At 64.5% G+C, this 57,671-nt stretch carries 52 protein-coding genes and 1 pseudogene (2 of these 53 cut by a window edge); 44 read left to right on the forward strand and 9 right to left on the reverse strand.

The genetic code is table 11. The features are described 5' to 3' along the window. From V5279_RS16360 to V5279_RS16425, 14 genes are all read left to right on the forward strand, one after another. Window positions 1-903: the 3' portion of a thiolase C-terminal domain-containing protein gene (locus V5279_RS16360; RefSeq protein WP_338699014.1), read on the forward strand. Its footprint begins 294 nt before the window's first position; the window shows 903 of its 1,197 coding nt (coding positions 295-1,197); its start codon lies off the left edge, out of view; it ends in the stop codon at window positions 901-903. Further along, window positions 900-1,364, forward strand: a complete 465-nt coding sequence (locus V5279_RS16365; RefSeq protein WP_166294095.1) for a Zn-ribbon domain-containing OB-fold protein — start codon at window positions 900-902, stop codon at window positions 1,362-1,364. The genes V5279_RS16360 and V5279_RS16365 overlap by 4 nt, the downstream gene beginning before the upstream one ends. Window positions 1,365-1,621: 257 nt before the next feature. Continuing rightward, the gene (locus tag V5279_RS16370) at window positions 1,622-2,776 is read left to right on the forward strand and encodes a transporter substrate-binding domain-containing protein (protein WP_210297516.1); all 1,155 of its coding nucleotides are present in this window, start codon (window positions 1,622-1,624) and stop codon (window positions 2,774-2,776) included. Then, window positions 2,773-3,414 (forward strand): ANTAR domain-containing response regulator, encoded by a 642-nt coding sequence (locus tag V5279_RS16375; protein WP_029080628.1) that lies wholly within the window; start codon window positions 2,773-2,775, stop codon window positions 3,412-3,414. The genes V5279_RS16370 and V5279_RS16375 overlap by 4 nt, the downstream gene beginning before the upstream one ends. A gap of 127 nt (window positions 3,415-3,541) precedes the next feature. Next, window positions 3,542-4,792, forward strand: coding sequence for a transporter substrate-binding domain-containing protein (locus V5279_RS16380; protein ID WP_175619249.1), 1,251 nt, complete (start codon window positions 3,542-3,544; stop codon window positions 4,790-4,792). Between the two features lie 123 nt (window positions 4,793-4,915). After that, on the forward strand, window positions 4,916-5,785 hold the full coding sequence (urtB, locus tag V5279_RS16385; protein ID WP_029080626.1) for an urea ABC transporter permease subunit UrtB: 870 nt from the start codon (window positions 4,916-4,918) through the stop codon (window positions 5,783-5,785). Window positions 5,786-5,801: 16 nt separating this feature from the next. After that, complete coding sequence (gene urtC, locus V5279_RS16390; protein WP_338699019.1) at window positions 5,802-6,941, forward strand: urea ABC transporter permease subunit UrtC; 1,140 nt, start codon at window positions 5,802-5,804, stop codon at window positions 6,939-6,941. After that, the gene (urtD, locus tag V5279_RS16395) at window positions 6,938-7,690 is read left to right on the forward strand and encodes an urea ABC transporter ATP-binding protein UrtD (protein ID WP_338699021.1); all 753 of its coding nucleotides are present in this window, start codon (window positions 6,938-6,940) and stop codon (window positions 7,688-7,690) included. Before urtC ends, urtD begins: the two co-directional genes overlap by 4 nt. Beyond that, window positions 7,683-8,375, forward strand: coding sequence for an urea ABC transporter ATP-binding subunit UrtE (gene urtE / locus V5279_RS16400; RefSeq protein WP_338699023.1), 693 nt, complete (start codon window positions 7,683-7,685; stop codon window positions 8,373-8,375). The genes urtD and urtE overlap by 8 nt, the downstream gene beginning before the upstream one ends. A gap of 33 nt (window positions 8,376-8,408) precedes the next feature. Then, on the forward strand, window positions 8,409-9,446 hold the full coding sequence (locus V5279_RS16405; protein WP_029080622.1) for an aliphatic amidase: 1,038 nt from the start codon (window positions 8,409-8,411) through the stop codon (window positions 9,444-9,446). Between the two features lie 96 nt (window positions 9,447-9,542). Then, window positions 9,543-10,877, forward strand: coding sequence for a purine-cytosine permease family protein (locus V5279_RS16410; RefSeq protein ID WP_338699026.1), 1,335 nt, complete (start codon window positions 9,543-9,545; stop codon window positions 10,875-10,877). 34 nt (window positions 10,878-10,911) lie between these two features. After that, window positions 10,912-11,931 carry an alpha/beta fold hydrolase gene (locus tag V5279_RS16415; protein WP_338699028.1) on the forward strand — a complete coding sequence of 340 codons (1,020 nt, stop codon included), beginning with the start codon at window positions 10,912-10,914 and terminating at the stop codon, window positions 11,929-11,931. Between the two features lie 39 nt (window positions 11,932-11,970). Next, window positions 11,971-12,783 carry a CbbQ/NirQ/NorQ/GpvN family protein gene (locus V5279_RS16420; protein WP_029080619.1) on the forward strand — a complete coding sequence of 271 codons (813 nt, stop codon included), beginning with the start codon at window positions 11,971-11,973 and terminating at the stop codon, window positions 12,781-12,783. A 14-nt stretch (window positions 12,784-12,797) separates the two neighbouring features. Continuing rightward, complete coding sequence (locus V5279_RS16425; RefSeq protein ID WP_338699030.1) at window positions 12,798-15,086, forward strand: nitric oxide reductase activation protein NorD; 2,289 nt, start codon at window positions 12,798-12,800, stop codon at window positions 15,084-15,086. A gap of 9 nt (window positions 15,087-15,095) precedes the next feature. Here the strand turns inward: V5279_RS16425 and V5279_RS16430 are convergent, their stop codons facing one another. Together V5279_RS16430 and V5279_RS16435 are read right to left on the reverse strand one after the other, a co-directional pair. Continuing rightward, window positions 15,096-15,683, reverse strand: a complete 588-nt coding sequence (locus V5279_RS16430) for an ANTAR domain-containing response regulator (RefSeq protein ID WP_338699032.1) — start codon at window positions 15,681-15,683, stop codon at window positions 15,096-15,098. Continuing rightward, entirely contained in the window at window positions 15,680-16,843 is a 1,164-nt protein-coding gene (locus V5279_RS16435; protein WP_029080616.1) for a transporter substrate-binding domain-containing protein, read from the reverse strand. Before V5279_RS16435 ends, V5279_RS16430 begins: the two co-directional genes overlap by 4 nt. 419 nt (window positions 16,844-17,262) lie before the next feature. Between V5279_RS16435 and V5279_RS16440 the strand changes: the two genes are divergently transcribed. The 9 genes from V5279_RS16440 to V5279_RS16480 all read left to right on the forward strand — a co-directional run bounded on the left by V5279_RS16440 (window position 17,263) and on the right by V5279_RS16480 (window position 26,639). Next, window positions 17,263-18,657, forward strand: a complete 1,395-nt coding sequence (locus V5279_RS16440; RefSeq protein WP_338699035.1) for an amidase — start codon at window positions 17,263-17,265, stop codon at window positions 18,655-18,657. A gap of 17 nt (window positions 18,658-18,674) precedes the next feature. After that, window positions 18,675-19,670 (forward strand): acetamidase/formamidase family protein, encoded by a 996-nt coding sequence (locus tag V5279_RS16445; protein ID WP_338699037.1) that lies wholly within the window; start codon window positions 18,675-18,677, stop codon window positions 19,668-19,670. A 77-nt stretch (window positions 19,671-19,747) separates the two neighbouring features. Continuing rightward, window positions 19,748-20,941 carry an urea ABC transporter substrate-binding protein gene (locus V5279_RS16450; protein WP_338699039.1) on the forward strand — a complete coding sequence of 398 codons (1,194 nt, stop codon included), beginning with the start codon at window positions 19,748-19,750 and terminating at the stop codon, window positions 20,939-20,941. Between the two features lie 94 nt (window positions 20,942-21,035). Next, a complete protein-coding gene (locus V5279_RS16455; protein ID WP_166203989.1) occupies window positions 21,036-21,902 on the forward strand; it encodes an ABC transporter permease subunit in 867 nt (288 codons plus the stop codon). 13 nt (window positions 21,903-21,915) lie between these two features. Next, complete coding sequence (locus V5279_RS16460; protein ID WP_338699044.1) at window positions 21,916-22,989, forward strand: branched-chain amino acid ABC transporter permease; 1,074 nt, start codon at window positions 21,916-21,918, stop codon at window positions 22,987-22,989. A gap of 3 nt (window positions 22,990-22,992) precedes the next feature. Continuing rightward, window positions 22,993-23,712: an ABC transporter ATP-binding protein gene (locus tag V5279_RS16465; RefSeq protein WP_338699046.1), complete on the forward strand. Its 720-nt coding sequence runs from the start codon at window positions 22,993-22,995 to the stop codon at window positions 23,710-23,712. Beyond that, complete coding sequence (locus V5279_RS16470) at window positions 23,702-24,412, forward strand: ABC transporter ATP-binding protein (RefSeq protein ID WP_338699048.1); 711 nt, start codon at window positions 23,702-23,704, stop codon at window positions 24,410-24,412. Before V5279_RS16465 ends, V5279_RS16470 begins: the two co-directional genes overlap by 11 nt. Before the next feature lie 42 nt (window positions 24,413-24,454). After that, complete coding sequence (locus V5279_RS16475; protein ID WP_338699050.1) at window positions 24,455-25,216, forward strand: SDR family NAD(P)-dependent oxidoreductase; 762 nt, start codon at window positions 24,455-24,457, stop codon at window positions 25,214-25,216. Between the two features lie 16 nt (window positions 25,217-25,232). Next, window positions 25,233-26,639 (forward strand): amidase, encoded by a 1,407-nt coding sequence (locus V5279_RS16480; RefSeq protein WP_338699052.1) that lies wholly within the window; start codon window positions 25,233-25,235, stop codon window positions 26,637-26,639. 7 nt (window positions 26,640-26,646) lie between these two features. Here V5279_RS16480 and V5279_RS16485 read toward each other — a convergent pair whose 3' ends face one another. Both V5279_RS16485 and V5279_RS16490 read right to left on the reverse strand, forming a co-directional pair. After that, a complete protein-coding gene (locus V5279_RS16485) occupies window positions 26,647-28,236 on the reverse strand; it encodes an ABC transporter substrate-binding protein (protein ID WP_338699054.1) in 1,590 nt (529 codons plus the stop codon). 23 nt (window positions 28,237-28,259) lie between these two features. Next, window positions 28,260-29,462, reverse strand: a complete 1,203-nt coding sequence (locus tag V5279_RS16490) for a serine hydrolase (protein ID WP_338699056.1) — start codon at window positions 29,460-29,462, stop codon at window positions 28,260-28,262. 233 nt (window positions 29,463-29,695) lie between these two features. On the opposite strand from V5279_RS16490, the gene V5279_RS16495 reads away from it, so the two are divergent. The 13 genes and pseudogenes from V5279_RS16495 (at window position 29,696) to V5279_RS16555 (ending at window position 45,150) form a co-directional block, all read left to right on the forward strand. Continuing rightward, window positions 29,696-30,370, forward strand: coding sequence for a helix-turn-helix transcriptional regulator (locus tag V5279_RS16495; protein ID WP_338699058.1), 675 nt, complete (start codon window positions 29,696-29,698; stop codon window positions 30,368-30,370). Between the two features lie 925 nt (window positions 30,371-31,295). Then, a pseudogene (locus tag V5279_RS16500) lies at window positions 31,296-32,772 on the forward strand (gamma-glutamyltransferase family protein). Between the two features lie 112 nt (window positions 32,773-32,884). Further along, entirely contained in the window at window positions 32,885-33,886 is a 1,002-nt protein-coding gene (locus V5279_RS16505) for a helix-turn-helix domain-containing protein (RefSeq protein ID WP_338699062.1), read from the forward strand. A 128-nt stretch (window positions 33,887-34,014) separates the two neighbouring features. Further along, a complete protein-coding gene (locus V5279_RS16510; protein WP_338699064.1) occupies window positions 34,015-35,016 on the forward strand; it encodes a SphA family protein in 1,002 nt (333 codons plus the stop codon). Window positions 35,017-35,265: 249 nt separating this feature from the next. Then, on the forward strand, window positions 35,266-36,933 hold the full coding sequence (locus V5279_RS16515; RefSeq protein WP_338699066.1) for an amidohydrolase: 1,668 nt from the start codon (window positions 35,266-35,268) through the stop codon (window positions 36,931-36,933). Further along, the gene (locus V5279_RS16520) at window positions 36,933-38,021 is read left to right on the forward strand and encodes a GTP-binding protein (RefSeq protein ID WP_338699068.1); all 1,089 of its coding nucleotides are present in this window, start codon (window positions 36,933-36,935) and stop codon (window positions 38,019-38,021) included. Before V5279_RS16515 ends, V5279_RS16520 begins: the two co-directional genes overlap by 1 nt. A gap of 92 nt (window positions 38,022-38,113) precedes the next feature. Then, the gene (locus tag V5279_RS16525) at window positions 38,114-39,427 is read left to right on the forward strand and encodes an ABC transporter substrate-binding protein (protein WP_338699070.1); all 1,314 of its coding nucleotides are present in this window, start codon (window positions 38,114-38,116) and stop codon (window positions 39,425-39,427) included. 1 nt (window position 39,428) lies between these two features. Further along, window positions 39,429-40,160, forward strand: a complete 732-nt coding sequence (locus V5279_RS16530; RefSeq protein ID WP_338699072.1) for an ABC transporter ATP-binding protein — start codon at window positions 39,429-39,431, stop codon at window positions 40,158-40,160. After that, a complete protein-coding gene (locus V5279_RS16535; protein WP_338699074.1) occupies window positions 40,147-40,845 on the forward strand; it encodes an ABC transporter ATP-binding protein in 699 nt (232 codons plus the stop codon). The genes V5279_RS16530 and V5279_RS16535 overlap by 14 nt, the downstream gene beginning before the upstream one ends. Before the next feature lie 14 nt (window positions 40,846-40,859). Next, window positions 40,860-41,726 (forward strand): branched-chain amino acid ABC transporter permease, encoded by an 867-nt coding sequence (locus V5279_RS16540; RefSeq protein ID WP_338699076.1) that lies wholly within the window; start codon window positions 40,860-40,862, stop codon window positions 41,724-41,726. Window positions 41,727-41,731: 5 nt separating this feature from the next. Beyond that, the gene (locus V5279_RS16545) at window positions 41,732-42,751 is read left to right on the forward strand and encodes a branched-chain amino acid ABC transporter permease (protein ID WP_338699078.1); all 1,020 of its coding nucleotides are present in this window, start codon (window positions 41,732-41,734) and stop codon (window positions 42,749-42,751) included. 60 nt (window positions 42,752-42,811) lie between these two features. Then, window positions 42,812-44,836: a tyramine oxidase gene (locus V5279_RS16550; protein WP_338699080.1), complete on the forward strand. Its 2,025-nt coding sequence runs from the start codon at window positions 42,812-42,814 to the stop codon at window positions 44,834-44,836. Window positions 44,837-44,844: 8 nt separating this feature from the next. Next, complete coding sequence (locus tag V5279_RS16555; protein WP_338699082.1) at window positions 44,845-45,150, forward strand: hypothetical protein; 306 nt, start codon at window positions 44,845-44,847, stop codon at window positions 45,148-45,150. Here the strand turns inward: V5279_RS16555 and V5279_RS16560 are convergent. From V5279_RS16560 to V5279_RS16570, 3 genes are all read right to left on the reverse strand, one after another. Then, complete coding sequence (locus V5279_RS16560) at window positions 45,136-46,488, reverse strand: aminotransferase class III-fold pyridoxal phosphate-dependent enzyme (RefSeq protein WP_338699084.1); 1,353 nt, start codon at window positions 46,486-46,488, stop codon at window positions 45,136-45,138. The two genes, V5279_RS16555 and V5279_RS16560, sit on opposite strands and share 15 nt — an antisense overlap. 119 nt (window positions 46,489-46,607) lie before the next feature. After that, entirely contained in the window at window positions 46,608-47,273 is a 666-nt protein-coding gene (locus tag V5279_RS16565) for an HAD-IA family hydrolase (RefSeq protein ID WP_338699086.1), read from the reverse strand. Beyond that, window positions 47,270-48,532 carry a Tm-1-like ATP-binding domain-containing protein gene (locus V5279_RS16570; protein ID WP_338699088.1) on the reverse strand — a complete coding sequence of 421 codons (1,263 nt, stop codon included), beginning with the start codon at window positions 48,530-48,532 and terminating at the stop codon, window positions 47,270-47,272. Before V5279_RS16570 ends, V5279_RS16565 begins: the two co-directional genes overlap by 4 nt. Window positions 48,533-48,745: 213 nt before the next feature. On the opposite strand from V5279_RS16570, the gene V5279_RS16575 reads away from it, so the two are divergent. The 5 genes from V5279_RS16575 (at window position 48,746) to V5279_RS16595 (ending at window position 53,591) form a co-directional block, all read left to right on the forward strand. Beyond that, window positions 48,746-50,230 carry an aldehyde dehydrogenase gene (locus V5279_RS16575; RefSeq protein WP_338699090.1) on the forward strand — a complete coding sequence of 495 codons (1,485 nt, stop codon included), beginning with the start codon at window positions 48,746-48,748 and terminating at the stop codon, window positions 50,228-50,230. Beyond that, window positions 50,227-51,615: a transaminase gene (locus V5279_RS16580; protein WP_338699092.1), complete on the forward strand. Its 1,389-nt coding sequence runs from the start codon at window positions 50,227-50,229 to the stop codon at window positions 51,613-51,615. The genes V5279_RS16575 and V5279_RS16580 overlap by 4 nt, the downstream gene beginning before the upstream one ends. Beyond that, window positions 51,615-52,412: an SDR family oxidoreductase gene (locus tag V5279_RS16585; RefSeq protein WP_338699094.1), complete on the forward strand. Its 798-nt coding sequence runs from the start codon at window positions 51,615-51,617 to the stop codon at window positions 52,410-52,412. Before V5279_RS16580 ends, V5279_RS16585 begins: the two co-directional genes overlap by 1 nt. Before the next feature lie 53 nt (window positions 52,413-52,465). Next, window positions 52,466-53,236, forward strand: a complete 771-nt coding sequence (locus tag V5279_RS16590; RefSeq protein WP_338699096.1) for an SDR family NAD(P)-dependent oxidoreductase — start codon at window positions 52,466-52,468, stop codon at window positions 53,234-53,236. Between the two features lie 94 nt (window positions 53,237-53,330). Next, entirely contained in the window at window positions 53,331-53,591 is a 261-nt protein-coding gene (locus V5279_RS16595) for a hypothetical protein (RefSeq protein ID WP_166204015.1), read from the forward strand. 65 nt (window positions 53,592-53,656) lie between these two features. Here V5279_RS16595 and V5279_RS16600 read toward each other — a convergent pair whose 3' ends face one another. Beyond that, entirely contained in the window at window positions 53,657-54,031 is a 375-nt protein-coding gene (locus V5279_RS16600; protein WP_029080586.1) for a hypothetical protein, read from the reverse strand. Window positions 54,032-54,411: 380 nt separating this feature from the next. Here V5279_RS16600 and V5279_RS16605 point away from each other — a divergent pair, with 380 nt between their 5' ends. Next, window positions 54,412-54,972 carry a DUF3617 family protein gene (locus tag V5279_RS16605; protein WP_338699100.1) on the forward strand — a complete coding sequence of 187 codons (561 nt, stop codon included), beginning with the start codon at window positions 54,412-54,414 and terminating at the stop codon, window positions 54,970-54,972. Window positions 54,973-55,242: 270 nt separating this feature from the next. Further along, window positions 55,243-55,794, forward strand: coding sequence for a DUF3617 domain-containing protein (locus V5279_RS16610; RefSeq protein WP_338699102.1), 552 nt, complete (start codon window positions 55,243-55,245; stop codon window positions 55,792-55,794). Window positions 55,795-55,838: 44 nt separating this feature from the next. Here V5279_RS16610 and V5279_RS16615 read toward each other — a convergent pair whose 3' ends face one another. After that, window positions 55,839-56,282, reverse strand: coding sequence for a hypothetical protein (locus V5279_RS16615; RefSeq protein WP_338699104.1), 444 nt, complete (start codon window positions 56,280-56,282; stop codon window positions 55,839-55,841). Window positions 56,283-56,518: 236 nt separating this feature from the next. On the opposite strand from V5279_RS16615, the gene V5279_RS16620 reads away from it, so the two are divergent. Further along, a protein-coding gene (locus V5279_RS16620) for a DUF5801 repeats-in-toxin domain-containing protein (protein WP_338699106.1) crosses the window boundary here: on the forward strand, window positions 56,519-57,671 show its 5' end (the start). 8,582 nt of this gene lie beyond the right edge of the window; only the first 1,153 of its 9,735 coding nucleotides appear in the window; its start codon is at window positions 56,519-56,521; its stop codon lies off the right edge, out of view.

Raw genomic sequence — 57,671 nt, forward strand, 5'->3', positions numbered from 1 at the left:
GCCGTTGCCAATGCGGCGGCCGCGATTGTCGCGGGTCTGGCCGATTGCGTCGTGGTCTTCCGATCTTTGGCGCAGGGCCAATATGGCCGCTTCGGGCAGGCGGCCGGGATCCACACCGTGTCGGGCGAACGGTCCTATTTGATGCCTTACGGCGTGCTGGCGCCGCCGCAGCGCTTTGCGATGCGCGTGCAGCGCTACATGCACGAGCAAGGCGTCCGGCAGGACGCCTTGCGCGCGATTGCGCTCGCTTCCTATCATCATGCCCAGGCCAACCCCCGTGCCGTGATGCACGGCAGGCCGCTCGATCCCGGGAAATACGATGCTTCGCGCTGGATCGTGGAGCCGTTCCATCTCTACGACTGTTGCATGGAGAATGACGGCGCGGCGGCCCTGGTGCTGGTGCCGGCCGATCGCGCCGGCGACTTCAGGCGCAAGCCGGCCTATCTGCTCGGTGCGGCCTTTGGCTCCGGACATCGTGCGGCCGCGACGGCGCACAACGCGCCGCTCTATGCCACTGCGAGTTTCGACACAGTGGCGCCTGATCTTTACCGGATGGCCGGGGTAGGGCCGTCCGACGTCGGTGTGGTCCAGGCGTATGAGAATTTCACCGGCGGCGTCGTGATGGCGCTGGCGGAGCATGGCTTCTTCAAGCCGGAGGACGCCAACGACTTTCTGACATTCGACAACCTGATCGCGCCGTCCGGGCGGCTGCCGCTCAACACCAGCGGCGGCAATCTCGCCGAATGCTACATGCACGGCTTTGAGCTCGTGCTGGAGGCCGTTCGTCAGGTGCGCGGCACATCGACAAGCCAGGCCCGCCGCAGCGATGTCGCAATGGTCATTGGAGGTCCGATGGTGTCACCCGCGAGCAACCTCATTTTGGGTTCGGAGGCCACCTTATGACCAATCCGAGCGCAGGCTATCTTCCGGCGGGCCTGCCAATCCCGGTCGCAGAGCCTGATGGTCTGTCAGCGCCTTATTGGGAAGGATTGCGACAGGGCAGGCTGCTGGTGCAGCGCTGCAGCCATTGCAACAGTTGGCAATTCGGACCCGAATGGCTCTGCCACCGCTGCCACACTTTCGATCCGGAATGGACGGAGGTCGCCCCGCGCGGCCGGATCTTCAGCTGGGAGCGCGTGTGGCATCCCTCGCACGCGGCGCTGAAAGGGCATGGACCTTATATTGCGGTGCTTGTCGATCTGCCTCACGCCGGGGGAATCCGCATGGTCGGCAATCTGCTCGGCGATCCCGCGCAGAAGGTCACGATCGGCGCTGACGTGGAGGGAGTCTTCGAACATCATCCGGAGTCGAATCCACCGTACGCCTTGCTGCAATGGCGCCAGCAGCAGGTTTCCTCGAAGTGACCGTTCGCGACTGCCCTCGATACGGGAAATCGATCGCAGGTCTACCGGAGATAGATGGTTCGCGAACCGTTGCACCTATGATCAGGCATTAAGACATCCACTTGCCCGGTTTCGCGTCAGCTCCGCTGACAGGATGAGCGGCCGGGGTCCTTGTCTCGCGGCAGATGTCATGCAATCTTGCGCCGCCGGCAAAGCTGTTCGAGAGCAACAAGAACAATAATCCCTCTCGTCCCTCCAACTCTGTTGAGGGCCTGATCATGTCGAACCTTACCCAAACGACGTCCGCCCCGTGGCGGATAGGAGTGCTGTTCTCGCGAACCGGTTTCATGTCGGTGATCGAGGAGACCCAGTATCAGGGCACGCAACTCGCGATCGAGGAAGTGAATGAGGCGGGCGGGGTCTGCGGCCGTGAGCTGGTTCCCGTTGCCTACGATCCGGGCTCGGATTCCGCCGCTTATGGCCATTACGCCAAGCGGCTGATGGTCGAGGACCAGGTCAGCACGATCTTCGGCTGCTACACCTCGTCGAGCCGCAAGGCTGTTCTGCCGGTGGTCGAACGGCTCAACGGCCTGCTCTGGTATCCGACGCTTTACGAAGGCTTCGAGGCATCGCCGAACGTCATCTACACCGGCGCCTCGCCGAACCAGAACAGCCTCGCGCTGTGCCGCTATCTGATGGATACGTTCGGAACGCGGTTCTACTTCGTGGGCTCGGATTACATCTATCCGCGCGAATCCAACCGCGTGATGCGCGAATTGCTCAAGGCCAATGGCGGATCGGTGGTCGGCGAGCGCTATGTCAATGTCTATGCGCGCTGGCAGGACTTTGTGCCGATCATCCAGGACATCAAGCGCGTCAGGCCCGACGTGATCTTCTCGACTGTCGTCGGCGAAGGCACCGTGTTTCTCTATCAAGCCTACGCCAATGTCGGGCTCGATCCGAAGCGGGTGCCGATCGCCAGCCTGACCACGACGGAAGCCGAAATTGCGGCCATGGGCTTCGACGTCGGCGCGGGGCACGTCACGGCGGCATCTTATTTCCAAGGCGTCGAGGGCAGTGCCAACAACGCATTTGTGCAGCGCTTCAAGAAGCGGTTCGGCGCCGACGTCTCGACCAACATGTGCGCCGAATCGTCCTATTTCCAGCTGCATCTGTTCGCGAAGGCGCTCGAACAGGTCAATTCGCTCGACACGGAAGTGCTGCGCTCCATGGTGTTCGGCACCAGCTTTGATGCGCCGCAAGGGGCGGTGACAGTCAACCCGATGTCGGGGCATACTGATCTGTGGACCCGGATCGGGCGTGCCAATCGCACTGGGCAGTTCGATATCGTCAGCCAGTCGAAGGAGCCGGTGCATGCCGATCCGTTCCTGATCGGATACGGTCGTGCAACGCAAACAGGAAGCGTCCAATGAACGAAATGTCGCGTAAGCCGACGCTGAGCCGAGACGTCGGCGGGCGCAAGACCATGGTTCAGGAACTTGCCGATCTGTCGGCGGTGGTGGTCGCGCCGGTCGACGATCAGGTCGGCATGTTGCTGCGCGAGTTGCAGCGGTTCCGGATGCGGGTGCGTCAGGTCTGGCCGATGCCGGAGAGCGTGCCCGCCGATGCCGACGTGGTTTACTGCGAATATTCACCTGATCTGGCGCGGCGTCTGCCATGGATTCCGGGCGATGCGCGATCGGCGCTGGTCGTGATCCTGCCGGCGACGGAGACCGTTCATGCCGACGCGCTGTGTCATGCGACGCCGAACGCCATTCTGCCGCGGCCGTTCACGCAGAATGCGGTGTTGTCGAGCCTTGTGCTGGCGCGCAGCCAATTTGGTTATGAGCGGCGGCTCCGCAGCAAGATCGAGAAGCTTGACGACAATCTGCGTTCGATGCGCACGGTGGAACGCGCCAAGGCCATTCTGATGGCGACGCGGCAGATGCCGGAAACCGAAGCCTATGGCTTCATAAGACGACAGGCGATGGATCGTCGCGTGTCGGCAAGCGCCGTAGCCGCGGCGATTGTTGACTCGTTCGAACTGCTTGGCTACGATCATCAACAGTAAGCCCCAATAGCGGGGCCGGCGGCGACAGCGCCGCCTTCGACACAACCGGCAACAAAGCCCTCCCAATGCTCGCGTAAGCGCGCATCGGGAGGGCTTTTTGTTTTTTCAGTCCTGAAGGGAGCTAGGGATGAGCATTTCACGGCGGACTTTGCTGAGGAATACCGCGGCGCTTGGCGCGTTTGCCGGCGCCGGACTGCCGCACATCTGGATCAAGAACGCCGACCTCGCTTACGCCGCGGGCGGCGAAATCAAGGTCGGCGTGCTGTTCTCGCTGACGGGAACGACCGCGATCATCGAGGAATCGCTCAACAAGGCGACGCTGCTCGCCATCGAGGAAATCAACGCCGCGGGCGGCATCAAGGGCAGCAAGATCGTGCCGATCGTCGAGGATCCTGCGTCCGATCCCGCGACCTTCTCGGAGAAGGCCCGCAAGCTTGTCGTCGGCGACAAATGCGTCAGCGTGTTCGGCTCCTACACCTCGGCGAGCCGCAAGGCGGTGCTCCCGGTGTTCGAGCGGCAGAACAATCTCTATTGGTATCCGACGCTCTATGAAGGCCGCGAGTGCTCGAAGAACGTGATCTACACCGGCGCCGTGCCGAACCAGCAGCAGGACGAGTTCGTGCCCTGGCTGGTCAAGAAGTTCGGCAAGAAGTTCTACCTGATCGGCTCCAACTACATCTATCCGAAGGAAGAGAACAACTACTGCAAGAAGCTGCTCGAGAAACTCGGTGGCGAGGTCGTCGCGGAAGAATATGTGCCGCTCGGCCATTCCGAATTCTCTTCCGTCATCAACAAGATCCGCTCGACCCAGCCGAATGTGATCTTCTCCACCGTGGTCGGCGATTCCGTGGTCGCGCTGCATCGCCAGTATCGAGCTGCCGGCCTCGATCCCGAGAAGATGCCGATGGCGAGCCTCACCACGTCCGAGAATGAGGTCGCGGCGATGGGCGGCGAGGCCGCCGCCGGCCACTTCACTTCGGCGCCGTACTTCATGGTGCACAAATCGCCGGAGAACGAGAAGTTCGTCGCGGCCTACAAGAAGCGCTGGGGCGCCGACAAGGTGACGCATTTCGTGTCGGAGGCCTGCTACTTCCAGACCTATTTGTTCAAGCAGGCGGTCGAGAAGCTTGCGACCAGCGACCTGACGCCGCCGAACATTCGCGACGCAGTCAAGGGCGAGGGAATGATTGCGCCGCAGGGCAAGGTCCAGATCGAGTCGGAGAACCTGCACACCTGGCTATGGCCGAAGATCGCCCAAGCGAAGTCGAACGGCCAGTTCGAGATTCTCGTCGAATCCAAGGAATGGCTGAAGCCCGTACCTTACGCGGCCTATCCCGGGCAGTCCTGCACCGAGAAGGGCCTGGTCGAGAAGAGCTGACGACCGGGGCTGACCAAGGCCGTTGGCGTGCGGCGCCGGCGGCCGGCGTCCCGCAGCAAATGTGCCTCTCGCATGCATGCGTGCGAGGGGCAGGCGCACCAACATTGAAGAGCGGATCCCGACGTGGACCAATTCATCGAACAAATCGTCACGGGCCTCAGCATCGGGTCGATCCTGCTGCTGGTCGCGCTGGGACTGTCGATCATCTACGGTTCGATGGGCATCATCAATCTCGCCCATGGCGAGTTCGTGATGCTCGGTGCTTACGCCGCCTGGGTGTTTCACACCTATTTCGGGTGGAGTCTGCTGACGAGCCTGGTTCCGATCTTCCTCGTGGTTGCCGCGTTCGGCTGGGTCATCGAGCGCTACGTCCTGAGCCTGCTCAACAACCGGCCGCTGGATACGATTCTTGCGACCTGGGGTGTCGGCATCATGCTGCAGCAGGCGGTGCGGCTGATGGTCGGCAGCGAATTGCGCTACGTGCAGCTGCCGCCGGCGCTGTCCGACAGCATGAACGTGTTCGGCATCCCGATATCGTCGTATCGTGTGTTCCTGTTCGTGGTGTCGATCGCGCTGTTCATGGCGACCTGGTTGCTCATGAATCGCACCACGGTCGGGATGAAGCTGCGTGCCATCATCCAGGACCGTTCGGTCGCCGCCTCGTTCGGCATCAACGCCAAGCGGGTCTATGCGCTGACGTTTGCTTATGGCGCCGGACTTGCGGGCCTTGCCGGCGCACTGGTGTCGCCGCTCAAGAGCGTGTCGCCCGATATGGGCACCGGCTATGTGGTCGACGCCTTCATGGTGGTCGTGCTCGGCGGCGTGCAGAGCCTCGCCGGCACCGTGGCGAGCGCCTTCATTCTCGGCGAGCTCTCCGGCGGCATTGCCTTCCTGCAGAACGACACGGTGGCGAAGGCAATCGTGCTGCTCGCCATCGTCGTGCTCATCCGTTTCCGCCCCGAAGGGCTTTTCACCGCTCGCGTGCGGGCCTGAGACAGATCGCTCATTCATGCCGTCGAATGTGACTACCTCCAGCGGATTGCAGCGCCTGATCGCGCAGCTTGCCCCGCTGCTCATCGTCTGCGCGCTCGTGTTCGCGCTGCCGGTGCTGCTCAACAATGACTTCCTGCTCAACAAGGTCGCGCGCTATCTGGTGCTTGGCATCCTTACGGTGTCGCTCGGGCTGTCCTGGGGCTTCGGCGGCATCCTGAACCTCGGCCAGGCGATGAGCTTCGGGCTCGGCTCCTACGCCATGGCGATGGCGCTGAAGCTCAAGACCGTGCCGGTGCATACGGGGGCGAGCGGGCTGCCGGACTTCATGGTCTGGAACAATGTCGCGCACCTGCCATGGTTCTGGGAGCCATTCCGCTCGTTGACCTTCGCTATCGCGGCGGGCCTGCTCGTGCCGGCGCTGGTTGCGGCGGCACTCGGCTGGTTCATGTTCCGCGGACGGGTGACCGGCGTCTATGTCTCGATCATCACGCTCGCCACCATGGTGGTGATCAACCTCGTGATCATCGACCAGCAGAGCTACACCGGCGGCTTCAACGGCATCACCGATCTCGCCCAGCTCGAGATCTTCGGCGTCGCGTTCGATGCCTATGGCCGCGCGACCTATTATCTCGTCGCCTGCTGCGTGCTGCTCAGCCTGCTGGTCGCCTTTGCCTTCACGAAGTCCAGGGCCGGTCTGATCGTGCAGGCGATCCGCGACCATGAGAGCCGGGTGCGCTACTTCGGTTACGACGTCGCGCGCTACCAGATCTTCGTGTTCGCACTGTCGGCTGCGATCGCGGGGCTTGCCGGCATGCTCTACACCGTGGTGATGGAGTTTGCCTCGCCGACCTTCCTTGGCGTGCAGATTTCGCTGTCGGTGGTGGTGTGGTGCGCGGTCGGCGGCCGGCAGAGCCTGGTCGGTGCGTTCCTCGGCGCGGTGCTGGTGGCGGGCATGCAGGGTGCGCTGTCGGAATCCGCGGCGTTCCTGGAAACCTGGACGCTGGTGATGGGCGCGTTGTTCGTGCTCGTGGTGCTGTTCCTGCCGAAGGGGCTCGCCGGCCTCGCCCAGGTCGTCGTGCGCTGGATCGTGCAACGCCGGCAGGCCACCGGCCGTGGTGTTGCGCAAGGCGTCGGCCAGACGGAGGGCAGCACATGACCTCCCACCTCGAACTCCGCGACATCTCGGTCAGCTTCAACGGCTTCAAGGCGATCAATGGCCTCAACATGAGCGTCCGCAAGGGCGAGCTGCGCTGCCTGATTGGGCCGAACGGCGCGGGTAAGACCACGGCGCTGGACATCATCTGCGGCAAGGTCAAGCCGAGCGGCGGCACCGTCAGCTTTGACGGCACCGCGTTGCGGGATCTCGAGGAATACGAGATCGCCCGCGCCGGCGTTGGCCGCAAGTTCCAGGTGCCGAGCGTGTTCCGCGAGCTCTCGGTCTCCGAGAATCTTGAAGTGGCCCGGGCGCGCCGCACCTCCGTGTTCGGCAACCTTCGCTGGAATGTCGGCAATTCCGGGCGCCCGGACGTTGAACGTCTTGCCGAACTGGTCGGGCTCACCGAGCAGCTCGATCGGCCCGCCGCCTATCTGTCGCACGGCCAGACCCAATGGCTCGAGATCGGCATGCTGGTCGCCCAGGACGCCGAGCTGATCCTGATGGACGAGCCCACCGCGGGCATGACGGCGCAGGAAACCCGCAAGACCGCCGAACTGTTCGCGCGGCTGAAAGGCAAGCACACGCTGATCGTGGTCGAGCACGACATGGGTTTTGTGAAGGCGATCGGCGACATCATCTCGGTGATGCATATGGGCCAGATGCTGGCCGAGGGCACCGCGGCGGAGGTCGAGGCGCATCCCGAAGTCCGCCGCGCCTACCTCGGATCGGGAGGCATCAGCCATGCTTGAGCTGACCGACGTCGATGCCTTCTACGGCAACAGCCGCGCCCTGCAGGGCATCAACCTGATGGTCGGCAATGGCGAGTTCCTCTCGGTGCTCGGCCGCAACGGCGTCGGCAAGACCACGCTGATGCGCAGCATCCTCGGCCTGATGGACCGCGTCACCGGACGGCTGTCGCTCGACGGCGCCGACATCTCGCCGTTGCGGACCTATCAGCGCGCCAAGGCCGGCATCGCCTATGTGCCGCAGGGCCGCGGCATCCTGCCGCGCTTCACCGTGCGGGAGAACCTGACGCTCGGCACCTTCGCCGCGAAATCGACCAACGGCATCGAGGAGTGGGTGCTCGAGCTGTTTCCGGTGCTCAAGGATTTTCTCAATCGCTACGGCGGCAATCTCTCCGGCGGCCAGCAGCAGCAGCTCGCGATCGCGCGTGCGCTGCTCGCCCAGCCCAAGGTCATCCTGCTGGACGAGCCGACCGAGGGCATCCAGCCGAACATCGTCGAGCAGATCGAGGACGTGATCGTCCGCCTCAACCGCGAGCGCGACATCACGGTCGTGCTGGTCGAACAGAATGTCGCGTTCGCGCGGCGTGCGTCTCACCGCTTCGCGCTGCTCGAAAAGGGACGCGTCGTCGCCAAGGGCGCGATCGGTGAGCTCACCGATGATCTCATCCAGCTGCACATGGCTGTGTAGCGGGAACTATCGTTCAAGAAAGGGAGTCGAGACATGTTGCATGGAGACATATCGAGCAGCAAGGACACGGTCGGCGTCGCCGTGGTCAATTACAAGATGCCACGCCTGCACACCAAGGCGCAGGTGCTGGATAACGCGCGCAACATCGCCAACATGGTCGAGGGCATGAAGCTCGGCCTGCCGGGCATGGACCTGGTGATCTTCCCGGAATACTCGACCCACGGCATCATGTACGACTCCAAGGAGATGTACGAGACGGCGTCGTCGGTGCCGGGCGAGGAAACCCGCATCTTCGCCGACGCCTGCCGCAAGGCCAAGGTCTGGGGCGTGTTCTCGCTGACCGGCGAGCGCCACGAGGAGCATCCCAACAAGGCGCCGTACAACACCCTGATCCTGATGAACGACAAGGGCGAGATCGTCCAGAAATATCGCAAGATCATGCCATGGGTGCCGATCGAGGGCTGGTATCCCGGCGATTGCACCTACGTCTCGGAAGGGCCGAAGGGGCTGAAGATCAGTCTGATCATCTGCGACGACGGCAACTATCCGGAGATCTGGCGTGATTGCGCGATGCGCGGCGCCGAACTGATTGTCCGCTGCCAGGGCTACATGTATCCGGCCAAGGAGCAGCAGATCCAGATCTCGAAGTCGATGGCCTGGGCCAACAATTGCTACGTCGCGGTCGCCAACGCCTCGGGCTTCGACGGCGTCTATTCCTACTTCGGCCATTCCGCGATCATCGGTTTCGACGGCCGCACGCTCGGCGAGTGCGGCACCGAGGACAACGGCATCCAGTACGCCCAGCTCTCGGTGTCGCTGATCCGCGACGCCCGCCGCAACATGCAGTCGCAGAACCATCTCTTCAAGCTGATGCACCGCGGCTATACCGGCCTGATCAACTCCGGTGACGGTGACCGCGGCCACGCCGTCTGCCCCTACACCTTCTACAAGAACTGGATCACGGACCCCGAGGGGACGCGGGAAATGGTCGAGGCCATGACCCGTCCGACCGTTGGGACCGACGAATGTCCGATCGAGGGCATTCCGAACCAGAAAGTCGCGCATCGCTAGGCGACATCGACGATCGGCGCCGGCGCGACGTTTGCGCGCCGGCGTGGTTCGAGGCAACGGCGGGCATTTCCACACAGGGGAAGCAGGGGCGATATCATGAGCAGTCAATCGAATAGCGGGCTGGTTCATCAGACCGAGGGCCAGATCGACGACCTTCTCGGTCATGAGTTCGAGCACGAGCCGGTGCCGATGAACGCCCGGCGCAGCGCCTTCTCGGTCACCATGGTGTGGCTGGGCTTTCCGATGATCATCACCGGCGCGATGACCGGATCGCTGCTCGTGCTGGGCATGGGGTTCAAGAATGCGCTGGTAGCGATGATCGTCGGCAATTTGATTATGTTCGCCTATGTGGGCGCGCTCGGCCTGATCGGTACCAGGCGCGGCATGAACTTCGCGCTGATCGCGAGCATTGTGTTCGGCAAGAAGGGCTATGTGCTAGCGTCGGGCCTGCTGTCGACGCTGCTGCTCGGCTGGTACGCCGTGCAGACCGGCATCACGGGCGCCTTGATCTCCTCGACCTACGGCCTCAATTACGTGGCGATGACCATCGTGGCCGGCGTGCTCTATATCGGCATCACCTTCGTCGGCGTAAAGGGCCTGCACTATATCGGGCTGGCGTCGGTGCCGCTGTTCGTCGTGCTCGGCCTTTGGGTCGCGGCCGACGCCGCCTCGACCACGACAGCAGCGGCGATCTTTGGCTATGCCGGCAATAATGGCGTGGCCAGCATGTCGATGGGCGTCGGTCTCACGGTGGTGCTCGCGCTGTTCATCGACGCAGGCACGGTGACCGCCGACTTCAACCGCTGGGCCCCGAGTGCGCGATCATCACTGTTTGCCACCTTCAGCGCGTTTCCGTTTGCCAATCTGGTGGCGATGCTCGTCGGCGGCGTGATGACCGCGGCGCTCGCCGTGCCGAACGCCAATCCGTTCGGCGTCGACAACATGTTCGGCTACATGAACGGCAAGCAGCTGACCTGGCTCAGCATTCTTGCGTTCATCTTCCTCTACGCCAATCTCGGCTCGGTCTGCTCGCACTGCCTGTATAATGCGGCCACCGGCTGGTCGCGCATTCTGGGCACCAACATGCGCTTGATGGCCGTGATCCTCGGCGCCATCGGCATCGTCGTTGCGGCGGGCAACGTCTGGGCGTTCTTCATCCAGTGGTTGTCGCTGCTCGGCATCCTCGTGCCGCCGATCGGTGCGATCATCCTGGTCGATCAGTACCTGCTGCGCGCCGGTGCGCGGGCGGACGTGGACTGGCGTGCGAAGCCGTTCATTGCCTGGGGCATCGGGTCGCTGTGCGCCTTTGCAGTTGAAAACCTGATGCCGGGGCTGTCCACTGCGATCTCGGCCGCGCTGGTCGCCGGCATCGTGTACGGGGCGATCGCACGGGTGGAGCCGTCCGCCGAAAAGGTGGCGCGTCCCGCATAAGCGACAGGCTCAATCAAGCAAAAAGGATGCATCAATGAGCGTCGACTATCAGATCTACGATCTCGGCAATCTGACCTTGCAGCGCGGCGCGACCATCCGCGACTGCAAGCTCGCCTACAAGACGTTTGGCCAGCTCAACGCGGCTAAGGACAACGTGATCGTCTATCCGACCTGGTACTCCGGCCAGCACTACGACAATGAATGGCTGATCGGGCCGGGCATGGCGCTCGATCCGGCAAAATACTTCATCATCATACCCAACATGCTCGGCAACGGCCTGTCGTCATCGCCGAGCAACACGCCGGAGCCGTATAACGGGCCGCGTTTTCCGCAGGTGACGGCCTATGACAATGTGCGCGCCCAGCACCGGCTGGTCACCGAGCAATTCGGCATCAAGCACATTCGCCTGGTGGTCGGCTGGTCGATGGGCGCGTTGCAGACCTTCCATTGGGGTGCGCTTTATCCCGACATGATGGACTTGCTGGCGCCGTTCTGCGGCTCAGCCAAATGCTCGCGCCACAACTACGTGTTCCTCGAGGGCGTCAAGGCCGCGCTCACAGCGGATGCCGCGTGGAAGGAGGGCTGGTACACCGACAAGCCGGCCCGCGGCCTGCGCGCCGCCGCGCGGGTCTATGCCGGCTGGGGCTTTTCGCAGGCCTTCTATCGCGAGCAGCTCGACATCAAGACGCTGGGCTATTCGTCGCTGGAGGATTTTTTGGTGGCGTTCTGGGAAGGCTTCTTCCTGCCGAAGGATCCCAACAACCTGCTCACCATGCTGTGGACCTGGCAGAACGGCGACATCAGTGCCAATGAGATCTACAATGGCGACTTCAAGGCTGCGCTCAGGGCCATCAAGGCCAAGGCTTATGTCATGCCGGGCCAGACCGACCTTTATTTCCCGCCGGAGGATAGCGAGATCGAAGTGGCGAACATGCCGAACGCCAAGTTCGTGCCGGTGCCCTCGATATGGGGCCACTTCGCGGGCGGGCCGGGAACCAATCCGGTCGATGTCGCCTTCATCGTCACCAAGCTCAAGGAATTGCTCGCATCGTGAGATCGAACGGTTGCGTGCGCGATCATGGGAGGCGTGAGCTTGTCCAATCCCGCTCTGCTGCTTGACCAGTACCGTATCCGCGAGGAGCCGTATTACCGGCCGCTCAAGGATGAGGTCGAACTGTTCGGCGCAGCCTATGCGAACCGCATGCCGGTGATGCTGAAAGGGCCCACCGGCTGCGGCAAGACGCGGTTCATCGAATACATGGCGTGGCGGCTCGGCCGCCCGCTCATTACGGTCGCCTGTCACGAGGACATGACGGCGGCCGATCTGGTGGGGCGCTGGCTGCTCGATGCACAGGGTACGGTGTGGAGCGACGGGCCGCTCACCACCGCCGTGCGCCTTGGCGCGATCTGCTATCTGGACGAGATCGTCGAGGCGCGCCAAGATACCACCGTCGTGATTCATCCCCTGACCGATGATCGTCGTGTCCTGCCGCTGGAAAAGCGTGGCGAACTCATCCACGCTCATTCCGACTTCCAGCTTGTGATCTCCTACAATCCGGGCTACCAGAGCGCGATCAAGGACCTCAAGGAATCCACCAAGCAACGTTTTGCGGCGCTGGATTTCGGGTATCCGGACCGGTCGGCGGAGACCGAGGTGGTGTCGCGCGAGGCCGGCATCGAGCCCAACCTCGCTGATCTCCTGGTGAAGATCGCGCAGCACAGCCGCAACCTGAAGGGCCAGGGTCTCGACGAGGGCGCCTCGACCCGGATGCTGGTCAATGCCGGCCGATTGATCGGATGCGGCATCAGCCTCGAAAAGGCGTGCGAGACCACGATCGTCGTTCCCCTGACCGATGATGCGGACACCAGGAACACGTTGCGCGACGTGATCTCGGCCTCCGCGTGAATGGAAGCCTCGAGGTGGCGGTCGCGCAAATCAGTTCGCTCGATGGCTTCCGGTCCGGACGCCGGCTTGCGGCACTGTTGCGCGGTCACGACGAGATCGCCGCGGCAGTGCAGGCGGCGCGCGCCACATTGCAGCCCGTCGTCTCGTTCGATCATCTCGCGGCCTGGGACGAGGCTGTGCACGGCCTGTTCGCGGCCAATCTCGGCGCAGCCATGGTGCTCGGCTATCTCAGGCTATCGGAACGCTGGCCGGCGCAGCGACCGGCCGACGACCTGGTCGCGATCGGCCGTGCGGTCAGCGACATCGGCCGCAGCGCCGGAAGCCGCGTCGCTCACGCACTGCTGACTGAGCTGTCCAAGGTGCTGCCGCGGCTTGCGGGTGCTGGAGAGCTCACCGCGGTTCTCGCCGCGTTCGGCCAACTCGCAGACATGGGGCCGGAGTCGGCCGGCCTTGCGATCGTTCGGCTGGAGCCGTTTCTGGCACAGTCCGGCGGCGAGGCGTTCTCCGCCTGGGTCTCCGCCGGCTTGCGCGCGAGCGGAGGCCGCGCGGCGCGTCGGCGGGCCTATTTCGCGCTCGACGATCCGCTGTCGGCGCGTCTGTTCGCAGCCGGGCGGACAGCGGATGATTTTGCGCGGCTGGAGACGCGTCTCGCCGCAACGACCGTTGCGTTGTGGAACAGAAAGCCGCGTCTCCGCAAACTGGCCGTTGCACCGACGCCGGTGCCGCGGCGGACCTCGCTCGCGGCCGGCTTCATCGGCCTGCCGGAGACGTTTCCCGGCTTCGAAGGCGAGGGGGCGGACGCGATCTATCTCGCAGCGGTCGCGCACGCCGGGGCGCATCTCGTGCATTCCACCGTCCGCTTTCCGGTCGGGCGATTGAAGGCGCTGCAGATCGCGCTGGTCTCGCTGATCGAGGATGCCCGGGTCGAGACGCTGGCGCTTCGTGAACTGCCCGGCCTGCGCCGGCTGTGGCTGCCATTTCACACCGCGACGCCATCCGGCCAGGCGACGGCGGCCGGGCTGATGACGCGGCTGGCGCGGGCGCTGATCGACCCGGATTATCAGGACCCGGATGCGTGGGTCACCAAGGGACAGCAGCTGTTTGCTGCCGCCGCCGACCGCTGGACCGATCCCGCCATCAGCCGCGAGATCGGCGGGCTGCTCGGCAATGACATCGGGCAGATGCGGCTGCAGTTCAACGCCAAGAGCTATGTCGTCGAACCCGCCTATCGCGACGACAATCTGGCACTGTGGGATTTCGGCGATCAGCCGGACAGCCCGGCCGAGACGATCGAGCTCGCGGTCGATTCCGTGCGGATCGAGCGGCGCGATGATCCAGCCGCACAGTCGGCCGATGACGACGCCAAGCCGGACGAGACGCTGCGTGCGAAGGCCCGCGCAGTCACGCTGCTGGACGGATTTCCAGCCGCAACCTATCCGGAATGGGACTATGCCGCGCGCGCCGAGCGGGCGGACTGGACCACCATTCTGGAGGCCGATGCCGCCGTTTCCGCGAAGCCGTTCGATCTGCCGGCGGACACGGACACGATGCGCTGGGTCACACGCTTGACCCGCGATGCGTCGATTGGCCGCCGCATCCGCCACAAGGGCCAGCGCGACGGCGAGGCGCTCGACATCGATGCGGCAGTCGCCGTGACGATCGAGCGGCGTGCCGGCAACACTGGCGAGCCCAGGGTCTATCAGCGCGATGCGCCGGGACCGCGCGATCTCGCCATCCTGCTGCTGATGGATCTGTCGCAATCGACCGCCGACCGCGATCGCCGCGGCCGGACCGTTCTCGACGTCGAGCGTAAGGCAGCCGCGATCATGGCGACGGCGGTCGAGGCCGCCAATGACGCGATCGCAGTGCATGGCTTCAGCTCCGACGGCCGCGAACGCGTGCGTTATCTGCGCATCAAGGACTTCGAGGAGCCGATGGACGCTGTGGTACGGTCGCGCCTCGCGGGCATTGCCAGCAGCCATTCCACCCGGCTTGGTGCGGCCTTGCGCCATGCGGGCGGCTACCTCGCGGGACGACGTGCGTTCCGCAAGGTGCTGCTGCTCCTGACCGATGGCGAGCCCTCCGACATCGACGTGCCCGATCCGCAATATCTCGTGGAGGACGCGCGTCGTGCCGCGCAGCAGCTGCGGCGGCGCAGCACCGATATCTTTGCGTTCGGCATCGGTGAAGGCAGATTTCCCCAGCTCGATCGCATTTTCGGCGAGCGCTATGCGCTTCGCGTGCCGCGCATCGAGGTGCTGCCGCAACGGGTGATGCAGCTTTATGCGGAACTGAAGAAGTAGTCCTGGCAGCTAGCCTATTGCCCGCGGCAGGGAGCCCTTTGCCGTAATCTCCGCAGAAATGTCCTCGATTGTCTTGCGCTGTTCCATGGCGGCCTGCCGGATCAGCGCAAAGGCGGCCGGCTCGGCCAGCGCATGCGTGTGCATGACCTGAAGCACGGCGGCGAGCACGATGCGACGGGATCGAAGCCGCTGCTCGAGCTTGAGCACCTGCTGCTTCAACTCGTTGGTGCGCTCGTTCCGTTCGAAGGCCATCACGAGCGCGGCATAGATGCCCGCCGAGCGCAGCGGCTTGACCAGGAACGATACCGGGTCGAGGTCGAGCACCAGCTTCAGCCGGCTCGGCGTCTCAGTGCCGATCAGGGCGATGACCGGGCTCCGCCCAAGCGACGCACGCTGCGCCGGTGAGGTGAGCGGCAGGAACTCGTCGTCGACCAGCGTCACGTCCGGTCGGCAGTCGATCTTGGCGCCGGGCTCCCATGTGACAATCTCGATCCCGAGACGCTCGAACTGGCGCCTGACGATCGAGGCATCGCGCTCGTCCTTGATGGCGACCAGCGCCTTGCGTCCGCGCAGCGAAAATGACGACGGTTTGCTCATTTCACAACCCGCAAATGCGGCGCATTCGGCGACGCTGCATCCCTTGCGGGGCTGGCGGCGACGTCGAGCTGCGTCAGATAAGGATCAGGCTTAACCGGAGCCTCAGCTTCCCAGAAGATGTCAAACTGTCCCTCGGCGTTGGAGACGGCCAGCCGCGGCGTCAGGACGCAGTGGTTGTTGCTATCATCGATCCAGACCGGACCCTGTGGCGAATTGTAGCGATGGCCGGCAGCAGCGCGCCGCACCTCGCCGATATCAGAGGTGCCGGCGCGCTGCAGCGCGCGGGCCAAGAGATAGACCGCGACATAGGCGGATTGTCCGTCCACCGAGGGGCTGCTGTGTTCGCCGTAACGGGCCTTCCAGCGTGCGACGAAAGCCTTGTTCTCAGGCAGGCGAATGCTTTCGAAATAGGCCGATGATGTGATGCATCCGGCCGATGCAGGGCCTGCGATCTTGAGCTCCGGCTCGCACAGGCTGCAGCTCAGCATGGGAATGCTGAGGTTGGCCGCAGTGGTTGCGGCATGAAAGGCACGGATGAAATCATAGCTCGAACTGCCGACCAGCGTGTTGAAGACAACCGGCGGCCGGCGCCGCACGATCTCGTCGACGATGTGCGTGACCGCGCTTTCACCGAGTTCGAGCAGGCGTTCGGCGAGAATGCGACCTCCCGCCGCCGTCACCAGCTCGCGGGTGACGCGATTGGTTTCCCAGGTCCAGACATAGTTGGAGCCGACGCAGAAGATCTCGCGCGACAGATTGTCGAGCACGTAACGCACCAGCGGCAGCACGTTGTGATTGGGCGAGGCGCCGACATAGATGACGTTGTCGGAGCATTCGAAGCCCTCGTAGCGAGCAGGATACCAGAGCAGTCGGTCGGTGCGCTCGACGATCGGAAGCACCTGTTTGCGCGAGGCCGATGTGTAGCAGCCGATGATGTGCTCGACCCCGACATTGCGAATGAGGTCGTCGCAGACCGTATGGTATTCCGCAATCACCCCGCGGGGATCGCGGACATGCGCTGACATCGAGAAATCGAAGCCATCCTGCTCGTTGATCTCGTCGACCGCCATCATCGCGCTCTTGAGGATCTCGCGCCCCATGGCCTGATAGGGCCCGTGCTGCGAGCAGATGATGCCAACTGGTATGGACGGCTTTGTCATCGACGACTTTCACTGAATTCACGAAGCAAACCATCTTCGCAGAGGTCGGGGCAAGAGGTCATGCCGTTTTGCTGCGCATGCACCTCGCGAAATTTGTGCAGCCAGCCTCGTTGACAACGCGCTGCACACTTCCTTAGAATTTTCTCCTACAGGGCTTCCTGTCGAACTTGCGTGCGTCGATTTGGCCGATGACGTCCCGGTCGCCGTGCAGAGTGCTCCGTTCGATCCCGGGCCCGATGCGATAGTTCATAGCCGCGGCATTTGAGCCATTCGTCACCTTCGTTTCGGAGGGGCGGGTGGCTTTTTGCTTTTGCCGCTAAACAAATTGGCGACACGTCCGTGTCGCCAAGCCGGAGGCGCATGCGCGGTGATGGGCAGTGCCTGCGCTTGCGTCATGTCAAGTGCGGGGATGCGAGACGATGACGGAACTTCACTATCTCGGGCTGATTGAGGTCGGGCAGCAAATCCAGGCCAAGAAGCTCTCGCCGGTCGAAGTGACCAAGGCGATGCTCGGGCGGATCGAGCAGCTCGACGGCAAGCTTAAGAGCTACGCCTATGTGATGGCCGATGCGGCGCTTGCGGAAGCGGCGGCGGCCGAAAAGGACATCGCGTCCGGCAAGGTCAAGGGTCCGTTGCACGGCGTACCGATCGCGATCAAGGACCTGTGCTGGGTCAAGGGCGCTCCCGCCGCGCACGGCATGACCATCCATCGTGATTTCCGGCCGAGCGAGGATGCCACGGTGGTCGTGCGTCTGAAGGATGCCGGCGCTGTCATCCTCGGCAAGCTGCAGCAGACCGAGGGCGCCTATGCCGATCATCACCCGAAGATCGATCCGCCGAAGAACCCGTGGAGCGCCGATCTGTGGTCGGGCGCATCCTCGAGCGGTTCCGGCGTCGCCACCGCAGCGGGACTTTGCTTCGGTTCGCTTGGAACCGACACCGGCGGCTCGATCCGCTTTCCCTCCGCCGCCAACGGCATCACGGGGCTGAAGCCGACCTGGGGACGCGTCAGCCGTTACGGCGCCTTCGAACTTGCGGCCACGCTGGATCACATCGGTCCGATGGCGCGCAGCGCGGCCGATTGTGGCGCCATCCTCGCCGTGATCGCCGGCCAGGACCCCAAGGACACCACGTCGGTGCCGCTGGCCGTGCCGGACTATCTCGCCGGTCTCACCGGAGACCTGCGCGGCGTGACGATCGGCGTCGATCGACGCTGGACCAGCGAAGGCACCGACGATGCCGCCGGTAAGGTGCTCGCCGAAGGTCTGCGGGTTGCGGCCGATCTCGGCGCCAAGATCAAGGAGATCACGTTCCCCGATCCCAAGGCCGTGATCGAGGACTGGTTCCCGCTGTGCGGCATCGAAGTGGCTGTGGCGCACGAAGAGACCTATCCGGCGCGCAAGGACGAGTACGGTCCGGGGCTGGCAGGCCTGCTCGATCTCGGCCGGGCGCAATCCGGCATGGACTATCAGAAGATCGTGCTGCGGCGTGAAGCGTTCCGCGGCGCGGTGCGGCTGCTGTTCGAGACCGTCGATCTGATCGCCGTCCCGGCCCAGGCATTCGCGGCGCCGACGCTGGCCAAGATGGCGGCGCTCGGCGAGGACGCGTCGCTGATTGCCGGGCTGCTTCGCTTCACCTGTCCGTTCGACATGACCGGAAGTCCGACTGTGACGCTCCCCGGCGGCTTTGCGCCGAGCGGCGGCCCTGTCGCCTTCCAGTTCGTCGGCCGTCACTTCGACGAGGCAAGTCTCGTCCGCGCAGGCGATGCCTTCCAGCGCGTCACCGACTGGCACAAGCGCCATCCCGCGATCTGAGTTGAGGAGCCGTTGGCATGACCGAAGACTGGTTGAAGAGTTCCATCATGGCAAAGCGGGCCGTCGCCAAGGGCGCGACCGACACGACCCATAGTTTGACGATCGAGCAACAGGGCGGCTTCCATTACGTCTATGGACCCTATGCCAAGCCGACGCTGTCGATCGATCCGGGCGGGGTGGTCGTCGTCGAGACCGAAGACGCCTTTGGCGGCGTGCTCACCAGCGAGACCGACAGCCCGACGGCGAAGCTGAACTTTCCTTACCTGAACCCGCAATGCGGGCCGATCGCGGTCAAGGGCGCCAAAAAGGGCGATTGCCTCGCTGTCTATATCCGCGACGTCGAGACCCGCGGCGCACAGCCGGCAGGCACCACCTGCATCATTCCGGAGTTCGGCGGTCTGGTCGGGACCGCATCCACGGCGTTGCTCAATCCGCCGCTGCCCGAGCGCGTCAAGAAACTGCATGTCGACCGCAACGGGGTGCGCTGGAGCGATAAGATCACGCTGCCCTACGAGCCGTTCATCGGCACCATCGGCGTGTCGCCCGAGATCGAGGCGATCTCCTCGCTGCAGCCCGACTATCACGGCGGCAACATGGACCTGCCCGACGTCGCGCCGGGTGCGATCATTTATTTGCCGGTGCATACCGAGGGCGGGCTGCTCTATGTCGGTGACTGCCACGCCACGCAAGGCGATGGCGAGCTCTCAGGTGTCGCGCTCGAGCAGCGCGCGACCGTCACGCTGCAGGTCGATCTGATCAAGAACTGGAGCTTTGCCTGGCCGCGGCTCGAGACGCGCGACTTCATCATGACGATCGGCAGCGCACGGCCGCTCGAAGATGCGGCGCGTATCGCCTATCGCGAGCTGGTGCGGTGGATGAGTGCGGACTACGGCTTCGAAGAGATCGACGCCTACATGCTGCTCAGCCAGGCCGGCCGCATGCGGCTCGGCAACATGGTCGACCCCAAATACACGATGGGGGCGTCGATCCTGAAGAATTACCTCAAGGCGTGACTTCCAACATTCTTTAAAGAGAGGACATCGCGATGATTTCGGGGCGTGTAGTCGGAATAGCTTTGCTTGGTGCCGTGATGGCGACGGCAGCAATAGGTAGCGCCCGGGCAGCCCAGCCGCCGTTGAAGATCGGCTTGCTGGAGGACGTCTCCGGCGACCTTGCATTCATGGGTATGCCAAAGCTGCACGGATCGCAGCTGGCGGTCGAGGAGATCAACAAGAGCGGCGGCATTCTTGGGCGGCAGATCGAGTTGATCCATCTCGATCCGCAGGGCGACAATGCCCGCTACCAGGAGTTCGGCAGGCGCTTGCTCAATCGCGATAAGGTCGACGTTCTGATCGGCGGTATCACGTCGGCCTCGCGCGAGGCATTGCGTCCGATCGTCGATCGCACCACGACGCCATACTTCTATACCAACCAGTATGAAGGCGGCGTCTGCGATGCCAGCATGATCAGCATGGGCGCGGTGCCGGAGCAGCAGTTCTCGACCCTGATCCCCTGGATGGTCGAGAAGTTCGGCAAGAAAGTCTACGTCATCGCCGCGGACTACAATTTCGGCCAGATCTCCGCGGAGTGGAACCGCAAGATCATGAAGGATCTCGGCGGCGAGGTCGTGGGCGAGGAATTCATTCCGCTCGGCGTGTCGCAGTTCGCGCAGACGATCCAGAACATCCAGAAGGCAAAGCCGGACTGGTTGCTGACGATCAATGTCGGCGCCGCGCAGGACTCGTTCTTCGAGCAGGCGGCTGCCGCCAACCTCAATCTGCCGATGGGGTCTTCGATCAAGGTCATGCTCGGTTTCGAGCACAAGCGGTTCAAGCCGCCAGCGCTCAACAACATGCATGCGACCGCCAACTGGTTCGAGGAGATCGACACCCCCGAAGCCAACGACTTCAAAAAACGCTGGCACGCCAAGTTCCCCGATGAGCTCTACATCAACGACATGGGCTACAACGCCTACAATGCGCTCTACATGTACAAGACGCTGGTCGAGAAGGCGAAGTCGACCAAGCTCGAGGATATGCGCAAGGTGATCGCAACAGGCGATGCCTGCATCGACGCCCCCGAGGGCAAGGTCTGCATCGATCCGAAGAGCCAGCATACGTCGCACCGCATGCGCCTGATCTCGGTCGGGCCCAAGCATGAGGTGACCGTCGAGAAGGACTACGGGACGATCCAGCCGTACTGGTTGGGCGAGATCGGCTGCGATCTCACCAAGAAGAACGACAAGGACCAGTACACGCCGAGTCATCTTCCCAACAAATCGTGACGCGAACGGGCACGATTCTTGCTCGTGTTGTGCATCACGACTTCGAACCGAGCCGGCGCCGCAATGATGCGGCGCCGTGATCACGGAGACCGGAATGTCGGCTGAACTCTTCTCGTTATTCTATCAGTTCGCCGACGTCTTCGCGTTCCTGATCCTGTCGGCGGCGGGGCTTGCCATTGTGTTCGGCATGATGGGCGTCATCAATATGGCGCATGGCGAGTTCATCATGTGCGGCGCCTATGTGACCGTTGGGCTCGTGAATCTCGGCGTACCGCTTCCGATCGCCCAGATCCTGGCCGCGCTGACCGCTGGGATTATCGGCATGATCGTCGAGTTCCTGATCGTCCGGCGCTTCTACAAGCGTCCGCTCGATTCCCTGCTTGCCACCTGGGGCCTCAGCCTGATCGTGACGCAGTCGATGCTGCTGATCGTTGGATCCGCGGTGCGCGGCATCGGCACGCCCGAAGGAAGCTTTGCGATCGGGGGCTACACGTTCTCGACCTACCGTCTTGTGCTGTTCGGTTGTGCAGTGGCGGTGCTGGCCGGCCTCTACATCATCTTCATGAAGACCCGCTTCGGTGTGATCGCGCGCGCGACTATGCAGAACGCGGCCATGGCGAAGGCGCTTGGCGCGCGCACCGGGCGGATCTATTCCATCAGCTTCGGGATCGGCACGGCGCTTGCGGGACTTTGCGGCGCGCTTTACGCGCCGACCATGACGCTGATCCCGACCATGGGCGCGACCTTCGTGGTCGAGAGTTTTGTCACCGTCGTGATCGGCGGCGCCAACGTCTTGCTCGGAACCGCGCCGGCCGCGGTGTTCCTGGCGATGATCAGGATGGCGCTGAATGCGAGTTATGGCCAAATCATCGGGCAGATCGGCATGCTGTTTGCCGTCATCCTGATCATACGTGTCCTGCCTGAGGGACTATCCAGCGTGCTGGTTCGCCGTGGCCGCTAGACGGGAATTTTGGATGTTCAAGCTGCTCGACGGTCCGCAGACGCTCGGACGAGGCAAGATCTTCTGGTCCTGTTTCCTGGCTGTGCTGGCGGGCGCGCTGATCTATCCGTTGTTCGCTGATTCCTATGATGTCGGCAATTTTGCCTACTTCCTGATCTGGATCTTCATGGCGCTCGGCCTCTGCCTGATGTGGGGGTACGGCGGCATGCTGTCGTTCGGCCAGACCTTCTTCTTCGGCATCGCCGGCTACGGCTATGGCGTGCTCGCCATCAACATGGGCGGGGGAACGGCGACGATCGCAGCGCTGGTTCTCTCCGTCCTGATCGCGATGATCGCGGCCGGGATCCTCGGCTATTTCATGATCTGGGGCGGCATTAGCGGGATCTTCTTCGGCATCGTGACGCTGTCGGCGACGCTGGTGCTTGCGTTCTTCCTCGGGCAGACGGCCGGACCGGAATGGCATATCGGTCCGGCCCGGCTGAACGGCTTCAACGGCATGAAGGGAATGGACCCGCTCACCGTCCGTGACTTCACCATCGAAGGATCGGCACTCTATTACGTCATGATCGCGCTGATCGTGATCGTCTACATCGCGCTGCGCATGCTGGTGAACTCGAGCATCGGCAACGTGATCGTGGCGACGCGCGAAAATCCGCAGCGCGCCGAGATGCTCGGCTATGACGTCCGCAAGTATCAGCTGCTGACATTCGTGATCGGCAGCGGCCTCGCAGGGCTCAGCGGTGCGCTGTACACGTCCTGGGGCCAGTTCATCACGCCGTCCAGCATCGGCCTGCCGGCGGCGGCGATGCCGATCGTGTGGGTGGCATTCTCCGGACGCAACGATTTGACCGCGACGCTGGTTGGTTCGTTCCTGCTGCTGTTCGGCTTCCAGACCATCACGGTCTACAGTCAGCAGGCGGCGCTGGTGCTGATGGGCGTGCTCCTGCTCGCTACCGTGATGTTGGCGCCGCAGGGATTTGTGCTCGGTATCGGCAAGCTCGTCGTCGATTGGTGGTCCCGCCGTCGGCGACGCGACGATGGCCCCGCGCTGGCGGAGGCCGGCCGTCTGCAATCGGATGAGACCTGAATCATGGCACTGGTCGATGTGAAAGGCATATCCAAGCGGTTCGGTGGATTGACCGCCGTCTCCGACGTCGACCTGACGGTCAATGTCGGCGAGGTGCATTGCCTGATCGGGCCCAACGGGGCCGGGAAGAGCACGCTGTTCAAGCTGATCGTCGGCCTCTACCCGCCGACCGCGGGCAGCATCTTCTTCGACTCCGTCGATATCACCAATGAGCGTCCCTACGCGCGGGTGCAACGCGGCATGAGCATCAAGATGCAGGCGCCGAGCGTGTTCAAGGAACTGCCGGTGCGGCAGAACATCCAGATCGCGCTTCAGGAACGGCTTTCGGGCGCTGAACGCAGCGCCGAGGAGGAGCGGCTGTTGTCGCTGCTCAATCTGGCCGACGACAGCGGCAAGCTCGCGGGGGCGCTGTCGCACGGCCAGCAGCAATGGCTCGAGATCGGCATGGCGCTGGCGTTGCAGCCGCAACTCCTGCTGCTGGACGAGCCGACCGCCGGCATGTCGCCGGAGGAAACCTACAAGACCGGTGAACTGATCAAGTCGTTCAATGCCGAGGGCATGACGGTGCTGGTCGTCGAGCACGACATGGCGTTCGTACGTCAGGTCGCGCAGCGCGTCACTGTTCTGCATCTTGGCAAGATCTTTGCGCGCGGCAGTCTGGAAGCCATCCTGGAAGATGAGAAGGTCGCGGAAATCTATTTGGGTAAGACCCATGCCCACTGATCGCATTCTGGACGTGTCGGGACTTTGGGCGGGCTACGGCGCGACGCCGATCCTGCAGGGTGTCAGCATGTCGGTCTCGCGCGGCGAGATCGTCGGCGTGATCGGCCGCAACGGCGTCGGCAAGTCGACCCTGATGCGGTGCCTGATCGGCCTGCTGCAGACCTGGCGCGGCACCATCACCTTCATGGAGCAGGACGTGACGCAGCTCGAGGCAGACGCGCGGGCGCGCGCCGGCTTCGGCTACATCCCGCAGGGCCGCGACGTGTTTCCGCAAATGAGCGTCGAGGAGAATTTGCAGGTCGGCGAGCTGATCGGCGGACCCGACGGCAAGAAGCTGCCGGAACTCGTCTATACGTATTTTCCGCGCCTCAAGGAGCGCCGGCGGCAGATCGCCGGCACCATGTCGGGCGGCGAACAGCAGCAGCTTGCGATCGGCCGCGCGCTGATCGGCAACCCGTCGCTGATGATTCTCGACGAGCCCTCCGAGGGCATCCAGCCGTCGATCGTGCAGCACATTTGCGAGGCGCTGAAATCGTTCCGGGACGAGCTTGGGACGACGATCATCTTCGTCGAGCAGAATCTCGACACCATCCTGGCGATCGCCCAGCGCTGCTACATCATGGAAAAGGGCAAGATCACCCGATCGCTGGCCGGTGAGGAGGTCAACGCGGATACTGTTCGCGCACAACTGCTGCTTTGATACCGCACGTTCGACAATCGATAATAAATGGAGGGAATGAACATGGATCTCGGACTCAAGGGAGCAAAGGTTCTCGTCACCGGCAGCACCAAGGGCATCGGCAGGGCGATCGCCGACACGTTCGCGGCCGAAGGCGCCAATGTTGGAATCTGCGCGCGCAATCAGGGCGACGTCGACGCCGCGGTCACTGCGATCAAGGCCAAGGGCGTTGCCGCGTTCGGCGGTGCCGTCGACGTCTCGAACGGGCCGGCGCTGAAGGCCTGGGTCGCTGACATGGCGTCCAAGCTCGGCGGCATCGACGTCGTGGTCGCCAATGTCAGCGCGCTCTCGATCGGCCAGGACGAGGGGAGCTGGGAGAAGGAATTCTCCACCGACATGATGGGGACGGTGCGGCTCGTCAACGCCGCGATGCCGTATCTCGAGAAGAGCGCGGCCGCTGCGATCGTCACCATCTCCAGCGTCTCGGGGCGCGAGGTCGATTTTGCCAGCGGTCCTTACGGGACGTTCAAGGCCGCGATCATTCACTACACGCAGGGCCTCGCCTACCAGCTTGCCGCGAAGGGCATCCGGGCCAATTCGGTGTCGCCGGGCAACACCTATTTCGAGGGCGGCGTCTGGAACATGATCAAGGACGGTAATCCCGAACTGTACAAGACCGCGCTGGCGCTCAACCCGACCGGCCGGATGGGTACGCCGCAGGAGATGGCGAACGCCGCTGTGTTCCTGGCGAGCAAGGCGGCGAGCTTCATCACCGGGACCAACCTCGTCGTCGACGGCGCCTTGACGCGCGGTGTCCAGTTCTAGCCGGGGCCACAACGACATGTCAGCGGATCCATTGCACTACAAATCCATCACCGAGATCTCCGAGCTGTTCCGCAGCAAGGAGGCGAAGCCTTCGGAGGTCACGGAGGCGATCCTGGGCCGGATCGCGAAGCTGGATGGCCAGTTTCATGGCTACGCGCTCGTGCTCGCGGAGCGGGCGATGGCCCAGGCCAAGCAATACGATGCAGAGATCGCCAAGGGCATCTGGCGCGGCCCGCTGCATGGCGTTCCGATCGGGTTGAAGGACCTCTGCTACACGAATTTTGCGCCGACGGCGGCCGGCACGACGATCCACGCCAGGTTCGTGCCGTCCTTCAATGCCACGATCGTGGACCGGCTCGAGCTTGCCGGCGCGGTGACGCTCGGCAAGCTCAAGATGACGGAGGGGGCCTATACCAGCCACCATCCCGCCGACCACCAGGCGCCACTCAATCCGTGGAATGTGGACTATTGGGTCGGTTCTTCGTCGACCGGATCCGGTGTCGCGACGTCGGCCGGCCTCTGCTACGGCTCGATCGGCAGCGATACCGGCGGCTCGATCAGGTTTCCGTCGGCAACCTGCGGGTTGACCGGAATCAAGCCGACCTGGGGCCGCGTCAGCCGGCACGGCATCTTCCCGTTGGCGGATTCGCTCGATCACGTCGGACCGATGTGCCGCAGCGCTGCGGATGCCGGCGCGATGCTCGGCGTCATCGCGGGCGCTGACGTCAACGACCCGACTGCGTTGCGGGCGCCGGTGCCGAACTATCTGGCCGGCGCAGGCGACGGCATAAGGGGCTTGAGGATCGGCGTCGATCGCAGGTACACCCAGGAGGGCATCGATCGGCAGGTCGTGGTCGCCTTGCTGGAAGCCGAGCGCACGCTCGCCGCTCTCGGTGCCGACATCCGTGAGGTGCATTTCCCGCCTTATCAAAGGCTCGTCAGCCAGTGGATCCCGATGTGCTCGGTGGAGACGGCTGAGGCGCATCTGGACACCTACCCGTCGCGGAAGTCGGAATACGGACCGGATCTCGCCCAGGTCATCGAGCAGGGCAGGTCGGTGAGTGGCGTCGATATTGCCGCGATCCATCACGAACGGCTCAAGTTCAGCGGCAGCCTCGCTGCGATGTTCGAGGATATCGATCTGCTGCTGATCCCGACGATGCCGGTGCCGATCCCGACGCTCACCAAGATGAGCGAATACGGCGCCGATCCCACGGTGTTGTTGAGCATCCTGCGTTTCACCGCGGTGTTCGACTTCTCGGGCAGCCCGACCATCACGCTGCCGATGGGCATGGCGTCGGACAAGATGCCGCTCAGCATGCAGCTGGTCGGTCCGCATCTCTCCGAAGATTTGCTGGTCCGCGCCGGTTGCGCGTTCCAGTCGGTGACGGATTGGCACACGCGGCGGCCGCCCGTCGAATAAAGCGCCGTCAACCGGTCTTGTCGACGTTCCAGAACAGCGGCACCGGCGCGCGGACGATGTCCTTCAGCGCCTTCCGCGTCGCGGCCGGCTGATTGTATTGCCCGGTGGGCACGTGGGTGACCACCTCATAGGCGCGCGCCTGGATCTTGTCGGCGAGCGCCTTCTGGTCGGATGGCGCCGCGGTGCGGGCAAAGCCGTCGCGCAGCCGCTCGAGCTCGGCGTCCTCGACCCAGCCGAAGAAGCCGCCGTTCTTGCCCTTGCCGTTGACGCAGGCGTTGCCGATCGGATTGATCAAATCGGCGCTGGCCCAGGTCGAGTGGTAGAGCGACCAGCCGCCCTCGGCCGGCATCGACTGCTTGGCGCGCCGCGCCACCACCGACCCCCAGTCCATCGCCAGCAGGTTGACGTTCATGCCGATCGCGCGCAGCGCTTCGGCGGTGACGGTGCCGAGCGCCGTGATGATCGGCGCGTCGGTCGCGTGCAGGATCGTGATCGGCTCGCCCTTGTAGCCGCCTTGCTTCAGCAGCTCCTTCGCCTTGGCCGTATCGGCTTTGGTCGACCAGCCGACCGCGCTTTCGAACGGCGTGCCGGCGATGAAGATCGCGGGCGTGATCTTGTAATAGTCGGGATTGCCGATCTGGGTGTCGAGCCAGTCCTTCTGGTTCACGGCGTGCAGCACGGCCTGGCGGATCTCCGGCCGGTCGAACGGCGGCACCAGCCAGTTCATCCGGCACATGCCGGAAAATCCAAGCGTATTGTAATCGGTCAGCTCGACATTCGCGGCGCGCGCCAGCATCGCATGATGGTCGTGCGGCGGCACTTCGAAATAGTCGATCTCGTCGTTCATCAGCGCGTTGGTCGCGATCTGGAAATCCGGCACGCTGATCCATTCGTAGCGGCCGATTTTCACGACCTTGCCGCCGCCGGTCCCGTCGGATGGCTCGTCGCGCGAAATGTAGTCGGGATTCTTCTCGTAAGCGGCCTTGACGCCGGGCTGGAATTCCGCCGTCACGAAGCGGAATGGCCCGGAGCCGAGATGATCCGTGATGGCCTGGTCGGCGGGTGTCGCGGCAATCCGCGCCGGCACGATGAAGGGCACGTTGGCGGTCGGCTTGCCGAGCGCCGCCAGCACGAAGCCGCACGGCTCCTTCAGCACCATGCGGAAGGTGCGCTCGTCGACCGGTTTCAGCTCGACGACGAACTCGAACAGTTTCTGGCCCATCGTGTCGCGTTTGGCCCAGCGCTGCAGCGAGGGGATCACGTCGGCCGACGTCACCGCGCTGCCGTCATGGAATTTGAGGCCGGGGCGCAGACGGAACGTGTAAGTCAGATTGTCGGCCGAGACCTCCCAGGCCTCGACCATCTGCGGCTCGATCTCGAGTTTCGAATTGGTCGAGAACAGCGTGTCATAGATCATGTAGCCATGGTTGCGCGCCGTCCACGCCGTCGTCATGATCGGGTCGGTGGCGCGCAGCGGTGCATGCATCACCGCAGTGATGGTTTTCGAGCTGGCCCGCGCGATGCGCGGCATCGCAACGCCCAGGCTCGCGCCGGCGCCGATCTGCAGGAGGGTGCGCCGGTTGATCGATGGTCCCATGATGTCCCCCTGTCGCAAACCTGTCAGGCCTGGCCGCTGAGCCTGGCCGCGATCGCGCGGTAGCCGCGCATCCACATGTGATCGAGATCGAGATCCATCGGCAGCGGCTGCGAGGAGACGCGCGCGATCACGGTTTCATTGACCGGATCGATGTAGATCCACTGGCCATGAATGCCGACTGCGGCAAACGGGGCTTCGCGCCGGTCGAGCGTGTACCACTTGTTGCGGTAGTTGCCGTTTGGAAACACCTTCGTCAGGTCGCCGCGCGACCACGCCTCGGCATTGCCGTTGTGCCTGATGTCGTCGATCCACCATCCCGGCACGACCTGTCGGCCGTTGCTGATGCCGTGATTGCGCATCATCTCGCCGAAACGGGCGAGGTCGCGCAATGTCGCGCAGACGCCGCCGGCGACGCGGGCCGCACCGCGGGAATCGACCGTGATGTAGGCGTCGTGCTCGGCGCCCATCGGCTGCCACAGATAGTGGGAGAGGATTTTCGCATAGGACATGCCGCAGGCGCGCTCGTAGACCCAGCCCAGCACGTCGGTGTTGGTCGAGACGTAGTGGAAGGTCTGGCCATGCGGCGCGCCGTTCGGCCGCAGCGTGCGCAGGTAGTCGCGCAGATTGCTCGGCGGAATGGCTGGATCCGGTGGCTCCCAGCCGGTCGAGCGGCGGTAGTTGATGACGTCGCCGTCGCGCGCCATGTAATCCTCGTCGAAGCAGATGCCGACGCTCATGTCGAGCAGATGCCGCACCGTGCAGCCGTCGCCATAGACCGATCCCTCCATCTCCGGGATGTAGCGCGTCACCGGCGCGTCGGGGTCGAGCTTGCCGCGATCGGCCAGGATGCCGCCAAGTGTGCCGGCGACCGACTTGCTGACCGAGAAGATCAAATGCGGGGTGCCCGGTGTCAGGCCGTGGGCATACCATTCGAACGCGATCTCGCCGCGATGCGACACCACGATGCCGTCGGTGTGGCTCGCGCGCAATGCCTGGCCGACGCCGACCGCCTCGCCGCGCGGGTTTGCGAAGCTGACGTCGTCGAGATAGCGCGGCGCAAAGGACAGCGGCGCCGGCACTGAGGCGCGCGCGATGTTTGCGGTGGGCAAGAGCTCGCGCACGTTGCGGAACGCCCATTCGCTGTAGGGATGCTGACGCCAATTGGCCAGCGTGACTTGTTCGTCGGCCGCCGGAGGGAAGGCGGCCATGATGCGACGCGAATTCATTGTTGATCCAGCAATGCCATTGGAAGTTTCACGAAAGTTCCGCATGCGCCGCGCCGCTCGCAATCAACCGGATGGTGGAGGTGGCCGCCGGGTTACCCCGGTGTAACCGTTTCAAGGATGTGCGTGGCGCGGGCTTGGCCCGCAAATTGCTTGACTAAGCCCTGCGTCTGTCCCAGCGTGCCGAGCATGCGACGCGCAGACGTCCGCCATCGGGAAACATCGGGAGGTAGGTCATGATCGCGCTTCTGGGCCGACCGGATCCGGCGACCACGCAGGCCATTCAGTTCGCGCGCGGCATTCTCGAGGGGTCCGCGACCGCGTTCTACGAGGTCGACGGCAACCTCACCCTCAACCGCTTCGTGCTCAGCAGCAACGTGCCGCCGAGCTTCCACGATCAGTATCTTGCCGGCATGAACCGGCTCGATCCGCTGCATCCGCGCTCGGCGAGCAACCGGCCGATTGCGCGGCTGAGCACAGCCCTCGATCAATGCGCGACCCAGGAGGCGGCGACCTACCGCGCCTTCGCCGGCCAATGCGGCGTCGCCGACATGATCGAGTTCTTCTTCCGCCGCAACGACCGGATCGTGGCCGGAATGAGCGTGCTCTGGGCGCCGGGCTGCGCGATTCCGGACGGCAGCATGCACATCGCCGAGAAGATCCACGACTATCTCGAGTTCAACCTGACCAGCCGCCTGTCGTCCAATGCCGACGAGCCGCCGCGCTACGGACTGACCTCGCGCGAGATGGAGGTCGTCGAGCTGCTGTGCTGCGGCCGAACCAATCGCGAGATCGGCGAGTGCCTGAGCATCGGTCTCGCGACGGTGAAGACGCATTTGATCCATATCTTCGAGAAGCTCGGCGTCGAGACCCGCTCGGCGGTTGTCGCGCTGATGTCGCGGCCGCATTAGGCCGCGGGCGCTGTGATTCAACTGCCAAACAGCTAGTTCGGTGTCATCACCCGCGCAAGCGGGTGATCCAGTATTCCAGAGACGCCGGTGCTTGAGCCGAGAGGCCGCGGCGTACTGGATCGCCCGGTCGAGCCGGGCGATGACAGTGTGGGTGGGGACACAGCTTCGCATTCTCGCGACATGAATCGTCCGAGCTTTGCTTCTCGTTCCGCCCTCCTCTCGCAGAGGGCGCAGGGAAAGCCGGGTGCCGATCGCACCCATGGGCCCCGAGCAAAGGGTAGAAAGCTCGGGGGTAGGACCACAGGTGTAACCAGGAACTCCGGCTTTCCCTGCGCGATGGGTTACGGCTTACTTCGTGCTCTCCCCGGCGAGACTGGGCTTGTTTGTCACCGCCTTCGCAGAAACGCATTCGCGTTTCGCAAGGGGACACCGGCCGCTAGGGCGTCAGGACCACACGACTTCACCGTCCGCCTCAATCACGCTTCGTCCGTCGTGATCTCAGCGTCCACCGCATCCCACACCGCGTTCGTGACGACCGCGAAGCGCCCCTCGATCGGGTGAGACGGGCGAACCATACACTGAGTTGCAATTCCGATAAACCGAAATATTTTTGCTGCGAGGGCTTGACGCGTTTTGCTGAGTTGCCCGTCGGGTTGTTTTGTCGCACGCGGCAAGCGCGCAGCCGCAGGCCGGCCTCGTCCGCGTCACCCGATCCACCGTACGGTTGATTGCTGCACCCGCCCGCGCAGGCCGAAAGTTCCCCAAGGACCGGTGTCGTTTTCGACAATGTTGGCGAGCGGCTGCCGCTCGCAACATCAGAGGATCCGACATGCGTGATTTCATGGCCATCGGTCGCTCGGTGGCGGTTGCCGAGCGTGGCATGGCCGCAACCTCGCACCCGCAGGCGACGCTCGCCGCGGTCGAGATGCTGAAGGCCGGTGGCAACGCGGTCGATGCCGCGGTCGCGGCGGTCGCGGTGCAGGGCGTGGTCGAGCCGCAGATGACCGGGATCGGCGGCGATTGCTTTGCGCTGGTTTCGCCGAGGGCCGGCGATCGCGCTGAACGGCTCGGGCCGCACGCCTGAAGGCACCGATGCAGAGAAATTTGCCGCGAGCGGCGCGCGCGACATTCCGCCGACCGCGCCTGAAGCGGTGACCGTACCCGGCGCGATCGATGCGTGGTGCAGGCTGGTCGCCGACCACGGCAGCAGGTCGCTGGAAGAAATCTTCCGGCCGGCGATCACAGCCGCCGAGCAAGGCTTTTGTGTCACGCCGCGCGTCGCCGAGGACTGGCGCCGCTTTCGGGCCCGGATCGAGATCGACGCCAATGCGGCGGCGCAGTTCCTCCCGGGTGGCAAGGCGCCAGATGTTGGCGACATCCGTACGCAACCGGCGCTCGGCCTTACCCTGCGCCAGATCGCGCAACACGGGCGCGACGCCTTTTACGCCGGCGAGGCCGCCGACGAGATGGCCGGCATCTTGCGCGGGCTGGGCGGGGCCCACAGCACTAAGGATTTTGCCGCACAGACCTCGGACTATGTGCGCCCGATCTCGGCGCGCTATCATGACCATGACGTGGTCGAGTGTCCGCCGAACGGGCAGGGGCTCGCGGCGCTGATGATCCTGCGGACGCTCGCGGGCTTCGACGTCGCAGCGCTCGCGCAGGCCGATCGCATCCATCTGCTCGCCGAAGCGACCAAGGCCGCCTACCGGGCGCGCGACGCCTTCTTCTGCGATCCCGCCGTCAGCAACGTCGATCCGGCCGCATTTCTTGCCGATGACTATATCGAGACGATCCGCAGCAAGATCGACATGAAGCGGGCCTCCACACCTGCCGCCTGGGATGATATCGAGCACCGCGACACCGTCTATGTCACCGTGGTCGACCGCGACCTCAATGCCGTCTCGCTGATCAACTCGCTGTTCTATCCGTTCGGCAGCGGCATCTACGCGCCGAAGTCGGGCGTCCTGCTGCACAACCGCGGCTGGAGCTTCCGCGCCAGGCCCGGGCATCCGAATTCGCTCGGGCCGCGCAAGCGGCCGATGCACACGATCATCCCCGGCCTCCTCCGCAAGGACGGCAAGACCGTGATGTCGTTCGGCGTGATGGGCGGGCACTACCAGGCGGCGGGTCATGCCAATCTGCTCTCGAACATTTTTGACATGAAGATGGACATCCAGGCGGCGGCCGAGGCGCCGCGCACCTTTGCCTTCGATGGCGTGCTGTCGCTGGAGACGACGATATCGCCCGCGATCCGCGACGAGCTGCGCGCCCGCGGCCACGATGCGCGCTTCTCCGAGGAGCCGATCGGCGGCTGCCAGGCGATCCGCATCGACCATGCGCGCGGGGTGCTGTTTGGTGCCTCCGATCACCGCAAGGACGGTCTGGCGCTGGGCTTCTGACCAAGTTCGGCCGTGGCCGTGAATTATTTCTGGAAAGATATTAATCGTCCATCCAAGGGTTGATTGTAGCTGCACCCCGCGTTCGCCGAAGCTCGGCGTCGGGGAGCGCTTCATGGCAGCGATTTCCGAAGCAGAGTCTGGCAGGGTGATCGGCGTGTCGGTGGGGGAGTCCGCCGACGCGGCGGAGCATGCCGGCCGGTTCGGTGGCTGGAAGTTGCGCATGGATCAGGTGTCGTCGGGACGGTTCGCCGGACGTCTGGTGAGGATCCGGCTCGAGAGCCTTGAGATCGTCAGGGAGACCACGACGCAAGCGCTGATCAAGCAAGGTAAGGCGTGGCCGGATGCTCTGGTGTTCAGCCTGCCGCTGGCGGCGTCAAGCGACGGACATTTCAACGGCCGCTCCTTGGCGTTTCCCGATGTATTGCTCAACGATGGCGTCGATCTGCCGCCGCTGGTGACGCCGACCCTGCTGGACGTCGTATCGATTGCGATCGCGCGCGATCATCTTGCGTCATCGCTGGACGCGCTCGGCGAGACGCAGTCCGCGGACCTCGTTTCCGGCTATCGGCAACCGCACCATTCATTCGGTGGGCCGGGATTGCCGGCGCTCCAACAGGGTTTTCGCGAAATCTGCGATCCAGGTCATCAGCTTGAGACGACGATCGGGTTTTGTCGCACGCGCGCATCACTCCAGGATATGGTGGTCGGCGCGCTCGCCGAAATCCTGTCGAAGACGTCGCGGGCCGAGGTCAGGGCGGCGACCGCCCAAAAGAGACTGGTCGATCGCGTCAGCGACTACATGTTCGCGCATGTCGACGATCCGCCCAACATCGCCGATTTGTGCCGCATCGCCGGTGTAAGCCGCAGGACGTTGCAGGCCTGCTTTCGGGATGCGCTCGGTCTCACGCCGTCGCAATATCTGCGGACGCTGCGGCTGAACGCCGTGCGCCGCGAGTTGCGTGCGCTTGCTGCGGCGGGCCGGCCGATCTCGATCGGCGATGTGGCGGCGCGGTGGGGTTTCTGGCACTGGAGCCGCTTCACCGAAAACTATCGGCTGCTGTTTGGCGAATTGCCCTCGCGCACCGTTCAGAACGTGCTTTCCGCCCCACGCTAGGACTTTTTCATTGCCACTTCGGCGGGCCTGCCGATTCCGGATAACGCATGCCGGAGATGCTTTCCTAGGCTTGCCCGGATTTGCAGCGCCGCGTCGCGGCGCAGCGATATCGGGGACGGAGGGGCAACATGAACTTCAACGGACGACTTACGGCCGCGGCGCTTGCCGTGACAGCGGCGAGCATGACATCAGCCAACGCATTCGAGTTCGGTTACGCGGGTTGGGCGCAGAAGCCGGGCATCACACTCGGCGGCGGAACGGCCGGCGCGCCGCCGCCCGGGCTTTATAGCTTCGATCAGGTCTTCACCTATCAATCGAACATTGTCGGGCCGGGCGCGCCGAATATCGGTGGGGCGGCGACGCCGGTGCATGCGGCGGTCGAGGCGTCGGGCTTGCTGTGGGTGCCAGGCTGGACGTTCCTCGGTGCAACCTACGATGCGGTCATCGTGCAGCCCTGGATCATGGCCGACGTCGGCTCGCCGGTGAACATCCAGCAGGCCGGCATGCACAACACCTACATTGTGCCGGCCGAACTGAGCTGGAAGCTCGGCGATAGCGGCTTCTTCATCAAGACGGGACTCGGCATCTATGTGCCGAATGGCTCGATCAGCGGGCCGGCCGGCTTGAGCAACGTCGGCAATCCCTGGTGGACGTTTCAGCCCGAGTTCGTGGTGTCCTACCTGAAGGATGGCTGGAATCTGACGGCGAACCTGTTTCAGGAGATCAATACCAGCAATTCGATCACCGGTTATCGCTCCGGCGACGTCCTCCACGCCGAGTTCACGGCCACCAAGACGATCGGCAACTGGACCGTCGGTCCCATCGCCTATTACGCCGGGCAGGTGACCAACGACACGTCGAGCGCGTTCTATAACGGCGCGATCAACGTCAACCGGTATAACATCTGGGCCGGCGGCGGCCTCGTTGGCTACAATTTCGGACCGGCAGCGCTGACCGTCTGGGCAACGCACGAGTTCTCCTCGAACGCCTCCGGCGGCACCGCCGGCCCGCCCGGAATTGATACGGCGTCGATCACCAAGGGCAACTCGGTGTTCGCCAATCTGAGCTTCCGTCTCTGGGCACCGGATGCCCCGGAGGGGCCGCCGAAGCGGCCGATGTTCACCAAGTAGCGAAAGCGCCGACGTATCCCGCCAGGCAGATCAAAAGGAGCCGCGTTGATCGCGCGGCTCCCCGATGGCTGCCCGTTTTCATCACCTGAGCCCGGCAGGCCCGTAGCATCCACCGGACGGTGGATTGTTCCAGACGCCGACATGCCGAACCTTCGGCCATCATGCCGGCGTCGTGCGCGGTTCAGCCCTACGCACCGCGCGGCGAAAGGCTGATCGCTACAGGCTTTCCCAACCGAGAAGTTGATCCGTATGAGCAGGACATTCGCCGACACGGTCTTCCGCAACGGCCGGATCTACACGTCGAACCGTGAGCTGCCCTGGGCGACCTGCGCGGCGGTCAAGGCCGGCCGGTTCATCGCCGTGGGCGACGAATGCGATGTTGCGGAGCTGGTCGGCGAGGGGACCGCGACCGTCGATCTCGGCGGCCGGATGGCGATGCCGGGCATCGTGGACATCCACAATCACATCATGATGGGCGGGCACGCCGATCTCTACGAGCTGCGCTTCTCCAACGCCGACAGCATTCCAAGGATCGCCGAGACCCTGCACAAGGCGGCGTCGGCGGCGGCGCCCGGCGCCTGGATCGTCGGCGGGCAGTTCGGCAACAATCTGCTGAACGAGATGAACACCGCGGAGTCCTGCGCGCTGCTGGATGCGGCATGCCTCGGGCATCCCGTGGTGCTACGCGACGACAGCTATCACAATCGCTGGGCGAGCTCGGCGGCGTTGCGGCTTGCCGGCGTGCAGGCCGATTCCCCTAACCCGACCGACGGCGAGATCGGCCGCGACCTCAAAAGCGGGACGCTCACCGGGATCATGATCGAGGCCGCCTCGGGCCTGGTCGAGCGGGCGCTCGCCGCCTCCGGGCACTACACAGCCGAGATGGACCGCGCGGCGGTGGCGCGCTCGATCGGAGTCCTCAACACCTATGGCGTCACCGCCTTCATCGACGCCGCCAGCATGCAGCCGATCATGGCCGCGCTGAAGGGGCTCGACGACCGCGGGGAGCTCACCGCCTGGGCGGTCTGCGCGATGCCGGTGGTCGAGCCGGGCTTCATGTTCGGCAAGGCCGGCGAGGAGCTGTTCGCGCTGCGCGAACAATATCGCGGCGCGCATGTGAAGCCCGATTATGTCAAGGTGTTCCTCGACGGCGTGCCCGGCGCCAAGACCGCGGCGTTCCACGAGCCTTACATCGCCGATCCCGTGCGCGGCTGCTGCTTCCGCGGCTCGACGATGCTGACGGTGCCGGACCTGATCCGCTGGCTCGGACGCTGCGAGAAGCTCGGGCTCGCCGCAAAGATCCATTGCGCCGGCGATGCCGCCGTGACGCAGGCGCTCGATGCGATCGACGTCGTGCGCAGCTTCAACGGTCCGACCCATCTGGTGCACCAGATCGCGCATGCGAGCTACATCGCGCCCGACGACATCCCGCGCTTCGCCGAGCTCGGCGTCGCGGCCGATCTGTCGCCGATCATCTGGTATCCGACCATCTTCCTCGAGGCGCACAAGGCCGCGATGGGTGAGGAGCGGGCGCAGCGCTTCTGGCCGAACAAGGATTTGAAAGAGGCCGGCGCGCTGATGGCCGGCGGCTCGGACTGGCCGGTGATCCCGATCCCGGATCCCTGGCAGGGCATCGAGGGCATGGTGACCCGGCAAAATCCGACCGGGGATTTTCCCGGCAAGTCGCTGTGGGCCGAGCAGGCGCTCGATCTCGCCACCGTGATCGACATCTACACCATCGATGCCGCGCGCGCGGCCGGGCTCGGCCAGTCAATCGGCTCGATCGAGGTGGGCAAATCGGCCGACCTGATCGTGCTCGACCAGATGATCTTCGACATCCCGCCGGATCAGCTGGCCGACACGCGCGTCGAGATGACCTTCTTCGAGGGCCGCAAGGTCTTCGAGCGGGGTACGTGATGGGAGCAGTGGATCAGATCCCGGTCACGGTGCTGACCGGCTTCCTCGGCAGCGGCAAGACCACGGTGCTGAACCATTTGCTGCGCCAGCCGGAGCTTGGCGGCGTTGTCGCCATCATCAATGAGTTCGGCGAGGTGGCGCTGGATCATCTGCTGGTCGAAAGCAGCGAGGACCGCCTGGCGCTGCTCGACAATGGCTGCATCTGCTGCTCGGTGCGCGAGGATCTGATCGAGACGCTGGCCGATCTCGCAGCGCGTCGTGCCGCCGGGACAATCCCGCCGTTCCACCGCGTGCTGGTCGAGACCACCGGGCTCGCCGATCCCGTGCCCGTGCTGCACACGCTGATGACGGCGCCCGATGTCATTGGTCGCTACCGGATCGACGGCGTGGTCGCGACCGTCGATGCGGTCAATGGCGCGCACACGCTCGAGTCGCACAGCGAGGCCGTCAGGCAGATCGCGGTTGCCGACCGGCTGCTGGTCACCAAGACCGATCTCGCTGCCGATGATGCGCTGGCGCGGCTCGACGCGCTGATAGCGGCGCTCAACCCGGTGGCGACGCGCCATCGCGTCCGGAACGGGACCGTCGATCCGGCAAAGGTTCTCGATGCCGGGCTGTTCGATCCGTCGGCCCGCTCAGCCGATGTCGTGCGCTGGTTCGATCTGGCCTCGCAGGCGGCCAACGCGCCGCACGACCATGCAGATCACCATTGTGATGGCGATGAATGCGGCCACCATAGCCACCACACGCACGACGCAGGCGTGTCGTCCTACAGCCTTGTTATCGACGAGCCGATCCAGCGCGACGCGTTCGCGCGCTGGCTCGACTATGTCGCGGCGCTCAAAGGTGAGGACCTGCTGCGCTTCAAGGCCATCGTGCATATCGCCGAACAGCCCGATGCGCCTGTTGTGGTGCATGGCGTGCAGCATGTCTTCCATCCGCCGATCACGCTGGGCGGCTGGCCGTCGGCCGACCGGCGCTCGCGGCTCGTCTTCATCGTGCGCGGCATCCCGCGCCAGATCATCGAAAACACATTGTGCAAATTCGCAGCCGTGAGCCGCGCGGCGATCCAGCGATCGGCGGCCTAGAGCATGATCCGGAAAAGTGTGAAGCGGTTTTCCGAAAAGATCATGCTCAAAGAAAGCCAGCTTACTTCAGAGTTTGTTTCAGGGAGAGGGACATGACCGAGAATTCAAAGACGAACTCGTCCGGCCGGCTCAACCGGCGGACATTGTTGAAGGCGGCCGGCGCCTCCGGACTCGTGTCTGCCATGAACGTGCCGCTGGTCAATATCGCGCGCGCCGCGAGCAATACGATCAAGATCGGCTGGGTCGGATGCCTGTCCGGCGTCCGCGCGCCGTTCGCCGAGCCCGACACCTGGATCCACGAGCGCATCAAGGCGCGCGTGAAGGACGGCCTGAAGATCGGCGGCAAGACCTATCAAATCGAATTCGTGTTCAAGGACAACCAGTCCGATCCGAACCGTTCGTCGGTGGTCGCGAGCGAACTGGTGTTGCGCGAAAAATGCGATCTCATCCTGGTCGAGGACGGCGACGCCCAGGCGCCGGTGCAGGAGCTGTCGGACGCCCGGTCGATCCCCTCGATCTCGACCATGGTGCCGTGGCAGGGCTGGATGTTCCCGCGCAAGTCGACGCCGGACAAGGGCTTTCCCTACAGCTTCCATTTCTTCTGGGGCGCCGACGACGTCGTCAAGAACTTCCTCGGCATGTGGCAATCGGTCGACACCAACAAGAAGGTCGGCACGCTCTATATCGACAACCCGGCCGGACAGGCGTTCTCCGATCCGAAGGTCGGGTTGCCCGGCGGCATCGCGCAGGCCGGCTATCAGGAATTCTCTGCCGGCAAATTCCAGATCGCGACCGACGACTTCACCAATCAGGTCTCGGCGTTCAAGAACAACGGCGTCGATATCGTCTCCGGCTTCACCTACGGCAATCACTGGGTGACGCTGTGGAATCAGGCGGCCCAGGCCGGCTTCAAGCCGCAGATCTGCACGGTGGCGGCGGCCTTTTTGTTCCCGAGCGCGGTGAATGCGCTCGGCGATCGCGGCGACGGCATGTCGACCGAAGTGTGGTGGACGCCGGCCTATCCGTTCAAGTCGTCGCTGACCGGGCAGAGCGCCGGCGATCTCGCCGCGGAGTGGGAGAAGACCACCGGCAAGCAATGGACCCAGCCGATCGGCTATGCCCACGCGCTCTGGGAGGTCGCGCTGGCGGCGCTGCAGAACAGCGATCCCAAGGACAAGAACTCGCTGCGCGATGCGATCGCCGGCCTCGACATGGAGACCGTCGTCGGCCGGGTCAAGTTCAAGGACAGCCCGATCAAGAGCGTCGCGGTGACCTCGCTGTCGGGCGGGCAGTGGCGCAAGACCAAGGGCGGCAAATCGAAATACGAACTGCTGATCGTGCACAACGGCACCGCGCCGTTCATCCCGAAGCAGGCCGATCTCGCGCTGCTCTCCAAGCTGGCCTGAGATGGCACCGCTTCTGCGCGTCAGCGGGCTGTCGAAGCGCTTCGGCGAGATCGTGGTCGCCGACGGGGTCAGCTTCGAGCTGGCGCGCGGCGAATGTCTCGGCGTGATCGGCCCGAACGGCGCCGGCAAGAGCTCGCTGCTCAACCTGATCGTCGGCCTGCTTGCGGCCGACGGCGGCTCGATCATGCTCGATGGCGCTGACATCACCGGGCTGCCGCCGCACCGGAGGGCGCGGATGGGGCTCGGGCGGGCGTTCCAGATCCCGCAGCCGTTTCCGCATCTGTCGGTCTATGAGAACGCGCTGGTGGCTGCGTCCTACGGCGCCGGCCTGCATGGCGATGCAGCCTGCGCCTGGACGATGCAGGTGTTGCAGCGGACCGGGCTCGACGCCAAGGCGGACAAGCTTGCGGGCGCGCTGCCGCTGATCGACCGCAAGCGGCTGGAATTTGCCAAGGCGCTGGCCTCGAAGCCGAAGCTGATCCTGCTCGACGAGATCGCCGCCGGCTTGACCGAGCCCGAGGTCGAGCGCCTTGTCGCGATCATCCAATCGGTGAAAGCAGATCATGCCATGATCTGGATCGAGCACATTCCGCACGCCTTGCGCGCGGTGTCGGATCGCATCCTGGTGCTCGATTTCGGCCGCAAGGTTCTGGAGGGCCGGCCGGCCGATGTCATGGACAGTGCGGTGGTGCGCGAAATCTACATGGGATTGAAGGCTGATGGCGTTGCTTGACGTGGACGGCCTGCAGATCTTCTACGGCGATCTCCAGGCTGTGTTCGACATGAACTTCACCGTCGCCGACGGCGAGGCGGTGGCGCTGGTCGGCGCCAATGGCGCCGGCAAGTCGACGTTCCTGAAGGCGCTGGTCGGCTTGAATGACGAACGCAAGGGCTCGGTGCATTTCGACGGCGTCGATATCTCGCAGATGCCGGCCGAGGACGTCTCGCGGCTCGGGCTCATCATGGTGCCCGAGGGCCGGCTCTTGTTCGACTCGCTGACCATCGAGGAGAACCTCCTGATGGGCACGGTGAACCGGCGCAAGGGCAGCTGGACGCTGCGGCGGGTGTTCGACCTGTTCCCGATCCTAGAGGAGCGGCGGCGGATGTTTCCCGGCCAGCTCTCCGGCGGCCAGCAGCAGATGGCCGCGATCGGCCGCGCGCTGATGTCGAACCCGCGGCTGCTGTTGTGCGACGAGATTTCGCTCGGGCTCGCGCCTGTGATGGTCGAGCAGATCTATCGCTCGTTTGCCGACATTCGCGGCGAGGGCACTGCCGTCGTGCTCGTCGAGCAGGACGTCAACCGCGCGCTCGCGGCGTCGGAACGGATCTATTGCCTGTTGAAGGGGCGGGTGTCGCTGACCGGCCCGGCGCAGGGACTGCAGCCCGAACAGCTGACGCATGCCTATTTCGGCAACTAGAAGACTGATGAAACATGATCTGGGTTGAGACATTGATCAACGGTGCCTTGCTGGGCGGGCTCTACGCGCTGCTCGGCATCGGCCTCGCCTTGGTGTTCGGCGTGATGCGTGTCGTCAACATCGCGCACGGCGAGTTCATGGTGCTGAGTGCGTTCTGCGCCGTGCTGCTCGCCAATCTGTTTCCGCAGGTCCCGCCGCTGTTGATGCTGATCCCGGTGATCGCGCTGTCGTTCGGCGTTGGATGGCTCTACCAGGCTGTCATCGTCAACCGCGTCGTGACCTCGCCCGATCCGCTGTCGCCGTTGCTCCTGACCTTCGGCGTCTCGGTGATCCTTCGCAACGTGATGGTCGAGGTGTTCGGCGCCGACGTGCGCAGCCTGCAGGTCGGCGAACTCTCCCGCGCCAGCCTCGAAATCGCCGGCCTCAATATCGGAATCATGCCGCTGCTGACGCTGGTGCTCGCCGCACTGCTGTTCATGACGCTGCAGCTCATCCTGCGCCATACCGAGTTCGGGCGGATCGTGCGCGCCACCGCCGACCGCCGCGACATCGTCCGGCTGTCCGGGGTGAAGCCCGACCGGGTCTACAATTATGTGATGGGCCTGTCGCTGGCGCTCGGCGCGATCGGTGGCGTGCTGCTCGCGGTGCGTTCGAGCTTCACGCCGTTCTCCGGCGCCGAACGCCTCCTGATCGCGTTCGAGGTCGTGGTGCTCGGCGGGCTCGGCTCGTTCTGGGGCGCGCTGCTGGGCGGCGTCGCGCTCGGCATGGCGCAATTGATCGGGCTGAAGATCGATCCAAATGCGGGGCTGCTCTATGCGCATCTGTTGTTCTTCATCATGCTGCTGATCCGGCCGTCGGGCCTGGTGTCGAGCAGGGTATGATCCCGATGCCGACACGGACCATTCTGCTGGCCAGCGCCGTCGCTCTCGTCGCGGTGATCGCTGGTGCCCCCTTCGTGCTGAACGAAGGCGTTCTGCGGCTCGCGACCGAGTGCCTGCTGCTGCTGACCATGGCGCAGATGTGGAACCTGCTGGCGGGCTATGCCGGGCTGGTGTCGCTCGGCCACCAAGTCTTCATCGCCTTCGGCGCCTACGCGCTGTTCCTGACATCTAGCTGGCTCGGGGTGACGCCGATCTGGGTCCTGCCGATCGCGCCGCTGGTCGCCGCTGCGGTCTCCGCCATCATCGCCTTTCCGCTGTTCCGGCTGCGCGACGCCTATTTCTCGATCGCGATGTGGGTGTTCGCCGAGATCATCGGCGCCTTCACCATGAAATCGCAGGCGGTCGGCGGCACCTCCGGGCTGCCGCTCGCCACCAGCAAGCTGATCGATTTCGACTGGTTCGAGCCGACCCTGTTCTGGCTCGCGGGCGGTCTGACGCTTCTGACCATCGGAGCGCTGTACCGGTTGATGACCTCGAGCTTCGGGCTCGGGCTGATGAGCGTGCGCGACAATGATCTCGCGGCGATGAGCGTCGGCGTCGACGTCCGGCACAACCGCTTCGTTGCCTTCGTGCTCTCGGCGGCCGGATGCGGACTGGCCGGTGCGTTGAGCTTCATGGGCAATCTGTTCATCGCGCCGCTCGCGGCATTCGACGTCAACTGGTCGGTCTACATGATGTTCATCGTGATCATCGGCGGCATCGGAACCCTGGAAGGGCCGATCCTGGGCGTCATCATCTTCTTCGGCCTGCGCGAATTGATGACCGGACCGCTCGGACTGTCCGGCGGCTGGTATCTGGTCGGGCTCGGCATCATCGCCGTTGTCGTGATGATGGTGGCGCCGCGCGGCATCTGGCCGGTCCTGCGCGACCGCCTCGGCGTGCGGTTGCTGGACGTGCACCGCACCTCGCCGCGCCCCGCCGGGGCCGCGATCGAGCCGGGGCCTTCGGAGCAGGTGGCTGGATAAGGCTTCACGCCGTCGCCGTTGCTTGTATTCTGGCGGCTCCAGTTTTGAGGAGAGGGCGCAATGGCGCTGATATCGCGGGTTGGCGGATGGGCATTGGCCGGTCTGGTTGCGGTGACGCTGGCGGCGCCGCCGCCCGCGCGGGCCGAGCGCCGAATGTGGCCGCAGGTCGCCGCCATGCACCCGATGGACGGGCTCACCACGGACGAGATCCGCTCCGTCTCCGACATCCTCCGCGCTGCCGGCAAGTTCGACGACGCCACCCGCGTCGTCTCGATGACGATTGAGGAGGATCCCAAGGACGAGGTGCGGGCGTGGCGGCCCGGACAGCCGTTCGCGCGCCGTGCCGTCGCGACGCTGCTGAGCGGCGGGCATCTCTATGAAGCGCACATCGATCTCGCCGCGCGGAGCCTGCTCGGCTGGGACGAGGTCAGGGATCATGAGGCCGCGCTGACGATCGACGAACTGATGTCCGCCGGCGATTTGCCGAAGCAGGACCCGCGCTGGGTCGCCGCGATGGCGAAGCGCGGCATCACCGATTTCCGCAACGTGCTGTGCCTGCCGCTGACGGTCGGTCCGGTGACCGATCCCGCCATGAAAGGCCGCCGCCTGCTCAACGTTCCCTGCGTCGATACCTCGGGCGCCGCCAACAATCTCTGGGGCAAGCCGATCGAGAACCTGTTCGCCCAGGTCGATCTCAAGAGCAAGACGGTTCTGTCGGTGACCGATCTCGGCGTGGTGCCACCGCCGCCGCAGACGCCGTCGCACGCCTATGCCGACTCCGGAAAATATCGCAAGCCGCCGAAGCCGATCGAAATCACAGCGCCCCAGGGCAGCAACGTGAAAGTGGAGAGCGGCCAGGTGCGCTGGGACAACTGGTCGTTCCATGTCCGGCTCGAGCCGCGCGTCGGCGCGGTGCTGTCGCTGATCCGCTACGACGATCACGGCACGTTGCGCGACATCGCCTACCAGATCTCGGCGAGCGAGATGTTCGTGCCCTACATGGATCCGGCCGAGACCTGGTCGTTCCGCGCCTACATGGATATCGGCGAATACGGTTTTGGCGTGCTCTCCAGCGAATTGCAGCCCGGTGCCGACTGCCCCGAAGGCGCGCATTTCCTCGACCTGACGATCTCGGACACCAAGGGCATGCCTGTGGTCTCCAAGGGAGCGGTCTGCATCTTCGAGCGCCCGACCGGCGATCCGATTTGGCGCCACAGCGAGCTGATCAACAATACCGCCGAGGTGCGGCCGAACAACGAGCTGGTGGTGCGGATGGCGCCGGTGGTCGGGAACTACGATTATCTGGTGGATTATGTGTTCGACCGCGCCGGCAACATCGACGTGAGACTCGGTGCTTACGGCATCGATGCAACCAAGGGCGTGGCGAGCCGCAACCTGAGCGACCCGACGGCCGCGCAGGATACAGCCTATGGAACGCTGATCGACGAGCGGCTGCTTGCGGTCAATCACGATCACTACATGACGTTCCGGATCGACATGGACGTCGACGGCACCCCGAACCGGCTGGTCGAGGATCGCTTCAGCGTCCGGCGGCTGGAGCAGGGCCAGCGCAAGAGCCTCTGGCAGGTCGAGAGCAAGCCGGTCGCGACCGAGGGGCCGATCACGATGCCGCTGAACGCGGCGCAGTTCAGGGTCGAGAGCACGGGCAAGACCAACAAACAGGGATATCGCACCAGCTATCAGCTGATGCCCGGTCACTCCGACGTCTCATTGCTCGCCAATGACGATCCGATCCAGCTCCGCGCAGGCTTCAGCGCCTACACGCTGTGGAGTTCGGCCTACGCCAAGGACGAGCGATACGCGGCGGGCATGTATCCGAACGGAAATGCGGATGTCGATGGCCTGCCGAAATGGACCGCGGCGAAGCGGCCGATCGAGGACCGCGACCTCGTGCTGTGGTACACGGTCGGCTTCCGCCACGTGCCGCGCGCCGAGGATTGGCCCGTGATGCCCGGCCTGTGGCACGGCTTCCGGCTGCGTCCGTTCAACTTCTTCGATCGCAATCCGGCGCTCGACGTGCCGCCGGCGGTCGAGGCCAAGGACACGACCAAAGGTACGAAATGAGCGGGCGTGTGGATCGCATCGCTGTGGTCGCCGGCGCCGTGCTGGCGTTGTTGGCGGCACAGTCGGCCGCGCGCGGCGCAGCGGCCGAAAGCAGCGCTGATGATGCATCCTTGCTCTATCTGAGCAGCAACGACTGGGAGCGGCAATCCGCCCCGCGCAAGGTCGCGCTGGCGGCCGACTTCATGCGGATCTTCTGCACCGACCAGCGCATGTCCGCGGCATCGCTGGCCGATTGCCTTGATCACAATGAGAAGGACGGCGCGCCGTTCGAGCGCGCCATGGCCTGTGTCAGTGCGCTGTCAGCCGGCCGCTGAGAGGCCGGCGTCGATCCCCTCGGCGATCCGGGACACGTCGGCTGTGGTGAGAATGAGGGGCGGCGACAGGATCAGGTTGTTGCCGGAGACGCGCAGCATCACGCCGGCCTCGTAGGCACTGTCGGCGACCTTCGCCATCGTCTTCTTGTCCGCGGGCTTCTTGCTGGCGCGATCGGCCACCAATTCGAGCGCGGCCATCAGGCCCTTGCCCCTGACGTCGCCGACCAGGGGATGTTTGGCCTTGAGCTGCGCCAGCGCGGAGGCGAGTTCCTTGCCGCGCGCCGCGGCATTCTCGTCGAGCCTGAGACGGCGCGTCTCGGCCAGCGCCGCAAGGCCCGCGGCGCAGCCGACCGGATGGCCCGAATAGGTGTAGCCATGGCCGATCGAGCCGAACGTGCTTGTGTCGGCCTCGAAGGTCTCCGCGATCTGTTCGCCGATCAGCGTCGCGCCGAGCGGGAAATAGCCCGAGGTGATCGCCTTGGCCATCGTCATCATGTCGGGCTTCACGCCCCACAGTCGCGAGCCCGACCACGCGCCGGTGCGGCCGAAGCCGGTGACGACCTCGTCCGCGATCATCAGGATGCCGTGACGGTCGCAGATCTCGCGCGCCAGCTTCATAAAACTGTCCGGCGGCACGATCACGCCGCCGGCGCCGAGCACCGGCTCCATGATAAAGGCAGCGATGGTGTCGGCGCTCTGGAATGTGATCTCCTCCTCCATCGCCGCCGCGCAGAGCTGCGCGAGTTTTGCGGGATCGGTCTCGTTGAAGGGATTGCGATAGGTCGACGGCGCGGGAATGTGGAACACGCCCGGCAGCATCGGCTCATAGTTGCGGCGGAAATTGGTATTGCCGTTGACGGAGGCGCCGCCGAAATGGGTGCCGTGATAGCCCTTCTTCAGCGCCAGGAACTTGCTGCGGTCGGCCTGGCCCTTGATCTTCCAGTATTGCCGCGCCAGCCGCAGCGCCGTCTCGACCGAGTCCGATCCGCCCGAGGTGAAGAAGGCGCGCACCATGCCCTCCGGCTTGAACCATTCGGTGAGCTCGTAGGCGAGCTCGATCGCGGGACCGCTCGAGGTGCCGCGGAAGCCCGAATAATACGGCAGGGCGCTGAGCTGGTCCGCGATCGCCTGCTTGATCGGATCGCAGCTGTAGCCGAGATTGACGTTCCACAGGCCGCCGACTGCATCGATCACGGTCTTGCCGTCGATATCGGTGACTTCAACGTCTTCGCCCTTCATCACGATCCGCGGCGGCTGCGCCCGCATCTCGGCGGGATGGGCCATCGGGTGCCAGATCGGCTTAGCGTTGTTCTCAACCAGGAAGTTTCTGTCGCGCATGATCGCTCTCTGTCCGGCTGGAGCCGTTTCCGTTCCGATGGAATCGGAACGGGGCTCCAGACTCTAGTCTTGACGCGTTTTCTTCACGCGAACCGGTACCCACTTCGCTCGAAAACGCTTTAGTCGAATTGCAGCCCGAAATGCCGCAGCGCCTCGCTGTAGGACGCGGCCGGGCTGCGCACGTCGAACAGCACGGTGCGCATGTTGCATGCGGCGGCGCCCGTGATGTTGCGGCGCTGATCGTCGACGAAGACGCAATCTTCCGCCTGCAGCGCCAATTCGTCCAGCACGCTTTGGTAGGCGCGGGGGTCGGGTTTCAGGATCCCGGTATGGGTGGCGTCGACGATGGTGTCGAAACGCTTGAGGATGGGAAGGCGGCTGCGAAAATCTTCGCCATAGAACAGGTCGAGCTCGTTCGAGAGGATGGCGAGCCGGAATCCGGCGTCGGCGGCGATGTCGATCGCACGCGCCGCCTCGGGGCGGATCACGGTGCCGGGATCGGCGCCGCGCGCACGTTTCACGAAGGTTTCCATGTCGCGCCAGTCTTCGCCGAGCATGCACCCGACCTCGCGGCTGCGGGTCAGCCAATAGTCGCGCTCCGAAATCTCGCCATGCTGCATGGAAGTCCAGAGCGGATCGCTGTCGGGCGCGAACGGCCCGAGCCATTTCAGCGTGCAGGGGGCGAGCCCGAGCGCGCGCTCGGTCAGGTCATGAGTCTCGAACAGGGTTTTTGAGATCACCCCGCCGAAGTCGAGCACCAGCGCCTGGGCGAGCGGCCGCCTCATGCGGCAACCGTGGTGCGGCCGGGTGGGACAATGCCGGTCGCGACCCAGCGGTCGAAGATGCCGAGCACGGTTTCATTGAACGCCGCGCTGTTGATGTGGTCCTTGATCTCGTGCAGCTCGACCGGCGGTTCGACCGCCGAGCGCATCGCCTCGACAAAGGCAGAGAGGGCATCCGGATCGTGCAGGGCTTCGCCTTCGCGGTCCCATTGCTGGATGCCGCCGGCCGGCAGCACGAAGGCGACCGGTGCGCTGGCGCGGGACAGTTTCTCCGCAATCGCCTGTGCGATCCGGCGGCGATCGGCGGACCCCGACGTCGCCGACGCAAGCAGCCGGTTATGGGCGTGGAACGGACGATCTGACAGCTCGTCCGGAACGCCAAGCCATGCCGGGAAATCCACCATGTCGATCGCCCCGGGCGCGACAATCTGCGGAATGCCGGCTCTGCCCGCATTCTCCAGCCTGTCAGCGCCGGAATTGACCACCGAGCCGGTGAGCTGGTTGGCGACCTCCTGCAGACTGAGGTCCAGCACCGCGGCGAAGCCGCCTTGCGCGGCGATCGATTCCATGGCGCGACCGCCCATGCCTGTGGTGTGGAAGACGACGACCTCGTAACCGCGCCGTTCGAGCTGCGGCTTGAGCTCGACCATGTAGCGCAGGCAGCTCTTGCCAAGCGAGGTGATCGCAACGACCGGCCGGTCCCGGCCAGGCCTGATCGCGCTTTTCGCCGCGCCGACGATCGCGCCGCAGGCCTGCGACAGCACGGCGGTGCAGGTGCCGTTGAGGCCATAGAGGCCGCCGGCCCACAGGATCATCATCAGATCGGCGGCGACGCGCTCGGGCGGGATCAGATGCGAGAAGGCGACGGTCGAGACGATCAGCTTCGGTAGGCCGAGCGGCAGCGCCTGCGCGACGTCGAGCGCAAGGTCGGTTCCCATCGTGCCGCCGATTGCGATCACGCCGTCGATGGAATCGCGCTCTGCGAGCTCGCGGGCCAGATTGGCGGCGCCAACCGCCATCAGGGACATCGCGGAGTTCTCGTCGCCGCTGGAGGCAATCGCCGCGATCGTGGTCTCTGCGGCGGCGGCCACCGCATGCTTGTCATGCGCCACCTCGTACGGCGGATCGCCGAGCACGCTGATGTCCATCATGATGGTTTGGCCGCCGGCACGCGCGATGCACTCGCTCATGAACAGCAGTTCGTCGGCCTTGGTGTCTCCAGTACCGATCAGGAGAATGCGGGGCTGCGTAATCTCGGACATGACCTTCGGCTCGCCGGCGGGCGTAAGGGAGGGTGACAACCGGTTTGCATAGCGCAGGCGGAGCGCTCGGCCATCGTGCGATCACGCTATGGGGACGGCGCCTGCCGTGACATCCACCTATCGGTTGATTGCTGGCAAAGCCTTGATTTGGCGAGGATTGCGTCATGTGAGCAGGTCCGCCGAGGGGCCGCTCCGTCACCACAAATGGTTAGCATGCAGCAAGCCCAGATCGATCGACTACGGTCGGCCGCCATTCCGGCCCAGCACCTCTTTATCGGCGGCCGGCCGATGCCGTCGCTCAGCGAGGCACGGCTCGACGTCGTGTCGCCGATCGACGGCCAGGTGCTGACCACGATCGCCGATGGCGATGCAGCCGATATCGACCGTGCGGTGAAACGCGCCCGAGATGCGTTCGAGCACGGAGCATGGTCGCGCGCGGCGCCGGCGCAACGCAAGAAAGTGCTGCTGCGCTTCGCCGATCTGATCGAACAGCACGCGCTCGAGATCGCGGTGCTCGGCGTGCGCGACAACGGCACCGAGATCGGCATGGCCTACAAGGCCGAACCGCTGTCGGCGGCGGGCACCATCCGCTACTACGCCGAAGCGATCGACAAGGTCTATGGCGAGATCGCACCGACCTCAGGTGACGTCCTCGGGCTGGTGCATCGCGAGCCGCTTGGTGTCGTCAGCGTGATCGTGCCCTGGAATTTCCCGCTGATGATCGGCGCATGGAAGATCGGCCCGGCGCTCGCCGCCGGAAACTCGGTCGTGGTCAAACCGCCTGAGCTTGCGTCGCTCACGCTGTTGCGGCTTGCCGAGCGCGCCACGGAGGCGGGTCTGCCGGACGGCGTGCTCAACGTCGTCACCGGCCGCGGCGCATCGGCCGGCGAGGCGCTCGCGCTGCATATGGATGTCGACGCGCTCGCCTTCACCGGCTCGGGGGCGGTTGGCCGGCGGCTGCTGGAATGCTCGGCGCGATCAAATCTCAAGCGCGTCCACCTCGAGCTCGGCGGCAAGTCGCCCAACATTGTCTTTGCCGATGTGCCCGACATCAAGCTGGCGGCCAAGGTCTCGGCGAACGGTATCTTCCGCAACTCGGGCCAGGTCTGCGTGGCCGGCTCGCGGCTGCTGGTGCAGTCCTCGATCTACGATCGTTTCATGGACGAGCTGCTCGCCGCCACCACAAAGCTCAGGGTCGGCGATCCCCTCGAACTGACCTCGGATATCGGTGCTGTCGCGAGCAAGGTGCAGCTGCGCAAGAACCTGGACGCCGTTGCCCGCGCGGAACAGCAGGGCGCGAAGCGGCTGATTGGCGGCGAGCAGATCCGCGCCGAGAGCGGCGGCAATTTTATGGCGCCCGCGATCCTCACTGAGGTGACGCCGTCGATGGAGGTCTGGCGCGAGGAGGTGTTCGGCCCGGTGCTGTCAGTCACGCGGTTCGACGGCGAGGAAGATGCCATCACGCTCGCCAATGCGACGCCGTATGGACTTGCATCGGCGGTGTGGACCAGCCGCCTGGCAACGGCGCATCGCATGGTGCGCGCCATCAAGGCCGGCGTCGTGCACGTCAACACCTATGGCGGCGCCGACATCACGGTGCCGCTCGGTGGCTTCAAGCAATCCGGCTTCGGACGTGACAAGTCGCTGCACGCGCTCGACGCCTATACCGACCTCAAGACCGCCTGGATCGCGCTATGACAACTGCAACGACTGAGCGCAGCGGCGTTCTGAACCGATTGCTCGATGCCGAGCAGGAGCGCTTCCGGGCGCTGCATCCGCGATCGGCGGCGGCCTGGCAGCAAGGCAGGGAGCACTATCTTTATGGTGGCCCGTCGCACTGGATGCGGCGCTGGGCCGGCGGTTTTCCGATCTATGCAGAGGAAGCGCAGGGCGCGCATATCAGGGATATCGACGGACGCGACTACGTCGATTTCTGCCTCGGCGACACCGGCGGCATGTGCGGACACGCGCCGGAGGCGGTGACGGAGGCCGCTCTGGCTCAGCTCAAGCGCGGCGCGACCATGATGCTGCCGACGGAGGACAGCCTCTGGGTCGGGGCGGAGCTGTCGCGCCGCTTCGGTCCGAAATACTGGACATTGACGACGTCGGCGACTGATGCCAACCGCGCCGCGATCCGCATCTCGCGCATGATCACCGGCTGGCGCAAGGTGCTGGTGTTCTCCGGCTGCTACCATGGCGGCGTCGAGGAGGCGCATGTCGAGATCCGCGACGGCCGCGTCGGCTTGCGCAACATGATCCACCCCAACGGCATCGATCATGACGCCGTGAGCCGGGTCGTCGAGTTCAACGATGTCGCTGCGCTGGAGGCGGCGCTTGCGCAAGGCGATATCGCCTGCGTGCTGACCGAGCCGCTGATGACGAATTTCGGCATGATCCCGGTCGACCCCGGCTTCCACAGCGCATTGCGCGACCTGACCCGCCGCGCCGGCACCGTCCTGATCATCGACGAGACCCACACATTGTCGTGCGGACCGGGCGGCTATACCGAGAGCCACGGGCTCGAGCCCGACATCTTCGTCGCGGGCAAGGCGATCGCGGGGGGCATCCCCGCCGGCGTGTTCGGTCTCAGCGAGGACATAGCCGAGCGGCTCTGGACAATCGTCCCCCACGTCAATCCGCGCGAGCGGCAGTCCGCGCATCTTGGGTTCGGCGGCACGCTCGCCGGCAACGCGCTGACGGTTGCGACCATGCGCGCGGTGCTGGAGAAGGTGCTGACGCCTGCGAATTACGAGCGGATGATCGGAACCGCGACCTGGCTTGCGCAGGAAGCCCGCGGGCTGATCGACGCGGCCGGTCTGCCCTGGCACGTTACCCAGATCGGCGCGCGCGCCGAGATCATGTTCATGCCACGGCCGCCGCGCAGCGGCGCCGACGTCATTGCGAGCCGGCAGCCCGATCTCGAGACCTTGCTGCATGCGTTCTACATGAACGAGGGCATTCTGGTCACCCCGTTCCACACCATGTTGCTGATGTGTCCGGCGACGTCGGCGCGGGATGTCGACAGGCACACGGCGGCCTTCGCGCGGTTCATCGATCTGCTGCGAGGGGCGGGAGCAATCTGATGCAGGCGCTTCCGTTCAATCTCGACGGCCGGGTCGCCGTCGTCACCGGCGGCGGCCGCGGGATCGGCGCCGCCATCGTGACGCGGCTCGCGCAGGCCGGTGCGACCGTGGTGATCGCCAACCGGACGCGTGAGGTGGCCGAGGCGCTGGCACGCGAGCTGGCGGCTGATGGACGGGCGGCGCATTGCGTCCCGTTCGACAGGCTCGACCGGAGCAGCTTGCGCACGATGGTCGACGGCGTCGCTGCCCAGCATGGCCGGCTCGACATCGTCGTGCACAATGCCGGCGGCTGCCCATGGGCCTCGCTTGAGGAGCTCGATGAAGCGAAGCTCGACGAGACGCTGGCGCTGAATCTGAACGCCAGCATCTGGCTCGCACAGGCCGCGATTCGACATATGCGCGCGATCGGCTTCGGGCGCATCCTCGTGACATCGTCAGTGTCGGCGCGCGTTGCGATGGGCGGCGGTGCGCATTACTCGGCGGCGAAGGCCGGCGTCAACGCGTTCATCCGAGGCGCCGCGTTCGAGCTGGCGCGCGACGGCATCACCGTCAATGGCGTCGAGGCCGGCTTCATCGAAAAGCCGGGCCGCGGCACCATGAGCGTGCCGGAGAACAAGGCGAAGCTCGAACGCTTCATTCCGATGGGACACATGGGCAGCGCCGACGACATCGCCTGCGCGATGCTCTATCTCGCTTCCGCTGAGGCCAGATACGTCACCGGGCAGACCATCGTCGTCGACGGCGGCTCGACGCTGCCGGAGACCGGATTTGCTGTCGAACGGCAGTGGGGACTCTAGATGAGCATGATCTTTTCGGAAAACCGGCTTCCACTTTTCCGGATCATGCTCTGATGCCGCGGCTGGAAGGAAAGACGGCGCTGGTGACGGGCGCAGCCACGGGGATCGGCCGGGCCACGGCGGTGCTGCTGGCACTGAGCGGCGCGCGCGTCGTGTTGTTCGGCCTCGGCGACGCCGAGCTTCAGGCCGCTGCGGCCGAATGCGGAGGGCAGGCGATCCATGGCGACGTCACCCGGCCGGACGACATTGCCAAAGCCGTCGCCGCCTGCGGCGCGTGGCTCGACATCGTCGTCAATGCCGCCGGCCTGATCGTGCCGGATAGCCCCTCGAGCGTCTCCGACGAGGTGTGGGCGAGGACGCTCGACGTCAACCTCACGGGGACCATGCGGGTCTGCCGCGCATCGCTGCCGCTGCTGCGGCAGCGCGGCGGCGCGATCGTCAACATCGCCTCGGTTGCTGCGTTCAATGCCAGCCCGGATAGCGCAAGCTACGCGGCCAGCAAGGCGGCGGTCGTCGCCTATACGCGCTCGCTGGCCTACGCGCACGGTGCCGACGGCATCCGCGCCAATGCCGTGGCGCCGGGCTGGGTGCGAACGCCGATGAGCGCCTATGAGATGCAGCTGCTCGCGGACCAGAACGGCACCACCGCCGATGCCGAGTTTCGCGGCGTCGAACGACGGATCGCGCTGGGACGGATGGCCGAGCCCGCCGAGATCGCCGCGTGCTGCCTGTTCCTCGCCTCCGACGAGGCGTCGTTCGTGACCGGGGCGGTGCTGGTCGCCGATGGCGGCGGCCGCTCGCCGACGCAGAACCGCGCAGTCTAGAACGTCGCGCGGCTTGTCGCGGGCAGGCGGCACCTTGCTATGAATCGGCGGATTTGGCAGTCTCGCGCCGTCACGTCATTCGATCGAGGGCGTTATGCAAAAGTCATTTTCCGTGATCATTGCCGCAGCCGCTTCAATCGTCGTTCTGTCCTCGACGGCGGCGCGATCCGGCGACTATCCGTTTGGCGATCCGCCGTACCGGCTGGATTACGTGCAGGAGCCTCAGATCGAATCGGGCTGCTGGAAATGGAATTGGCAGCTGTACCAGTGGCAGGATCGCTGCCCGGTCTACATCTATCCCAAGGCTTACATGTTCTCGCGATCGTCGCGCGCCGTGCTCCGCACCAAGGGGTGAGGAGCAGCTCGGCCGCCTGAAGCGCGCCGCGTCACGCCATGAGGTGCAACGCGGAGCACGTGCACTTACGAGTGCGCGATGGTGCAGGCCACCTGGTGGTGCTTGCCGAAGTTGAGCAGCGCGTTTTCCCGGAAGCCGTCCAGCCAGATGCCGCGACCGGCATATCGATAACCGACCCCCATCGGAACGTGCCGCACATGGACGCCGCCACGGCCGGTGAGCAGGGAGGCCGTGACCACTTCGCCCTCGACCGACACGGCGCGTGGGCACAGCGGATATTGATGGCCGTTCTCGCAGGTGAACACGATCTCGGTGCAGCTGCCGACCGGTGCCTTCGTGATCAAGCCGAGATCCGCAGCCGCCGCAGGCCCCGAATTGCCTGATAGCGCTGCACTCAAAGCCAAGATGCCTGCGACCGCGTAGCAAAACCGAATACGCATCAGTGCCCCCTCGTCCAGCGATAGGCTAAGTAAATTGAGAAAATATCTGACGCCAAATGAGCAAAAAAACCCTCAGAGGTCAAACCGGTCCCGCGCTCGTCCGGCCCCATCCGTCGACTGCCCGTGCGCTTTGCGGCCTGGTGTTGCGCCCGAAGCGGCGCGCCAAGGCACGTTGCAGCGGGATCGGAGCGTCAGGTGTTGCAGGTTTGCTGCAGTGAGTCTGAATTCGGCTGGAAGCTGTCGGGAAGCGTTAACGTGCTTTTACTGGCCACAATTGGTCTGCAAGTGATGTGACGTATTGAGCCGTGTTCCGGGGGCTGCGTCGAACGCGCTGACCGGACCGCATCACGAATGCATTCGGACGAACATCGGGGGTGGGAATGAACTTCCGTGGTGGCATTGCACGTTCGCTCCTCATCGCGATGATCGCCTCGCTGCCATCCCTGATGGCGCACGCACAGACGCCGTCGCCTCAACCGGCGAACAGCCGGGCAGCGGCGGTGCAGCCCGGCGAGGGCGATCAATCCTTTTCCGGCCCGAGCTTCCGCAAGGGCCTGTGGCGCTTCGTGCGAACGCTCGATGTCGCCAGGACCGCCAACAAGAACTTCAAGTATCGGGTGGTCAACGCGGAAACGACGCGCTGTGTCGACCCGACCCACGCCATGAAGGCGACCTTTGCGTCGGGACCGGTCGGAAGCTGCGTTTCGGACAAGCCGGAGAAGGTCGGCAATCAATACACCTTCGGGCACCGCTGCGATTACATGGGCACGGTCAGCACGGTCATCACCGTGCGTAGCGACGAGGCCTATATCGAGCTGAACGAGGTCAGCACCGGCGAGCACCCCAGGACCGACACGGTGGTCGCGACGAGGATTGGCGATTGCGATGACGGGAGCGCAGCCAAGCCTGAAAAATCCGCTGCGGCGGCTTTGCAGCACTAGCTGGCAATCAGACGGCAGGTGGTGGCGGACGAGGCGTCCGTTCGTCCACTACGGCGCAGACGCGGCGATTCTTTTCGAGCCGAAGCTGCCTCGGCCTGAAAGCAACCCGGCATTCACCGTATTTGGTGCAAGAGCTCGGGAGAGCTTTGAGCAAAGGCTAAGCATTTACGGGGTCTTAACACGAGATGCTCCTGAATGATGTGAGGTTGGGCGTGCCGCTTCAAGTGAAGTCACGCGATCCGCATCGTGCGGCCGATAGGGACTCAACAAATGACATCGCGTGAGGGCTTCGGGCCGTCGAAGGTCTTCGCATCCACGCTTGGCGTCGTGACCGCGCTTTCCGTGTCCTTGCTCGCGCCCTCGGGCGCCGTGGCGGAGGAGGGATTCAGCGGACCGACCTTCCGAAAAGGGATGTGGCGCTTCGTGCGGACGCTGGAGATCGCCACGTCCTCGAACGTCCGGCAAAAGCTGCTCGAGCGCGAAATGACGCGCTGTGTCGATCCAACCCAGGCGATGAAGGCGACCTTCTCATCTCCATCAGTTGGAAATTGCCACTCTTCGCGGCCGGAGAAGATCAACAACAAATACGTCTTCTCCAACAGATGCGACTATCTGGGGCCGGTCAGCACCGTCATCACGGTTCTCAGCGACGAGGCCTATACCGAGGTCAACCAGACCAACGTTGGTCAGGCGCCGCGGACCGACCGGGTGGTTGCCCGCCGGATCAGCGATTGCCACGAGGACCGGGCTTCGCTCGGCCAGCCGGCCGCCGAACCGGGCGAGGTGCTGCAGCAGGACTCAGGCGAAGGCGAGCCGCTCTAACGCAATTGGTCTGCGCGAGCAGGATCCGATCGCCCGCTGCACCATCAGATCTTCTGCTGCCCGCCTGGTGCACTGACCTTGACGGTGATCTTCTGAATTTCGGTTCGGCCGCCCTGATACTTGACCTCGATGGTCAGGGCGTCATCGCCGAGGAATTCCGGCGGCGCCTTGTAGAAGGCGACATAGGCGGGCACCTCGAGCGCCAGGCAGGCCTTGTAGTTCGTGGCTTTCGCCTTCGCCGACTTCACCACAACCTTTCCGGCAGCCGGCGGAGTGACCAGGCGGATGGTCGGCAGCGGCCCCGACGTGCAATCAGGTAACACGTTAAGATAGAGGCCAATCTGGGTGTCCCGGTTGGCCAGGGCCCGAACCTGGCGTTCGACCGTGCTCTCCTGCGGGACCGGTTGTGCCGGGGCTTGCGCGGCCGCCGCGCCGAAACAGCCCCAAATCAAGACAGCGACACAAGCCTGAAGAAGAATCACCCGCATCGACCGCTCCACATCGCCGGCAAGGACGAACAGGGCCGGGCAAATACTGCCTTTCGGCCAAGTCAAAACGGCTAAGCCGTTGTTCTTCCAGCTTCGACCTGTTCGATCTTTACCACACCTGAACGGAAAGCATTGATTAACCAAATACATTTCTTGACCGGGGGGAGGGTTAACAATAGCCTAAAACTCAATTTTTCTACAATTTTTCCACTAATCGCATTTTTGCGGGGTTGATAATGCAGGGTTCGTTTCAGGTCGCTCAGGCTACCGGCACCGGCAATTCCACCAATTCGGCTCCCATCCGTATTTACAAGCTGACGAAGCCACTGACGGATCAGGCCGTCGTCATCAACCTTGGATACGACCAGAAGGCGAAGGTCGATTTCACATCGATCGCCAACGAAAAGATCACACTGATCCATGTCGGCGAAAAGCTGATCATTCTGTTCGACAACCAGTCGACGGTCACGGTCGAGCCGTTCTTCGACTCCCGTGCCGATGGCCAGGGCAACATCACGATCGAGACGGCGCCCGGCCGCGACATCTCGGTCCAGGAATTCGCCAATCTGTTTCCGATCAGCACGGACACCTCCGTGTTGCCGGCGGCCGACAATGGCGGCAACTCGAATGGCAACGCGCAGGCGAGCGGTGCGGACTTCAGGCCGTTCGCGGTTGATCCGCTGGCTCCCCCGCCTCTCAATGTATTGGCGCCGCAGGAAGAACTGCCGCCGTCGGCGCCCGGCGGGCAGCCGACGGGCACGCAGCAGGCCAGCTTCCAGCCTAATGAACCCACTACGCCTTCCACCATTTCGCCTCCGACCATTTCCGGCGGCTCCGTACCGTCGCTGACCGTCGATGAGAGCTTCCTGGCCGCGGCGACCAATCATGGCGTTGCCGGTTCGGGATTGGGCCCCGCAGGGGCAACGGTCGCGACTGTGCAGGTGTCGTTTGACGTCACGACGCCCGGCGGCCAGCAGTCGCTGACCTACGCGCTGTCGGTCACGTCGCCGAACGAAGATTCCGGTCTGATCGATACCGCGACCGGTCAGCACGTCCTGCTGACGGTGAACGCGGCCGGCGTCGTGGAAGGGCGCACGGCGGTTGGTGGCGATCTTGTCCTCACGGTCTCGGTCGACGCAACAGGCCACGTGACGCTGACCGATCTGCGCGCTGTTCATGAGGGAACACCGGGCGACTTCAATGAAGGGATTACGCTGGCGTCGGGCCTGATCACGCTGACCGCCACCGTGACTGACAACAACAACCAGACGGCAAGCGCGAGCGTCGACATCGGTTCGCATCTGACGATCCTTGACGATGGTCCGGTCAACCCGACGGTGGTTGTGTCTGGCGTCGAGCCGGTGCTGCTGACGTTCGATGGCGGCCTGG

This window comes from Bradyrhizobium sp. 26S5 (genome assembly GCF_036923295.1).
GTDB lineage: Bacteria > Pseudomonadota > Alphaproteobacteria > Rhizobiales > Xanthobacteraceae > Bradyrhizobium > Bradyrhizobium septentrionale.

Coding starts and splice junctions, on each gene's coding strand:
- V5279_RS16365 (WP_166294095.1), top strand. CDS start 900: ATGACCAATCCGAGCGCAGGCTATCTTCCGGCGGGCCTGCCAATCCCG.
- V5279_RS16370 (WP_210297516.1), top strand. CDS start 1,622: ATGTCGAACCTTACCCAAACGACGTCCGCCCCGTGGCGGATAGGAGTG.
- V5279_RS16375 (WP_029080628.1), top strand. CDS start 2,773: ATGAACGAAATGTCGCGTAAGCCGACGCTGAGCCGAGACGTCGGCGGG.
- V5279_RS16380 (WP_175619249.1), top strand. CDS start 3,542: ATGAGCATTTCACGGCGGACTTTGCTGAGGAATACCGCGGCGCTTGGC.
- urtC (WP_338699019.1), top strand. CDS start 5,802: ATGCCGTCGAATGTGACTACCTCCAGCGGATTGCAGCGCCTGATCGCG.
- urtD (WP_338699021.1), top strand. CDS start 6,938: ATGACCTCCCACCTCGAACTCCGCGACATCTCGGTCAGCTTCAACGGC.
- urtE (WP_338699023.1), top strand. CDS start 7,683: ATGCTTGAGCTGACCGACGTCGATGCCTTCTACGGCAACAGCCGCGCC.
- V5279_RS16405 (WP_029080622.1), top strand. CDS start 8,409: ATGTTGCATGGAGACATATCGAGCAGCAAGGACACGGTCGGCGTCGCC.
- V5279_RS16410 (WP_338699026.1), top strand. CDS start 9,543: ATGAGCAGTCAATCGAATAGCGGGCTGGTTCATCAGACCGAGGGCCAG.
- V5279_RS16415 (WP_338699028.1), top strand. CDS start 10,912: ATGAGCGTCGACTATCAGATCTACGATCTCGGCAATCTGACCTTGCAG.
- V5279_RS16430 (WP_338699032.1), bottom strand. CDS start 15,683: ATGAGCAAACCGTCGTCATTTTCGCTGCGCGGACGCAAGGCGCTGGTC.
- V5279_RS16435 (WP_029080616.1), bottom strand. CDS start 16,843: ATGACAAAGCCGTCCATACCAGTTGGCATCATCTGCTCGCAGCACGGG.
- V5279_RS16440 (WP_338699035.1), top strand. CDS start 17,263: ATGACGGAACTTCACTATCTCGGGCTGATTGAGGTCGGGCAGCAAATC.
- V5279_RS16445 (WP_338699037.1), top strand. CDS start 18,675: ATGACCGAAGACTGGTTGAAGAGTTCCATCATGGCAAAGCGGGCCGTC.
- V5279_RS16450 (WP_338699039.1), top strand. CDS start 19,748: ATGGCGACGGCAGCAATAGGTAGCGCCCGGGCAGCCCAGCCGCCGTTG.
- V5279_RS16455 (WP_166203989.1), top strand. CDS start 21,036: ATGTCGGCTGAACTCTTCTCGTTATTCTATCAGTTCGCCGACGTCTTC.
- V5279_RS16460 (WP_338699044.1), top strand. CDS start 21,916: ATGTTCAAGCTGCTCGACGGTCCGCAGACGCTCGGACGAGGCAAGATC.
- V5279_RS16465 (WP_338699046.1), top strand. CDS start 22,993: ATGGCACTGGTCGATGTGAAAGGCATATCCAAGCGGTTCGGTGGATTG.
- V5279_RS16470 (WP_338699048.1), top strand. CDS start 23,702: ATGCCCACTGATCGCATTCTGGACGTGTCGGGACTTTGGGCGGGCTAC.
- V5279_RS16475 (WP_338699050.1), top strand. CDS start 24,455: ATGGATCTCGGACTCAAGGGAGCAAAGGTTCTCGTCACCGGCAGCACC.
- V5279_RS16480 (WP_338699052.1), top strand. CDS start 25,233: ATGTCAGCGGATCCATTGCACTACAAATCCATCACCGAGATCTCCGAG.
- V5279_RS16485 (WP_338699054.1), bottom strand. CDS start 28,236: ATGGGACCATCGATCAACCGGCGCACCCTCCTGCAGATCGGCGCCGGC.
- V5279_RS16490 (WP_338699056.1), bottom strand. CDS start 29,462: ATGAATTCGCGTCGCATCATGGCCGCCTTCCCTCCGGCGGCCGACGAA.
- V5279_RS16495 (WP_338699058.1), top strand. CDS start 29,696: ATGATCGCGCTTCTGGGCCGACCGGATCCGGCGACCACGCAGGCCATT.
- V5279_RS16505 (WP_338699062.1), top strand. CDS start 32,885: ATGGCAGCGATTTCCGAAGCAGAGTCTGGCAGGGTGATCGGCGTGTCG.
- V5279_RS16510 (WP_338699064.1), top strand. CDS start 34,015: ATGAACTTCAACGGACGACTTACGGCCGCGGCGCTTGCCGTGACAGCG.
- V5279_RS16515 (WP_338699066.1), top strand. CDS start 35,266: ATGAGCAGGACATTCGCCGACACGGTCTTCCGCAACGGCCGGATCTAC.
- V5279_RS16520 (WP_338699068.1), top strand. CDS start 36,933: ATGGGAGCAGTGGATCAGATCCCGGTCACGGTGCTGACCGGCTTCCTC.
- V5279_RS16525 (WP_338699070.1), top strand. CDS start 38,114: ATGACCGAGAATTCAAAGACGAACTCGTCCGGCCGGCTCAACCGGCGG.
- V5279_RS16530 (WP_338699072.1), top strand. CDS start 39,429: ATGGCACCGCTTCTGCGCGTCAGCGGGCTGTCGAAGCGCTTCGGCGAG.
- V5279_RS16535 (WP_338699074.1), top strand. CDS start 40,147: ATGGCGTTGCTTGACGTGGACGGCCTGCAGATCTTCTACGGCGATCTC.
- V5279_RS16540 (WP_338699076.1), top strand. CDS start 40,860: ATGATCTGGGTTGAGACATTGATCAACGGTGCCTTGCTGGGCGGGCTC.
- V5279_RS16545 (WP_338699078.1), top strand. CDS start 41,732: ATGCCGACACGGACCATTCTGCTGGCCAGCGCCGTCGCTCTCGTCGCG.
- V5279_RS16550 (WP_338699080.1), top strand. CDS start 42,812: ATGGCGCTGATATCGCGGGTTGGCGGATGGGCATTGGCCGGTCTGGTT.
- V5279_RS16560 (WP_338699084.1), bottom strand. CDS start 46,488: ATGCGCGACAGAAACTTCCTGGTTGAGAACAACGCTAAGCCGATCTGG.
- V5279_RS16565 (WP_338699086.1), bottom strand. CDS start 47,273: ATGAGGCGGCCGCTCGCCCAGGCGCTGGTGCTCGACTTCGGCGGGGTG.
- V5279_RS16570 (WP_338699088.1), bottom strand. CDS start 48,532: ATGTCCGAGATTACGCAGCCCCGCATTCTCCTGATCGGTACTGGAGAC.
- V5279_RS16575 (WP_338699090.1), top strand. CDS start 48,746: ATGCAGCAAGCCCAGATCGATCGACTACGGTCGGCCGCCATTCCGGCC.
- V5279_RS16580 (WP_338699092.1), top strand. CDS start 50,227: ATGACAACTGCAACGACTGAGCGCAGCGGCGTTCTGAACCGATTGCTC.
- V5279_RS16585 (WP_338699094.1), top strand. CDS start 51,615: ATGCAGGCGCTTCCGTTCAATCTCGACGGCCGGGTCGCCGTCGTCACC.
- V5279_RS16590 (WP_338699096.1), top strand. CDS start 52,466: ATGCCGCGGCTGGAAGGAAAGACGGCGCTGGTGACGGGCGCAGCCACG.
- V5279_RS16595 (WP_166204015.1), top strand. CDS start 53,331: ATGCAAAAGTCATTTTCCGTGATCATTGCCGCAGCCGCTTCAATCGTC.
- V5279_RS16600 (WP_029080586.1), bottom strand. CDS start 54,031: ATGCGTATTCGGTTTTGCTACGCGGTCGCAGGCATCTTGGCTTTGAGT.
- V5279_RS16605 (WP_338699100.1), top strand. CDS start 54,412: ATGAACTTCCGTGGTGGCATTGCACGTTCGCTCCTCATCGCGATGATC.
- V5279_RS16610 (WP_338699102.1), top strand. CDS start 55,243: ATGACATCGCGTGAGGGCTTCGGGCCGTCGAAGGTCTTCGCATCCACG.
- V5279_RS16615 (WP_338699104.1), bottom strand. CDS start 56,282: ATGCGGGTGATTCTTCTTCAGGCTTGTGTCGCTGTCTTGATTTGGGGC.